The 57,671-nt window shown below is 70.3% G+C and carries 45 protein-coding genes, 9 tRNA genes, 1 other RNA gene and 1 pseudogene; 29 read left to right on the top strand and 27 right to left on the bottom strand.

Annotated features, from left to right (window positions below):
• Positions 1-267, top strand: a pseudogene (locus AB0D85_RS38370) (TetR family transcriptional regulator); the annotation flags it as partial.
• Positions 268-369: 102 nt separating this feature from the next.
• On the opposite strand, the gene AB0D85_RS38375 reads toward AB0D85_RS38370, so the two are convergent.
• The 5 genes from AB0D85_RS38375 to AB0D85_RS38395 all read right to left on the bottom strand — a co-directional run bounded on the left by AB0D85_RS38375 (position 370) and on the right by AB0D85_RS38395 (position 8,476).
• Positions 370-442: transfer RNA gene (locus AB0D85_RS38375), tRNA-Lys, on the bottom strand.
• 131 nt (positions 443-573) lie between these two features.
• On the bottom strand, positions 574-2,103 hold the full coding sequence (locus AB0D85_RS38380; RefSeq protein WP_362331010.1) for an amino acid permease: 1,530 nt from the start codon (positions 2,101-2,103) through the stop codon (positions 574-576).
• 48 nt (positions 2,104-2,151) lie between these two features.
• Positions 2,152-5,229 carry a VCBS repeat-containing protein gene (locus AB0D85_RS38385; protein WP_362331013.1) on the bottom strand — a complete coding sequence of 1,026 codons (3,078 nt, stop codon included), beginning with the start codon at positions 5,227-5,229 and terminating at the stop codon, positions 2,152-2,154.
• A 247-nt stretch (positions 5,230-5,476) separates the two neighbouring features.
• Positions 5,477-7,642 carry a DEAD/DEAH box helicase gene (locus AB0D85_RS38390; RefSeq protein WP_362331016.1) on the bottom strand — a complete coding sequence of 722 codons (2,166 nt, stop codon included), beginning with the start codon at positions 7,640-7,642 and terminating at the stop codon, positions 5,477-5,479.
• 309 nt (positions 7,643-7,951) lie between these two features.
• On the bottom strand, positions 7,952-8,476 hold the full coding sequence (locus AB0D85_RS38395) for a hypothetical protein (RefSeq protein WP_362331019.1): 525 nt from the start codon (positions 8,474-8,476) through the stop codon (positions 7,952-7,954).
• A 186-nt stretch (positions 8,477-8,662) separates the two neighbouring features.
• On the opposite strand from AB0D85_RS38395, the gene AB0D85_RS38400 reads away from it, so the two are divergent.
• On the top strand, positions 8,663-9,250 hold the full coding sequence (locus AB0D85_RS38400) for a hypothetical protein (RefSeq protein WP_362331022.1): 588 nt from the start codon (positions 8,663-8,665) through the stop codon (positions 9,248-9,250).
• Here AB0D85_RS38400 and AB0D85_RS38405 read toward each other — a convergent pair.
• Positions 9,238-10,161, bottom strand: a complete 924-nt coding sequence (locus AB0D85_RS38405) for a hypothetical protein (RefSeq protein WP_362331025.1) — start codon at positions 10,159-10,161, stop codon at positions 9,238-9,240. The two genes, AB0D85_RS38400 and AB0D85_RS38405, sit on opposite strands and share 13 nt — an antisense overlap.
• Positions 10,162-10,430: 269 nt before the next feature.
• Here AB0D85_RS38405 and AB0D85_RS38410 point away from each other — a divergent pair, with 269 nt between their 5' ends.
• From AB0D85_RS38410 to AB0D85_RS38430, 5 genes are all read left to right on the top strand, one after another.
• Positions 10,431-10,781, top strand: coding sequence for a metallopeptidase family protein (locus AB0D85_RS38410; protein ID WP_362331028.1), 351 nt, complete (start codon positions 10,431-10,433; stop codon positions 10,779-10,781).
• 95 nt (positions 10,782-10,876) lie between these two features.
• On the top strand, positions 10,877-12,346 hold the full coding sequence (locus AB0D85_RS38415; protein WP_362331031.1) for a metallophosphoesterase: 1,470 nt from the start codon (positions 10,877-10,879) through the stop codon (positions 12,344-12,346).
• 199 nt (positions 12,347-12,545) lie between these two features.
• Positions 12,546-12,618: transfer RNA gene (locus AB0D85_RS38420), tRNA-Glu, on the top strand.
• A 47-nt stretch (positions 12,619-12,665) separates the two neighbouring features.
• Positions 12,666-12,740, top strand: a tRNA-Asp gene (locus AB0D85_RS38425).
• A gap of 24 nt (positions 12,741-12,764) precedes the next feature.
• Positions 12,765-12,838, top strand: a tRNA-Phe gene (locus AB0D85_RS38430).
• Between the two features lie 59 nt (positions 12,839-12,897).
• Here the strand turns inward: AB0D85_RS38430 and AB0D85_RS38435 are convergent.
• Positions 12,898-13,647: a hypothetical protein gene (locus AB0D85_RS38435; protein WP_362331431.1), complete on the bottom strand. Its 750-nt coding sequence runs from the start codon at positions 13,645-13,647 to the stop codon at positions 12,898-12,900.
• A 44-nt stretch (positions 13,648-13,691) separates the two neighbouring features.
• Positions 13,692-14,009: a PadR family transcriptional regulator gene (locus AB0D85_RS38440; protein ID WP_362331034.1), complete on the bottom strand. Its 318-nt coding sequence runs from the start codon at positions 14,007-14,009 to the stop codon at positions 13,692-13,694.
• Positions 14,010-14,203: 194 nt separating this feature from the next.
• Between AB0D85_RS38440 and AB0D85_RS38445 the strand changes: the two genes are divergently transcribed.
• The 4 genes from AB0D85_RS38445 to AB0D85_RS38460 all read left to right on the top strand — a co-directional run bounded on the left by AB0D85_RS38445 (position 14,204) and on the right by AB0D85_RS38460 (position 19,238).
• A complete protein-coding gene (locus AB0D85_RS38445; protein WP_362331036.1) occupies positions 14,204-14,602 on the top strand; it encodes a hypothetical protein in 399 nt (132 codons plus the stop codon).
• A gap of 74 nt (positions 14,603-14,676) precedes the next feature.
• Entirely contained in the window at positions 14,677-18,621 is a 3,945-nt protein-coding gene (gene hrpA, locus AB0D85_RS38450) for an ATP-dependent RNA helicase HrpA (RefSeq protein WP_362331039.1), read from the top strand.
• A gap of 94 nt (positions 18,622-18,715) precedes the next feature.
• Positions 18,716-18,790, top strand: a tRNA-Asp gene (locus AB0D85_RS38455).
• Positions 18,791-19,046: 256 nt separating this feature from the next.
• The gene (locus AB0D85_RS38460) at positions 19,047-19,238 is read left to right on the top strand and encodes a DUF6274 family protein (RefSeq protein ID WP_362331042.1); all 192 of its coding nucleotides are present in this window, start codon (positions 19,047-19,049) and stop codon (positions 19,236-19,238) included.
• A gap of 512 nt (positions 19,239-19,750) precedes the next feature.
• On the opposite strand, the gene bldC is transcribed toward AB0D85_RS38460, so the two are convergent.
• Together bldC and AB0D85_RS38470 are read right to left on the bottom strand one after the other, a co-directional pair.
• Positions 19,751-19,957: a developmental transcriptional regulator BldC gene (gene bldC / locus AB0D85_RS38465; RefSeq protein ID WP_003949541.1), complete on the bottom strand. Its 207-nt coding sequence runs from the start codon at positions 19,955-19,957 to the stop codon at positions 19,751-19,753.
• Between the two features lie 651 nt (positions 19,958-20,608).
• A complete protein-coding gene (locus AB0D85_RS38470) occupies positions 20,609-21,451 on the bottom strand; it encodes a hypothetical protein (RefSeq protein WP_362331046.1) in 843 nt (280 codons plus the stop codon).
• Between the two features lie 247 nt (positions 21,452-21,698).
• Here AB0D85_RS38470 and AB0D85_RS38475 point away from each other — a divergent pair, with 247 nt between their 5' ends.
• Positions 21,699-22,793 (top strand): Glu/Leu/Phe/Val dehydrogenase dimerization domain-containing protein, encoded by a 1,095-nt coding sequence (locus AB0D85_RS38475; protein ID WP_362331048.1) that lies wholly within the window; start codon positions 21,699-21,701, stop codon positions 22,791-22,793.
• Between the two features lie 300 nt (positions 22,794-23,093).
• Positions 23,094-23,357 carry a DUF3073 domain-containing protein gene (locus tag AB0D85_RS38480; RefSeq protein WP_046733692.1) on the top strand — a complete coding sequence of 88 codons (264 nt, stop codon included), beginning with the start codon at positions 23,094-23,096 and terminating at the stop codon, positions 23,355-23,357.
• Positions 23,358-23,442: 85 nt separating this feature from the next.
• Here AB0D85_RS38480 and purM read toward each other — a convergent pair whose 3' ends face one another.
• The 9 genes from purM to purS form a co-directional block, all read right to left on the bottom strand.
• The gene (gene purM, locus AB0D85_RS38485) at positions 23,443-24,516 is read right to left on the bottom strand and encodes a phosphoribosylformylglycinamidine cyclo-ligase (protein ID WP_362331051.1); all 1,074 of its coding nucleotides are present in this window, start codon (positions 24,514-24,516) and stop codon (positions 23,443-23,445) included.
• A gap of 31 nt (positions 24,517-24,547) precedes the next feature.
• Positions 24,548-26,077, bottom strand: a complete 1,530-nt coding sequence (purF, locus tag AB0D85_RS38490) for an amidophosphoribosyltransferase (protein ID WP_362331054.1) — start codon at positions 26,075-26,077, stop codon at positions 24,548-24,550.
• 220 nt (positions 26,078-26,297) lie between these two features.
• On the bottom strand, positions 26,298-26,687 hold the full coding sequence (locus AB0D85_RS38495) for an META domain-containing protein (RefSeq protein ID WP_362331057.1): 390 nt from the start codon (positions 26,685-26,687) through the stop codon (positions 26,298-26,300).
• Positions 26,688-26,744: 57 nt separating this feature from the next.
• Positions 26,745-27,542 (bottom strand): sterol carrier family protein, encoded by a 798-nt coding sequence (locus AB0D85_RS38500; protein WP_362331435.1) that lies wholly within the window; start codon positions 27,540-27,542, stop codon positions 26,745-26,747.
• 14 nt (positions 27,543-27,556) lie between these two features.
• The gene (locus AB0D85_RS38505; protein WP_362331060.1) at positions 27,557-29,569 is read right to left on the bottom strand and encodes an esterase-like activity of phytase family protein; all 2,013 of its coding nucleotides are present in this window, start codon (positions 29,567-29,569) and stop codon (positions 27,557-27,559) included.
• Positions 29,566-29,913: a hypothetical protein gene (locus AB0D85_RS38510; RefSeq protein WP_362331063.1), complete on the bottom strand. Its 348-nt coding sequence runs from the start codon at positions 29,911-29,913 to the stop codon at positions 29,566-29,568. The genes AB0D85_RS38505 and AB0D85_RS38510 overlap by 4 nt, the downstream gene beginning before the upstream one ends.
• Before the next feature lie 226 nt (positions 29,914-30,139).
• Positions 30,140-32,398, bottom strand: coding sequence for a phosphoribosylformylglycinamidine synthase subunit PurL (purL, locus tag AB0D85_RS38515; RefSeq protein WP_362331066.1), 2,259 nt, complete (start codon positions 32,396-32,398; stop codon positions 30,140-30,142).
• Complete coding sequence (gene purQ, locus AB0D85_RS38520) at positions 32,395-33,075, bottom strand: phosphoribosylformylglycinamidine synthase subunit PurQ (RefSeq protein WP_362331070.1); 681 nt, start codon at positions 33,073-33,075, stop codon at positions 32,395-32,397. The genes purL and purQ overlap by 4 nt, the downstream gene beginning before the upstream one ends.
• Positions 33,072-33,335 (bottom strand): phosphoribosylformylglycinamidine synthase subunit PurS, encoded by a 264-nt coding sequence (purS, locus tag AB0D85_RS38525; RefSeq protein ID WP_015659417.1) that lies wholly within the window; start codon positions 33,333-33,335, stop codon positions 33,072-33,074. The genes purQ and purS overlap by 4 nt, the downstream gene beginning before the upstream one ends.
• Before the next feature lie 338 nt (positions 33,336-33,673).
• Here purS and AB0D85_RS38530 point away from each other — a divergent pair, with 338 nt between their 5' ends.
• From AB0D85_RS38530 to AB0D85_RS38565, 8 genes are all read left to right on the top strand, one after another.
• Positions 33,674-33,991, top strand: coding sequence for an Lsr2 family protein (locus tag AB0D85_RS38530; RefSeq protein WP_123975892.1), 318 nt, complete (start codon positions 33,674-33,676; stop codon positions 33,989-33,991).
• Between the two features lie 143 nt (positions 33,992-34,134).
• Positions 34,135-34,206 (top strand) — tRNA-Gly (locus tag AB0D85_RS38535).
• Between the two features lie 81 nt (positions 34,207-34,287).
• Positions 34,288-34,363: transfer RNA gene (locus AB0D85_RS38540), tRNA-Gly, on the top strand.
• A 149-nt stretch (positions 34,364-34,512) separates the two neighbouring features.
• Entirely contained in the window at positions 34,513-35,451 is a 939-nt protein-coding gene (locus AB0D85_RS38545; protein ID WP_362331074.1) for an ABC transporter ATP-binding protein, read from the top strand.
• Complete coding sequence (locus AB0D85_RS38550; protein WP_362331077.1) at positions 35,448-36,317, top strand: ABC transporter permease; 870 nt, start codon at positions 35,448-35,450, stop codon at positions 36,315-36,317. Before AB0D85_RS38545 ends, AB0D85_RS38550 begins: the two co-directional genes overlap by 4 nt.
• Positions 36,318-36,337: 20 nt before the next feature.
• Positions 36,338-37,696 (top strand): histidine kinase, encoded by a 1,359-nt coding sequence (locus AB0D85_RS38555; protein WP_362331080.1) that lies wholly within the window; start codon positions 36,338-36,340, stop codon positions 37,694-37,696.
• The gene (locus AB0D85_RS38560) at positions 37,693-38,307 is read left to right on the top strand and encodes a response regulator transcription factor (RefSeq protein WP_362331084.1); all 615 of its coding nucleotides are present in this window, start codon (positions 37,693-37,695) and stop codon (positions 38,305-38,307) included. The genes AB0D85_RS38555 and AB0D85_RS38560 overlap by 4 nt, the downstream gene beginning before the upstream one ends.
• 22 nt (positions 38,308-38,329) lie before the next feature.
• Positions 38,330-38,402: transfer RNA gene (locus AB0D85_RS38565), tRNA-Gly, on the top strand.
• Between the two features lie 45 nt (positions 38,403-38,447).
• On the opposite strand, the gene AB0D85_RS38570 is transcribed toward AB0D85_RS38565, so the two are convergent.
• The 6 genes from AB0D85_RS38570 to ffs all read right to left on the bottom strand — a co-directional run bounded on the left by AB0D85_RS38570 (position 38,448) and on the right by ffs (position 47,670).
• Positions 38,448-39,347, bottom strand: coding sequence for a phosphoribosylaminoimidazolesuccinocarboxamide synthase (locus tag AB0D85_RS38570; RefSeq protein ID WP_362331087.1), 900 nt, complete (start codon positions 39,345-39,347; stop codon positions 38,448-38,450).
• Positions 39,348-39,439: 92 nt separating this feature from the next.
• Entirely contained in the window at positions 39,440-40,933 is a 1,494-nt protein-coding gene (locus tag AB0D85_RS38575; RefSeq protein WP_362331090.1) for a N,N-dimethylformamidase beta subunit family domain-containing protein, read from the bottom strand.
• A 228-nt stretch (positions 40,934-41,161) separates the two neighbouring features.
• Positions 41,162-43,633 carry a hypothetical protein gene (locus AB0D85_RS38580; protein ID WP_362331093.1) on the bottom strand — a complete coding sequence of 824 codons (2,472 nt, stop codon included), beginning with the start codon at positions 43,631-43,633 and terminating at the stop codon, positions 41,162-41,164.
• 296 nt (positions 43,634-43,929) lie between these two features.
• Complete coding sequence (purD, locus tag AB0D85_RS38585) at positions 43,930-45,183, bottom strand: phosphoribosylamine--glycine ligase (RefSeq protein WP_362331097.1); 1,254 nt, start codon at positions 45,181-45,183, stop codon at positions 43,930-43,932.
• A gap of 119 nt (positions 45,184-45,302) precedes the next feature.
• The gene (locus AB0D85_RS38590) at positions 45,303-47,525 is read right to left on the bottom strand and encodes a DNA polymerase III subunit gamma and tau (RefSeq protein WP_362331101.1); all 2,223 of its coding nucleotides are present in this window, start codon (positions 47,523-47,525) and stop codon (positions 45,303-45,305) included.
• A gap of 46 nt (positions 47,526-47,571) precedes the next feature.
• Positions 47,572-47,670: signal recognition particle sRNA small type (gene ffs, locus AB0D85_RS38595), an RNA gene on the bottom strand.
• Between the two features lie 72 nt (positions 47,671-47,742).
• Here ffs and AB0D85_RS38600 point away from each other — a divergent pair.
• The 7 genes from AB0D85_RS38600 (at position 47,743) to AB0D85_RS38630 (ending at position 54,227) form a co-directional block, all read left to right on the top strand.
• Positions 47,743-47,827: transfer RNA gene (locus AB0D85_RS38600), tRNA-Ser, on the top strand.
• A gap of 297 nt (positions 47,828-48,124) precedes the next feature.
• Positions 48,125-50,554 carry a helicase-associated domain-containing protein gene (locus tag AB0D85_RS38605; protein ID WP_362331104.1) on the top strand — a complete coding sequence of 810 codons (2,430 nt, stop codon included), beginning with the start codon at positions 48,125-48,127 and terminating at the stop codon, positions 50,552-50,554.
• A gap of 95 nt (positions 50,555-50,649) precedes the next feature.
• A complete protein-coding gene (locus AB0D85_RS38610) occupies positions 50,650-50,865 on the top strand; it encodes a type II toxin-antitoxin system VapB family antitoxin (protein ID WP_307662469.1) in 216 nt (71 codons plus the stop codon).
• Entirely contained in the window at positions 50,862-51,284 is a 423-nt protein-coding gene (locus AB0D85_RS38615) for a PIN domain nuclease (RefSeq protein ID WP_362331108.1), read from the top strand. Before AB0D85_RS38610 ends, AB0D85_RS38615 begins: the two co-directional genes overlap by 4 nt.
• A gap of 559 nt (positions 51,285-51,843) precedes the next feature.
• The gene (locus tag AB0D85_RS38620) at positions 51,844-52,122 is read left to right on the top strand and encodes a CopG family transcriptional regulator (RefSeq protein ID WP_362331111.1); all 279 of its coding nucleotides are present in this window, start codon (positions 51,844-51,846) and stop codon (positions 52,120-52,122) included.
• Complete coding sequence (locus AB0D85_RS38625) at positions 52,119-52,544, top strand: hypothetical protein (RefSeq protein WP_362331114.1); 426 nt, start codon at positions 52,119-52,121, stop codon at positions 52,542-52,544. The genes AB0D85_RS38620 and AB0D85_RS38625 overlap by 4 nt, the downstream gene beginning before the upstream one ends.
• A 261-nt stretch (positions 52,545-52,805) precedes the next feature.
• A complete protein-coding gene (locus AB0D85_RS38630; RefSeq protein ID WP_362331117.1) occupies positions 52,806-54,227 on the top strand; it encodes an ATP-binding protein in 1,422 nt (473 codons plus the stop codon).
• A gap of 28 nt (positions 54,228-54,255) precedes the next feature.
• Here AB0D85_RS38630 and AB0D85_RS38635 read toward each other — a convergent pair whose 3' ends face one another.
• Both AB0D85_RS38635 and AB0D85_RS38640 read right to left on the bottom strand, forming a co-directional pair.
• A complete protein-coding gene (locus AB0D85_RS38635) occupies positions 54,256-55,854 on the bottom strand; it encodes an FAD-binding oxidoreductase (RefSeq protein WP_362331120.1) in 1,599 nt (532 codons plus the stop codon).
• 277 nt (positions 55,855-56,131) lie between these two features.
• Positions 56,132-57,148 (bottom strand): DNA-directed RNA polymerase subunit alpha, encoded by a 1,017-nt coding sequence (locus AB0D85_RS38640; protein ID WP_362331124.1) that lies wholly within the window; start codon positions 57,146-57,148, stop codon positions 56,132-56,134.
• A 216-nt stretch (positions 57,149-57,364) separates the two neighbouring features.
• Between AB0D85_RS38640 and AB0D85_RS38645 the strand changes: the two genes are divergently transcribed.
• Complete coding sequence (locus AB0D85_RS38645) at positions 57,365-57,586, top strand: hypothetical protein (RefSeq protein WP_362331127.1); 222 nt, start codon at positions 57,365-57,367, stop codon at positions 57,584-57,586.
• Positions 57,587-57,671 lie beyond the last annotated feature (85 nt).

The following is a 57,671-nucleotide window of genomic DNA, read 5'->3' on the forward strand; positions in this document are numbered from 1 at the left end:
GGCTGCCAGTTCCTCAACGCCGCCGCCGAATACCCCGACCCCGCCCACCCCGTACGCGCCGTCATCGACGACCAGCGCACCTGGCTCTTCGGCGTGCTCCGCGACCTCTCGGCCGCCATCGGCCACCCCGACCCCGACCACGCCGCACGCGTCCTCGTCCTCCTCCACGACGGCGCGTTCCAGGCCGCGGAACTCGACGACGCCAAAGCCGTCCGCGAAACACTGCGCAGAGCCGTCGACGAGGTGTTCCCCACCCGCGAGGCCTGAGGCCACGCCGAACCGCCGACAACGAAGCAGCGCCCGACCCGACCGAAGTCGACTCAGGCGCTGCACAGCAGGTCAGGGGTCATCTCCCCCGCCCGCATCCGGTAGGCCGTGTGGGACTCGAACCCACAACCAATGGATTAAAAGTCCACTGCTCTGCCAATTGAGCTAACGGCCCAGGCGATGTTGCCTCCCCGAGCATAGCCGGACGGAGCCGTGTCGCCGATCGGGTATCGGGGTCGTGGCCGCGTCGCGTGGCAGAAGTGGGACGGATACGGGGCGGATGCGGGGCGGAAGTGGCCCGGTGGGTCAGAGATCGACCAGTTTGGCGGTGTCCTCAGGGCGCGTCGCCCGGTCCGGGTTGAGGAACCAGTGGCGGGCCGAGGCCTGCCACCAGATCGCGGCGAAGCCCAGGACCGCCAGCACGGCGACCGGGGCGTAGTTGAAGGACTCCCAGGTGACCGGGGAGACCTGCGGGAGCATGAAGAGGACGGTGATGACGACCACCCAGGTCACCGACACCACGCCGATGACCTTCGACCAGCGGCCCAGGTGCCAGGGACCCCTCTCGAACGCGTCCCCCTTCCGTACCCGCAGCAGGGTCGGGATGACGTAGGCCACGTACAGCCCGATCACCGCGATCGACGTCACGGCGGCGTAGGCCGTGTAGTTGATCAGGTACGGGAGGCCCAGGGCGAGTGCGGAGAGCGCCGCCAGCCAGACCGCCGCGACGGGGGTGCGGGTGCGGGGGCTGACGGTGTGCCAGACGCGGGAGAAGGGGAGCGCGCCGTCGCGGGAGAAGGCGTAGATCATGCGGCTGTTGGCCGTCACCGACGCCATGCCGCAGAAGAGCTGGGCGCCGATCACGACCAGGAGGAGGAGTTTGCCGGTGGTGGCGCCGAGCGCGTCCAGCAGGATCTGGGCCGGCGGCGCGCCCGTCGGGGACGTCAGCTCCTTGTCGTACGACTGGATCGCGAAGGTGAAGCCGAGGAGCAGGACGAAGCCGGCTATCCACGAGGTCCAGATCGAGCGGACGATGCCCTTGGGGCCCGCCGTCGACGCGTCGTGGGTCTCCTCCGTCATGTGGGCCGAGGCGTCGTAGCCCGTGAAGGTGTACTGGGCCATCAGGAGGCCGATCAGGACGACGTACGGGCCGCTGCTCCAGCCCGTCTCGTTCACGAACTTGGTGAACACGAAGGACGCCGACTGGTGGTGGTCGGGGACGAAGGTCAGCGCGCCGACGATCACCGCGACGCCCAGGACGTGCCACCAGACGCTGACGCTGTTGAGGAGGGCGACTATGCGGACGCCGAAGGTGTTCAACAGCCCGTGCAGGAGCAGGATCCCGGCGAACAGGAGAATCGTCTTGCCCGGGGTCACCTTGAAGTCGAACTGCAGGTTCAGGTAGGCGCCCAGGAAGGACGCGGCGCCGAAGTCGATGCCGGCCGTCACCGCCACCTGGCCCAGCACGTTGAACCAGCCCGTGAACCACGCCCAGGCGGCCGCGCTGCGGGGCGGGGCCAGGCGGTGGGCCCAGAAGTACAGGCCCGCCGAGGTCGGGTACGCCGAGCAGATTTCGGCCATCGAAAGGCCTACGAAGAGGGTCATCAGGCCCACGGCCACCCAGCCCCAGGTGATCACGGCCGGGCCGCCGGTGATCATGCCGAAGAGGTAGAGGGTGAGACAGCCGGAGAGGACCGAGATGATCGTGAAGGAGACCGCGTAGTTCGAGAAGGCCGACATACGGCGGGCCAGGACCTGGGTGTAGCCGAGCTGGGCCAGCCGTTCCTCGTCCGAGAGGGCGTCGGAGAGCGGCTTGCCTGTCGCGTCATCTGTCATGCCCCCAGCGATTCCCTCGCCGGGGGCGTGACATGCATCACAACTTGGCTAGAAAAGCCCCTTGTAGCCCTGCCATCCCGTCGCGATCTTCACCCGCGCCGCGAACGTCCCCCTGCCGGTGCCGGTCAGCCGGTACAGATTCCCGGCCGTGTCGCGCGCGACCAGGTCGCTCTTCCCGTCCCCGGTGATGTCCCCGACGCCGACGACCGCGTTGTACGACGCGCCCCACCCGGTGGCGATCCGCACCCGGCCGCCGAAGCCGCCCTTGCCCGTCCCGTAGTACCGGTACAGGTTGTCGGCCTTGTCCTGCGCGAGGAGATCCCCGATGCCGTCGCCGTTCAGGTCACCCGCGCCGACGACCTTCTTGTACGACTTCCAGTTGTCGTACAGCTTCACGCGCGCGGAGAGCTTGCCGGTGGAGGTGCCCTTGTACACGTACACCGCGCCGGTCGTGGAGTTACGCGCGATCAGGTCGGGGCGGCCGTCCCCGGTGAGGTCGCCGGGGGCGGTCAGCACGTCGTACTGGTTCCAGCCGGTGCCCAGGGTCCGGTACGGCGACGACGTCGTCAGGGCCTCGTCGCAGCCCGGCTTGTACAGCCGCAGAGTGCCGTTGCCCAGCCGTACCAGGACGTCGTTGCAGTTGTCGCCGTCCAGGTCGCCGACGGGCACCGCCTTGACGGCCGTGGACCAGCGGGTGCCGATCGCCGAGACGACGAACTTCCCGTCCGGTGTGGACCTGTGGAAGGTCAGCTCGCCGGAGGAGTTGAGGGTGAGCAGGTCGCCGCCGCCGTCCGCGCCGCCCACGTAGTCGCGGTACGCCACACGGCCGTTCAGCAGCCGCACCGAGCCCTGGAAGGAGAGCGGGTCGCCCACGCCGTCCGCCGGCGTGACCGACAGCGTCCAGTCGTAGGGGCCGCTGGGCAGGAGCTTCGTACCGGCCACGCCGTCCCAGCCGGCCTTCAGCTCACCGCGCGCGGGACCGCCGGTCGCGGTGTCGACGACCTTGCCGGTCGCCTTGTCTCGGACGGTCAGCGTCCAGCCGGCCGCCGGCTTCGACAACGGCACCCGGGTGACCGGGTACACGGTAGGATCGCTCTGGCGCGCCTCCAGTTCCGCCGCGCGGAACACCGGGCCGAGCGTGCGCAGCGGCTGCTGGGCCACCTGGGAGGGCACCAGGAGCACCTGTTCCCTGGCGTCCACGTAGGCCGCGTTCGCGCCCGACTCGTCGACCGTCCAGCGCACGTCCCGCTGGGAGACCCCGGTGTCGGGCAGGTCGCCGATGACCCGGCTGGCGGGGGTCCCGTCGGCGACGGTCGTCAGCACCAGATGCCCGGCCGTCTTGTCGTGCGTGACGACGTACCCGTCCCCGAGCTTCGCCTCGTCGGCCGGGACGGGCACCGACTTCTTCGCCGTACGGTCGTAGACCCCGGCCGCCGTGCCGCCGCAGTTCCAGTACAGGTAGCGGCCGTTGGCCTGGAGCTCGGTGGGCGCGCAGCCGCCGTTGCCGAGGGTGAGCGTCTCGACGGTCTTCTTCCGCGTCAGGTCGTAGGCGGTGACGCTGCCCGGGGTCGCGCCCGCGGTCCACAGGATGTCGCCGGAGAGGGCGGCGGGCCCGGGGGTGCGGGTGAGGACCGGCAGGAGGTTGTCGCCGACCTGGTAGACGGACTGCCGGCCGGCCGTCGTGTGGATCAGGTACGTGCCGGAGGCGTCGGTGATCCGGCCGCCGGCCGGGACCTCGGCCTGCCAGTTCCGGCCGGCCATGGCGACCCTGATGCGGTCGGACCCGTTCGAACCGCGCTCCAGCCACGCGACTTTCCCGTCCGGCAGTCCGAACAGCTCGGAGCAGCCGGTGTCCGTCTCCGGGCAGGAGCCGAGCCGGGTGGCGGCCCCGTCGACCGAGGTGCGCGCCCCGTAGGTCGGCGTCCCGGTCGCGGCGACGGTCCGCGCGTAGGCGTCACGGACGTCGGAGACACTCGCGTCGCCGACGACCAGCGTCCCCTGGTCCAGGGCAAGTCCCTGGATCCGGTACGGCGGTTTGGGCAGCGGCTTGATCTGCGTGACGGCCGGTGCGCCGTCCGGGCCCGGCTGGATGCGCTGTACCCCCCAATCGTCCCCGGGGCCGACGGTGCGGCCCACCGCCAGGGCGCCGCCGTCGGAGGCGGCGGAGATGCCGTGGTTCGAGGCGGACAGCAGGGTCTTCGAGGGACCGCCGGCGATCGGCTTGGCAAGCACGGCCGTTCCGGGCTGGGTCACCAGCCAGTCGCCGACGACCGCGAGGCCGGACGCGGCGACCGTGCTGCCGCCGTCCAGCGTGACCTCGGCCGGCGCGGCGGACAGATCGGTGCGGGAGTACACCTGGACCTTGGGGTCGGCGGTGTTGAAGAGGACGACGTGGTCCGGCGTGACCTGCGCGTTGAGGTAGACCTTGGCGCCGGGCGGGGTGAAGCCCGTCACCTGCCCGGTGTGCCGGTCGACCATGACGGACGTGTACGAACCGCCGCCCGCCCGGCCGGCGAGGAACAGCAGGCCGTCCGCGTCGCCGCCCTTGGGCTGTCCGAGGACGTAGCCGTCGGGCACCCCGGTCACCGGCACGTCCCGGGTGGAGCCGTCGTCCTGCGGGAACAGCAGGTGCATCTCACGGGTCGCCGTGCCGCTCGCGTCCGTCACCTGCCGGTAGGCGACCGCCAGATCGGCGTAGGCGGTGAGCAGCGAGAGCCCCTCGGGCGTCCGGATCGTGCGGGTGGTGCCGTCGGCCGCGTTCCACAGGTCGACCCGGCCGTCGGCGTACCGGTAGGCGAGGACGTCACCGCCGGCCGTCGCGTAACTCGTGTAGCCCGCCGGGTGGACCACCTTCACCGAGGTGGGGTCCGAGTAGCGCGTCCAGACCAGCCCGGCCCCCTCCAGGCTGTGGAAGACGCCCTGGTCACCGGCGCCGTCGTGGCCGGAGTAGGTCGAACTCCCGTAGAGCGCGCCCGAGGTGTGCGTGCTGCGCAGCGCCGCCGGTACGACCGTCACCTGCGCGGTGTCGGCGACGGCGGCCGGCATGGGCAGCAGCGGGCTCAGGCCTGCCGCCAGGACGGCGGAGGCGGCGACGAGACGCAGGCGTGCAGGGGCATGACGAACCAAGAAGAGTCCCTCCCCAGGGAACGGCGACGGGTCCGGCCTCGCTCACTCCGGTGTCCGCGGCCCCCCGGCCGGCACGCCCGTCGCACAAGTGCGCTGATGCTACAGCCAGTTCACAGACTTGGGGAAAACCATTTCTTGACGCGGAGAAGACGCGGACATGGCGAACGCCGTGGCCCCCACCGGTGTGTCGGTGGGGGCCACGGCGTTCGATCACCAGGCGTCGGACGTGCCTGACGCGTCAGCAGCGTCAGCCGTTGCGCTTCCAGCGCGGCTTGTCGTCGCGGCGGCCGAAGGAGCCGGAGGACGAGCCGCGGTGGTCGTCGCGGCGGCCGAACGGACGCTCGTGGCCGCCGGCGCGGAAGCCCGGGCGGTCGTCGCGGCGGTCGCGGTTGAACGGACGGTCGCTGCCACGGTGACCACTGCGGTCGTCACGGCGGAAGCCGCCGCGGTCACCGCGGTCACCGCGGTCGTCACGGCGCTCGAAGGAACGGCCGCCGCGGTCGTCACGGTCACGGTCGAAGGAACGGGCACCGCGGTCACCGCGGTCGTCACGACGCTCGAAGGAACGGCCGCCACGGTCGTCACGGCGCTCGTCCCGGCGGAAGCCGCCACGGTCGTCACGGCGGTCACGGTTGAACGGACGGTCGGTGCGGTCGCGGTCCCGGTCGAAGGAACGGCCACCACGGTCGTCGCGGTCGGACGGCCGACGGTCGTCACGGCGCTCGAAACCGCGCTCGCGGTTTTCGCGGCGCTCGAAGGGACGGCCACCACGGTCGTCACGGCGGTCGCGGTTGAACGGGCGGTCGCCGCGGTCACGGTCGAAGGAACGGCCACCACGGTCACCGCGGTCGTCACGACGCTCGAAGCCACGGTCACGGTTGTCCCGCGCCGGTTCCTGCTCCGCCGCCACGGTCTCCTCGACCACGGCGGCCTCCGTCTCGGCCTGTGCCTCGGCCACCGCCGTCTCCGGGTCCTCACCGCGCTCGCGGGCGACCCGGGCGACGAGGCGGTCGGCCTCCTCGCGCAGCTCGGCGGCCCGGCGCTGCGCCCGCTCCAGCTCCTTGGTGAGCTGGGCGACCTCGCGCTCGGCCTGCTGCGCCGCGTTGGCCGCGGACTCGGACTGGACCTCGGTCATCGAACGGGCGCCGGTGATCTCGGCGACCTCGGGCTCGAAGGCCGTACCGGAGTTGATGATGTGACGCCCGGCGTCGACGCCCGCGTCCTCCATCAGCCGGAAGATCTGGCGGCGCTGGTGCGGCAGGGAGAGGGAGACGACCGTGCCGGTGCGGCCGGCGCGGGCGGTACGGCCGGCGCGGTGCAGGTAGTCCTTGTGGTCGCCGGCCGGGTCCACGTTCAGCACCAGGTCGATGCCGTCGACGTGGATGCCGCGGGCGGCGACGTCGGTGGCGACCAGGACGTTGACGTAACCGTCCTTGAAGTCCGCCAGGGTCCGGGTCCGGGCGCCCTGGGTCATGCCGCCGTGCAGCGCGTCGGCCTTCACACCGGCGTCGCGCAGCTGCTCGGCGACGCGGTCGGCGCCCAGCTGGGTGCGGACGAAGATGATCGTGCGGCCCTTGCGGGAGGCGATCGCGGCGGTGACCGGCGCCTTGTCCTTGGGCTTCACGATGAGGATGTGGTGCGACATGGTCGTCACCGCGCCCTGGGCGGCGTCGACCTCGTGCGAGACCGGGTCGACCAGGTAGCGCTTGACCAGCGTGGAGATCTCGTTCTCCATGGTCGCGGAGAAGAGCATGCGCTGGCCGCCGGCCGGGACCTGGTCGAGCAGCTCGGTGACCTCGGGCAGGAAGCCCAGGTCGGACATCTGGTCGGCCTCGTCGAGGACCGCGATCTGCACGTCCTCCAGGGAGCAGGCGCCGCGGTTGATGATGTCGCGCAGGCGGCCCGGGGTGGCGACGAGGATGTCGACGCCGCGCTCCAGGGCGTAGATCTGGTTGCCCATCGACGTACCGCCGCAGACGACCTTCATCTTCAGGCCGACGACGTCGCCGTAGGGCTGGAGGGCGTCCGCGACCTGCATCGCCAGCTCACGGGTGGGGGTGAGGATGACGGCGCGCGGGCGCTTCTTCTCGGTACGGCCGCCGGCCAGCGTGGCCAGGGTGGGCAGACCGAAGGAGAGGGTCTTGCCGGAGCCGGTGCGGCCACGGCCGAGGATGTCCTTGCCGGCCAGGGCGTCCGGGATGGTCGCGGCCTGGATCGGGAAGGGGGTCGTCACGCCGTTCTGCGCGAGCTTGCGCACGACGCCCTCGGGGAGACCGAGGTCGGCGAAGGTGGTCTGGGGGGTGGTGTCGGTGGTGTCAGCGGTCTCCTCGGAGACCTGGGTCACCAGTTCGTCGTCCTGGTTGTTCTCGGTGTTCTCGGACACGACGAACTGATCAGTACTGGACACGGACATGCGAATGCGAAACCTTCCGGAGTCTCTTCGGCACGCGCCCGTCAACTCCGTGATTCGCTCACGACCGCCTCAATGCGGTCCGCCACGGCAAGGGAGAGTACGCGCCACACGGCGCGCTCTGCGGTGGCGCCGGGCAAATGGGATCAAACGATCTACCACCATACGCACCCACCACCCCCCAAGGCAAACCGAGCCCGTGTCTCGCTGGTCACAGCAGGTTTGCCACGGCCCCCGTCGACACCCGACGCACGGACCGGACGCGTGCACTTACGCCCCGCTCAACGCCCGGCCCACCCGTCTTCTTCCCGCCTACGCCGGGGTCCCCGCCGCCGGTGCCGGCTCGCGCTGGACCAGTTGCGTCCCCGTGTCCTCGTGCGCCGACGAGGACGGCTCGGCCGACGGCGGATCCGTCACCGGGGGCGGCGGGGAGGGCGAAGCCGGCGGCGGGGTGGGCGTGGCCGGCGGCGGATCGGTCGTCGCCGGTGCTCCCGTCGGCCCGGCAGGCGCCCCCGGCGCCGTGCTCTGCCCCGGCTGCACCGGCACGACCGGCACCGCGCTGCCGCCCTTCGCCGGTGTCGCGGAGGCCGACGCCGACTCCCCCGGCTTCGGCTTCCCCGCATGCCCGCGCTTCCCGTCGGGCACCTCACCGCCGTACCCCTCGCCGTCCTCGCCGGACACCCCGGAGCCCCCGTCGGCCGCACCGCCGCCCCGGTGCCCCGCGGAGTGCGACGGCTTGGCCTTCCCCGCGTCGTCCCCGACATGCACACAGCCGGCGGCGGCCGCGACGGCCAGCACCGTGGCGGCCAGACGGACGGGTACGTACAAGGGGCGCACGGCGGCCACCTCCGGGGGCGGAGAAAGAAGTCAACCTGTCCAACTCCCGCCGCCCGCAAGAGGACACGCGTCCCCGGACCGGAGGTACCGCCCGCCGGTACGACAAACGCCGGACCTCTGCCCCCGACGGTCGCGGGGGCGCGGGTGTGTGGTTCACCATGGGGTGTGCGATTCGACTCCGTTCCCATGCCGGCGAGCGTCGAGGCCAGACCTCGTGACGGCCGCGGCTACCCCGTGCCCGCCATCACCCCGTGGGAGGGCGACGCCCCCCAGTTCGCACTGACCGACTACGGGCGCAGCGCGGAGTGCGCCCGGAACAGGCTGTGTTCCGTCTGCAACACCCTGATGCCCAAAGGGCCGGTGTGGCGGGTGGTGGGGGCCGCGGAGAGTTCCGCGATCCGTGAAGCGATGACCGCCGGGCGGCCGTACCGCAACCTGGCGCCGACCCTGGAGGCCCCCGGGCACCGCGCCTGCATGCTCTACGCCTCGATGGTCTGCCCGTATCTGGCCCGTCCCAACGCCCGCCGGGGCACCAGCGCGGAAACCCCGGACGACATGACCGCGCATGTCGTCCGGGGTGCGGTGCGGGGGAAGCTGGGTGCCGTGGTGGGGTTCGGCGACTACGAGTTCGCCGTCACCAAGTCCCAGGTCCTGTTCCGTTTTCTCGAGGTCGTCGAGTTCCTGCCGCACGACACGGCCGACGAGCACCTGGAGGCGCTACGGGCCGAACTCGCCCGCTCCGACGGCCGGTTGGGCGGCGGTCAGCCGCGGTAGGCGGGCAGCCCCGTGTGCGTGGAGACCTTGACGGGGTTGCCGAACCCGTGGGCGGTCCTGGTGACGGTGTACGTGCCGTTCGGGGTCCGGAAGGCGATGGTCTTGCCGTTCGGCGACCAGGTGGGCTCGGTGTAGTCGGTGGTGGCGTGCGGGGTGATGTCCTTGACGGCGTTGGTGCCGGCGCTCAGGTCGTCGACGAAGAGGTGGTCGTGGCCGCCGACGGAGCGGACGAAGACGACCTCTTCCTCGTCGGGGGCGAGCGCGGGCTCGGAACCCTTCGCCAGCGCACCGCCCTGCTGCCGCAGGTAGTCGTCCCGGATGTAGACCTCGCCGTTGCGGGTGTTCTCGTAGACGGCCGTGCCGTGGGACCCGCCGACGTTCGGCCAGGTGTTGTTCGTCTGCGGCACCGATGCCTCCGGGTCGCCGTACAGGCTGATCTTGGCCGGCTTGCCGTGGTTGCTGGTGGCCTTGACGCGCTCCAGGACGGTGCTGCCGTGGATCTTGGCGGAGAAGATGATGTTGTTCTTCGCGGGGATGCCGTTCGTCCGGTCGGCCGCGGCGACCTGCCAGGTCGGGTGGGACCAGGTCTGGCTGCCCGGGTTGGCGGCGACGGTGACGCGGTGGCTGCCGTCGGGGTCGGAGACGACGAGGTTGCCGTGGCCGTCGATGAAGGCGGCCTTGCTGCCGCTCGGGTTCCAGGCCAGGTCGCGGACGACGGTACCGAAGTCGATCGACTTGCCGCCGACGACGACGTGGCTGGTGCCGTTGCTGATGGTCAGCCCCCGGGGCACGCTCACCGCCTTGGCGGCCGGAGCGGCCGTCGCGGTGGCGGACATGCCGGCCACGGCCAGCAGAGCGGCGACACCGGTGGTGACGGCGGCTGCGGTACGACGACGGTAACGTGCGGACATCGGGTTCCCCCCAGGGTGAATGACGCTGCGCCAAGTGGTCGTCGCGGGAGCCGCCTGCCGTCCCCAGAACCCGGTCCGGTCCCTCGGCCTGCCGCCCCTTCGCGATGAGACAAGTCTTGCCACGGGGGGTGACGGAGCTGTGCGCGCGCTGTCACAGACGTGCAATAGGAGGCGGACGAGGACGGGCGGGCCCGCCTCGCGGTCCGGGCCGTCCGGGCCGTCCGGGCCGGATGCCCCCGCTTCCCGCGTTCGTCCCCGACAATGGCCCTGTGCTGGAGATGACACGCGACGGGTTCGAAGAACTGGTGAGCGAGGCCCTGGACCGGATCCCGCCGGAACTGACGCGGGTCATGGACAACGTGGCCGTGTTCGTGGAGGACGAACCGTCCGCGGATGATCCGGAGCTGCTGGGCCTGTACGAGGGGACACCGCTCACCGAGCGCGGGGAGTGGTACGCCGGGGTCCTCCCCGACCGCATCACGATCTACATGGGCCCGACCCTGCGGTACTGCGAGACGCAGGAGGACGTGATCCACGAGGTCGCCGTGACCGTCGTCCACGAGGTGGCGCACCACTTCGGCATCGAGGACGCCCGGCTCCACGAACTGGGCTGGGGCTGACTCCCGCGAAATCCCGCGAACTTCCCCGGACTTCCCCGGACTTCCGCGTCACGAACCGCCGCATATGAGCCCGCAATCCTGGGCATACGGCACCAATGGCCCGCGTCCGAGCCCGAGACCGCATCCGCCTGCCCGTCCTGGAACTCGCCCCCGAGCGGCACCGGCCGCCTGCCTGGAGCCGCGCCCTCGGCCTCCTGGCCGTCGTCCTCATCGGCGCCTGGCTCGGCCTGCTGATCGTCGGGAACGTCCGCTCCCAGGTCGGCCCGATGGACACGACGATGACCCTGCGGCCGTCCCTCACCGGCGGCACGAAGATCAACGTCTCCCCGCTGGGCGCCCTCTACCTGGACACCCACACCGCGCCGGTCCGCCTCGACGTCAACGTCGACCAGCTCGACCCGGTCCGCTCCCAGGCCCTCGTCGACCACCCCGAGCGTCTCTCCGGCCTCCAGGACGAGGTCACCCACGACGTCGAGCACGGCACTCTCGACCTGGCCGTACGCTCCTGCGTGGCCGTCGTCTCCGGCGCCACCGCCCTCGGACTCGCCGTCTACCGCCGCCCGCGCCGCGCCCTGGCCGCCGGCGGCCTCGCCCTCGCCCTGCTCGCCACGTCCGGCGCGACGGCGTACGCCACCTGGAACCCCAAGTCGGTCCTGGAGCCGAGGTTCTCCGGCCTGCTCTCCTCCGCCCCGGCCCTGGTCGGCAACGCGCGCAGCATCGTCACCGAATTCGACGTCTACCAGAAGGAGTTGGCCCGTCTGGTGACCAACGTGACGAAGCTGTACGACGTCACGTCCACGCTCCCCGCGTACTCGCCGGACCCGACCACCCTGCGTGTCCTGCACGTCTCCGACATCCATCTCAACCCGGCGAGCTGGAAGATCATCGCCTCGCTGGTGGCGCAGTACAAGGTGAACGTGATCGTCGACTCCGGCGACACCATGGACCACGGCACTGCGGCCGAGAACGGCTTCCTGGACCCGATCGCCGACCTGGGCGTGCCGTACGTCTGGGTCCGGGGCAACCACGACTCCCTCATCACCCAGCGCTGTCTCTCCCGCATGAAGAACGTGCACGTCCTGGACGACGGCCGCGCCGAGACGATCGCCGGGCTGCGCTTCGCCGGCATCGGCGACCCCCAGTTCACCCCCGACCGCTCGACGGTCCCCGGCGGCGACGCGGCCGAGGAACGGGCCGGTGACCGCCTCGCCACGGCCCTGCGGGAGCAGCGGGGGGCCGGCACCCCGGTGGACGTGGCGATCGTGCACGAGCCGACGGCGGCCCGGATGACGGACGGCGAGGTACCGCTGGTCCTGGCGGGCCATCTGCACCACGAGGGGACGGAGATCCTGCCCCATGGCACCCGCCTGCGCATCGAGGGCTCCACGGGCGGCAGCGGCCTGCGTGCCGTGGAGGGCAAGTACCCGGACCCCATCGAGGCCTCGATCCTCTACCTCGACCGGGACACGCACCGCCTCCAGGCCTGGGACGAGATCAAACTGGGCGGCCTGGGCCAGACGACGGCCGAGGTCAGCCGCCACCTCCCGGCGGAGAACCGACCATGAGCCCGCGCAGCTATTCGGTTTGGCCCAGGTCCCGCCGTCGTAGTACAGTCACGTCGTGCCGAAGGGCACCGGTCAGGGCTTGACCGTCCGGAACCTCGACAAGAGGCGAAGGAGAAGCGGAACCTTAGAGGGGAAGCGGAGTCACATGCTTCTCACGTCCCTGGACGCACAGACGAAGCAGAGCAGCACCTGGTAGTACGCCCTCATCGTCTAGCGGCCCAGGACGCCGCCCTTTCAAGGCGGTAGCACGGGTTCGAATCCCGTTGGGGGCACGCAAGATCGTGTGCGACACTGTTGCACACGAAGCAACACAAAGCTTGGTCCTGTGGAGCAGTTTGGAGTGCTCGCCACCCTGTCAAGGTGGAGGCCGCGGGTTCAAATCCCGTCAGGACCGCTGAGGTTTCACGTGAAACCTCATGGCTGGGTAGCTCAGTTGGTACGAGCGATCGCCTGAAAAGCGATAGGTCGCCGGTTCGACCCCGGCCCCAGCCACAGTTGCCTTATCAAGGCGGATGCCCCCTCCGGAACCTTCCAGAGGGGGCATTTCTCATTCATCGGCCGACGCCAGGGCCATCGGCGTCACTCCGTGTGGAGGCCAGCTCGATCCCCCGGATCCTGCGCAGCCATCCCACAAACATCCGAAGTGCTACCCCACAACCGGCACACCAGCCCCAACCCTCGGTGACCAGGGCATGGAATCCATCCTGGTACTCGACGTACACCACCTGGGTACCGACGGTGAGCGCGATGACCCCACGCGTACGTGACTCCGCCGACAGCAGCCAGTCGACGGGCGTCCACAGCGGTGCGGCGAGGTCGTGGAACCTCATGCGCAGCGCCGCCCAGAGAAAGCCGGTGGCATAACGCATCCGGCGGCGCGGAGAAAGAACGACGCCGTTCTCCGGATCGCCGGCGAGCACCGCGGCCCACTCCTCCCGCAGGTGTGCCCTGCGTTCGCCGACCACGAGGGAAGCAAGTCCCAGAGTCCGGCGGGAGGCGCCACCGAGCGGCCGAGTCGCTCCGTCGGGTTCCTCCGCCCCCTCCTCAGCCCGCGGACTGCTCCGCAGGGCGGTAAGGAGCAGCGCGGCGCCGGCGAGAACGATCGCGGCCGCGGTCACGGCGCCGAACACCCAGCCGGCCGTGAGCATCGTCTGGGCGAGCGCCGGCGCGGGGTCGAGCGCCTTCAGGATGTAACCGACGAGCAGGAAGACCGCCGCCAAGGCTCCCGCGAGTACCGGTGCGAGCACCAGGGCAACAGCGACCACTCCCGCACCGGTGTTCGCAGAAGCCTCGTCCAACACCCTCGCCTGAGCGAAGGGTGACTCGTCGCGCTGTTCGTCCTCGCTCACGCCCTGCCCCCTTCGGCCGCCGTATGCAGCCCGAAGAACCGAGGCTTGCGCTCCTTCGCCTCATGGGCGGCACGCTGACCGAGCGCGGTCAGTTCGTAGTAGAACCGCTTGGGCCGACCCGGATGATCGCCCTGTTCCTCGCTCCTGGTGATCCAGCCCGCGTCGAGCAGCCGCTCCAGGATGGGGTACACCGTCCCCGAGCCGAGATCGGCCTCCTCACAGATCTTCAACCCCCACGCCGGGTCGTCCGGAGTGGACGCCAGCAACACCTTGATCACCTCAAGTGTGGGTCGCGTCAGTCGAATTGATGCCATGTCACGAGTGAAGCACCGGGCCGAGCGTATGTCGAGAACGACACTTGCCCACGATCACCGCTCCTTCGCGGCACCCTGGCCTGGCGCACGGCCGGCCGAGTTGAGAACACGCGGCCGACAGGCCTGAATCTCCTTGGCGGCGGGGCCACCCGGCGCTAGTTTCTGCGGACCGACACGTCACAAGGGTGGGGAAGATGAGCCAGGACCAGGACATACAGCTGGAGAAGACCCGTGCGAGATACGGCCTTCTCGCGGTGGTCATCAGCAACGTCGCGATCACCGGGGTCGCGATCTTCGGCGTCTGGCGACTCGACGGCGACAAGTCGGTGATCATCGGCGTCCTCAGCGCCGCCTTCACGGCGGTGAGCAGCATGACCACGGCCTACCTGGGGATCAAGGCCGTATCCAACACGGCGAAGTCGATCGCCGCGTCGGCCACGTCCGCAGCCCAGGCTCCGGCTCCGGCTCCGGCACAGGCACCGGCTGCGGCTCCGACTGCGGCCACCGCCGCCCCGGCACCGGCCGCTCCCGCCGTATCGACCACCCCCACAGCCACCCCGGGCAGCACCCCTCCCGCCCAGCGCGGCCAGTAGCCCAACCCCGGCCGAACCGCCGGAGGCAAAAGCGTTCGCCACGAATTTCCCCGAGGTGAGATCCTGGACCGCGTATGTCTACGCATCCCGCCCCCGCCCTCGGCGCCCTCGCCCCCCGCCTGACCGAGCTCTCGCTGCGCGACGCGCACCGGCTCGGGCGCAGGCTGGAAGGCGCGCGCAAGATCCGTAAGCCGGAGGCCCGCGCCGCCGTCCTCGCCGAGATCGAGGCCGAGGTGGCCAGGGCCGAGGAACGGATGGCCGGCCGGCGCGCCGTCGTGCCCGCCGTGTCGTATCCCGAGCAGCTGCCCGTAAGTCAGAAGAAGGACGAGATCGCCGAGGCGATACGCGATCACCAGGTCGTGATCGTGGCCGGTGAGACCGGCTCCGGCAAGACCACCCAGATCCCCAAGATCTGTCTGGAGCTGGGGCGCGGCGTGCGCGGCATGATCGGGCACACGCAGCCGAGGAGGATCGCCGCCCGTACCGTCGCCGAGCGTGTCGCCGAGGAGCTGCGGACGCCGCTCGGGGAGTCCGTCGGCTGGAAGGTCCGCTTCACCGACCAGGTGAACCCGGACGCGACCTTCATCAAGCTGATGACGGACGGCATCCTGCTCGCCGAGATCCAGACCGACCGCGAGCTGCGCGCCTACGACACGATCATCATCGACGAGGCCCACGAGCGGTCCCTCAACATCGACTTCCTGCTGGGATACCTGGCCCAGCTGCTGCCGAAGCGGCCGGACCTGAAGGTCGTGATCACCTCCGCGACCATCGACCCCGAGCGGTTCTCCCGGCACTTCGGCGACGCCCCGATCGTGGAGGTGAGCGGCCGGACGTACCCCGTGGAGGTGCGCTACCGCCCCCTCCTCGAAGAGGACTCCGAGGACTCCGACCGGGACCAGATCACCGCCATCTGCGACGCCGTGGAGGAACTCCAGGGCGAGGGGCGGGGCGACATCCTCGTCTTCCTCTCGGGAGAGCGGGAGATCCGGGACACCGCGGACGCTCTGGAGAAGAAGCAGTACCGGTTCACCGAGGTCCTGCCGCTGTACGCCCGGCTCTCGCACGCCGAGCAGCACCGGGTGTTCCAGCCGCACACCGGGCGCAGGATCGTTCTGGCGACCAACGTCGCCGAGACCTCCCTCACCGTGCCCGGCATCAAGTACGTCATCGACCCCGGCTTCGCCCGGATCAGCCGCTACAGCCACCGCACCAAGGTGCAGCGGCTGCCCATCGAGCCGATCTCGCAGGCCAGCGCCAACCAGCGCAAGGGCCGCTGCGGCCGTACGAGCGACGGCATCTGCATCCGGCTGTACGACGAGGACGACTTCCTCGGCCGCCCGGAGTTCACGGACGCCGAGATCCTGCGCACCAACCTCGCCTCCGTCATCCTGCAGATGACCGCGGCCGGCCTCGGCGACATCGAGAAGTTCCCCTTCATCGACCCGCCGGACCACCGCAACATCCGGGACGGTGTGCAGCTGCTCCAGGAGCTGGGCGCGCTGAACCCGGACGAGAAGGATGCCCGGAAGCGGCTCACCGACAGCGGCCGCAAGCTGGCCCAGCTGCCCGTCGACCCGCGGCTGGCCCGTATGGTCCTGGAGGCCGACAAGAACGGCTGTGTCCGCGAGGTCATGGTCATCGCCGCCGCGCTCTCCATCCAGGACCCGCGCGAGCGCCCGGCCGACAAGCAGACCCAGGCGGACCAGCAGCACGCCCGCTTCCGCGACGAGACCAGCGACTTCCTCGCCTTCCTCAACCTGTGGAGGTACGTCAGGGAGCAGCAGCGCGAGCGGGGCTCCAGCTCCTTCCGGCGGATGTGCAAGCAGGAGTACCTCAACTTCCTGCGCATCCGCGAATGGCAGGACATCTACACGCAGCTGCGCACGGTGGCCAAGCAGATGGGCATCCACCTCAACGAGGAGGACGCCCCCGGCGACCGCGTGCACGTCTCCCTCCTCGCCGGACTGCTGTCCCACATCGGGATGAAGGACGTGAAGGACGGCGCGAAGAACGAGTACCTGGGGGCGCGCAGCGCCAAGTTCGCGATCTTCCCGGGCTCCGCGCTGTTCAAGAAGACCCCGCGGTTCGTGATGTCGGCCGAGCTGGTGGAGACCAGCAGGCTCTGGGCCCGGGTCAACGCGAAGATCGAGCCGGAGTGGGTCGAGCCGCTCGCCGAGCACCTCCTCAAGCGGACGTACAGCGAACCGCACTGGGAGAAGGACCAGGCGGCCGTGATGGCGTTCGAGAAGGTCACGCTGTACGGCGTACCGATCGTCGCCGACCGGAAGGTCAACTACGGCCGGATCGACCCCGAGGTCAGCCGCGAGCTTTTCATTCGCAACGCACTGGTCGAGGGTGACTGGCGTACCCACCACAAGTTCTTCGCCGACAACCGCCGGCTCCTCAGCGAGGTCGAGGAGCTGGAGCACCGGGCGCGGCGCCGGGACATCGTCGTCGACGACGACACGCTCTTCGACTTCTACGACCAGCGGGTGCCCGAACACGTCGTCTCCGGCGCGCACTTCGACTCCTGGTGGAAGCACAAGCGGCACGAGCAGCCGGAGTTCCTGGACTTCGAGCGCGCGATGCTGATCCGGGAGTCGGCGGAGGCGGTCACCAAGGCCGACTATCCGGACTCCTGGCGGCAGGGGCAGCTGAAGTTCCGGGTGACGTACCAGTTCGAGCCGGGTGCGGACGCGGACGGGGTGACGGTCCACATCCCGCTCCAGGTCCTCAACCAGGTCAAGGACGAGGGCTTCGACTGGCAGATCCCGGGCCTGCGCGAAGAGGTCGTCACGGAGCTGATCCGGACCCTCCCCAAGCCGATCCGCCGCAACTACGTCCCCGCGCCGAACTACGCGAAGGCCTTCCTGGAGCGGGCGGTGCCGCTGCAGGAGCCGCTGCCCACGACCATGGCGCGCGAGCTCAAGCGCATGGTCGGGGTCCCCTTCGAGGCCGAGGACTTCGACTGGGCCAGGGTCCCCGACCACCTCAGGATCACCTTCCGGATCGTCGACGAACGGCGCCGGAAGCTGGCCGAGGACAAGGATCTGGAGGCGCTGAAGCTCCGTCTGAAGCCGAAGGCGCGGCAGGCCCTCTCCCAGGCCGCCGCGGCCACCGCGGAGCGCCAGGGCGGGGAGTCCCTGGAACGCAAGGGCCTCACGGACTGGACGATCGGCACGCTCACCCGCGTCTTCGAGACGCGCCGGGCCGGGCAGCCGGTCAAGGCGTACCCCGCCCTCGTCGACGACGGCGACACGGTCTCGGTCCGCCTCTTCGACACGGAGGAGGAACAGACCGCGGCGATGTGGAAGGGCATGCGGCGGCTGGTCCTGCGGAACATCCCCGTCAATCCCGCGAAGTTCGCGTCGGAGAAGCTGACGAACGCGCAGAAGCTGGCGCTGTCGGCGAACCCCCACGGGTCGATCCAGGCCCTGTTCGACGACTGCGCGACGGCCGCGGCGGACAAGCTGATCGCCGACTTCGGGGGACCGGTGTGGGACGAGGAGTCGTACCGGAAGCTGTACGACAAGGTGCGCGCCGAGATCGTCGACACGACGGTCCGCACGGTCACGCAGGTGCAGCAGGTCCTCGCCGCCTGGCAGGCCTGTGAGCGCCGTCTGAAGGCCGTACGGAGCCCCGCGCTGCTGGCGAACCTGACGGACGTACGCAAGCAGCTGGACGCGCTCGTGAAGCCGGGCTTCGTGACGTGGGCCGGGATACTCCGGCTGCCCGACCTGATGCGCTATCTCGTGGCGGCCGACCGTCGCCTCCAGCAGATGCCGACCAACGTCCAGCGGGACACCACCCGCATGGAGAAGGTCCACGAGATGCAGGACGAGTACGCCTGGCTCCTGGAGCAGCTCCCGAAGGGCCGGCCGGTGCCGCAGCAGGTCCTGGACATCCGCTGGATGCTGGAGGAGCTCCGGGTCAGCTACTTCGCGCACGCGCTGGGCACGGCGTACCCGATCTCCGACAAGCGGATCGTGAAGGCGATCGACACACTGGCTCCGTAACAGACCGAGCACGCTAAGTGAGTTCGACCGGGACCCGCACCCTCCTGTACAGTCCTTCTCGCAGCACAACGCAAGACAAAGTGCCGCGAAACATGGTCCTGTGGAGCAGTTTGGAGTGCTCGCCACCCTGTCAAGGTGGAGGCCGCGGGTTCAAATCCCGTCAGGACCGCACGAAGCCGAGGCCCGCATCCCGTCAAGGGACGCGGGCCTCAGGCATTCTCAACTGGGGCAAATCCCGTCAGGACCGCCCAACACGAAGGCCCGCATCCCCTCAAGGGGAAGCGGGCCTTTGCCATTCCCCTTGCCTCCCCCGGCGGGCGCGGTTGCCTCGGCGGAGCCGTTCGTGGGCTTGACGGCGTCACATTCCCTGGCTACCCAGAAGGGAGGGCCCGCTCCTCCCCTCGGCCCCCTTCTGGAGGTGGCGTATGGCGGCTTCGGTGCGGCACGAGACGCGGGCGCTGCTGAGGGCCCATCTGGCGGCCGCCTCGTCGTACCGGCATCTGACCCGTCACTGTCCGGTCTGCCATCGGCTCCTGCGGTTGGCCATGGACTCCGCTCCGCACCCCGTGGAGGCCCCCGAGGACGTCCTGGAGGACGAAGGTCCCGTCGGTGTCTGACGCACGCCGGGTCCAGCGCCCAACGGCCGTTCCCCTGTGGGACGGTGGAGGGCACGGCTCCGCGCAGATCTCCACTAGCGCACCCGGGGCAGTACAAACAACCCGTGCGGTATGTGACGGGTGTCACCGCATGAGTTTCTGATTCGGTGCTTCTTACCCCTGTCCTACAACTGGTCAATTTAATATGTGCAATTGCACCACCCTGGGAGACCTGCCCCGACCCCTTCCGGGCGCATGCACAGCAGATCCGACAGCCCTCCCCAGACTCCGACAAGGCTGCTCACAGAGCCGCTGGTTACGGTCGCCCAAGACCCCACGGACGCACAAAAAAGATCGCGCTGGACCCGGCGGAGTCCAGCGCGATCTACGACGCACCCTGTGTCGCTTGCCTGAGAAGTTCTTGTCGGCCTGGGCGTGGGTCCTGTTGGGGCAGGTCCCGCGTCGCTCGTAGCTAGGGTTTCGGGCGTCTCGGCCAGTTGGGGGACCGGTCGGTTTGCCCGATATTCAGTTGGTCAGGCCTCGCTGCGCTGCTGCGGGATACCCGCGAGCAGGGCGCGGACCTCAGCCTCGCGGTAACGGCGGTGTCCGCCGAGCGTGCGAATGGACGTGAGCTTGCCGGCCTTCGCCCACCGCGTGACCGTCTTGGGGTCGACACGGAACATGGTGGCGACCTCAGCCGGGGTCAGCAGCGGCTCGGCATCAGGGGTGCGAGCGGTCATGAGCGGCCTCCTCGGGAGAACCGAACCTTCTCGGTTCTTTCCTCTAAATTCTGCACCTTGACCCGCGTTGCCCGAAATGGCGGACGCGAGTCGAGTCGGTTATAGGACGAACGGCTTGTCCTCGGCACTACAACTACACCATCTGTCCAGCCGCGTCGGCCAAACCGATGGAATTGCCCTCCCAGGTAGTCATCAGCCGCGGAAGCCGATGGACCATGCCATAGCGGACAGTCACGCCACTGTGACGATCAGTCACAGTGGCGATCAGGAGTCACGAGACCCCCCAAAGCACGTAATGCGGAGAATCCACCCACAGTGCACCACACTTGGACGGAAGGAGCCTTCCCCGGACTCCTTGTCCTATTTTGGCACGAGGAGCAGCAAGGGGCGCAAGGGCCGTGTAAGTGCTATCCATCACCCTTGACGCAAAAGCCCGGATCGGGACCAACGCCCCGTGAGTGCACTGAAGTGCCGTCAACGTACGTTGTTTCACGTCATCTAGGCCGTGACGTACGTCACTCACCACTCACACGTCACTCAGCTGTCATCCGGCCGTAAACGCCACCGGACAACCCAGTCGTCAGTACGGATCACTCGGCATCGCTGCTCAGACCGGTACGCAATTCGCGGATCAGAAGTCCCGCAGGGCCCTCAGTTGGCGGACCGGAGGTCCCGCACCGCCCGCCACCGCTCCACCAGCCGCCCGTACGCCTCCCCGGCCGCCGCCCCGTCGCCCTGCCGCAGCGCCTCGACGCCGGCCGCCACGTCGGCCGCCGAATGGTCGTCCTCCAGATCACCGGCCGGCAGGGCGTGCACCAGGCCGCCGTAGTCCAGTTCGACCAGCGAGCGCGGGTGGAACTCCTCCAGCCAGCGGCCGACGTCCACCAGACCGTCGATCAGCGGCCCTTCCTCGATGGTGTCCTTGAGCGTGCGCAGCGCCCGGGCCACCCGGCGCCGGGCCTGCACCATCGGCGTGCGGTAGCGCAGCATCGGCGGGATCTCGCCGGTGCCCTTCTCGTACCGGCGCTCCTCGTCGGAGACCAGCACGAACCAGTTCAGCGGCACCTGCCAGGTCGCCGTGCGGATCCAGGGCCGCGAGTCGGGGTTGCGGACCAGCCAGCGCTCGTAGTCCATCGAGGCCTGGCGCCGGACCAGCGGCGGCAGCATCGCGTCCAGGACCGTCTTCGGCAGTTCCTCGGGCAGTTCCTGGAGGGCCTGCCAGCCACGCAGCCGGGTCCGCCAGGGGCAGACGCACACGACACCGTCGACCTCCAGGACGAAGGCCTCACCGCTCTCCTGCACCGGCACCGGGACCGGCGGGGTGGGCAGCAAGTCGGCCAGGGAACGCCGGAGTTCGTCCTGGTACGAGGGCCGTTCGGAGCGGCGGGCGTAGCGCGCCCAGTGGCCGCGCTCGGGCTCCGGGAAGGCGGCCAGCGGCTCGTACACGCGCAGATACGTCGCGTAGGGGACGACCACCGAGGACACCTTGGGCACGCCTGCTCCCTCCCCATCGGACCGGGCTCGAAACCAGCCGGACCCCCTGCGGAGCCGGCCGGGGCCGGCCGCGGAAAACACAGCAAATCGTCCCACGCTCATACGTGCGCACACGGCACGGGAGAGTGATCCTGAACACTGCCGGGATGGTGTGCGGGCTATGGCTCTACGCTCATGCCACGGCCCCCGCCACCCTTACGGGAGCCCCCAGCTTCCACCCGCCGCGACACAATCGGGAGTCACCACAGTGACCGACGTTTCCACCGGCGTCCTGCACACCCTGTTCCACTCGGACCAGGGCGGACACGAGCAGGTCGTGCTCTGCCAGGACCGCAGGACCGGCCTGAAGGCCGTCATCGCCATCCACTCCACCGCGCTGGGCCCCGCCCTCGGCGGCACCCGCTTCTACCCGTACGCCACGGAGGAGGAGGCCGTCGCCGACGCCCTCAACCTCGCGCGCGGGATGTCGTACAAGAACGCCATGGCCGGTCTCGACCACGGCGGCGGCAAGGCCGTGATCATCGGGGACCCGGACCGGGACAAGAGCGAGGAACTGCTGCTCGCCTACGGACGGTTCGTGGCCTCCCTCGGCGGGCGGTACGTCACCGCCTGCGACGTCGGCACCTATGTCGCCGACATGGACGTCGTGGCCCGCGAGTGCCGCTGGACCACCGGCCGCTCCCCGAAGAACGGCGGCGCCGGCGACTCCTCCGTCCTCACCGCCTACGGCGTCTACCAGGGCATGCGCGCCAGCGCCCAGCACCTGTGGGGCGACCCCTCGCTGCGCGGCCGTACCGTCGGCATCGCGGGCGTCGGCAAGGTCGGCCACCACCTGGTGACGCACCTGCGGGACGAGGGCGCCGAGGTCCTGATCACGGACGTGCGCGAGGAGGCCGTGGGCCGCATCCTCGCCGCGCACCCCACGGGCGTGACGGCCGTCGCCGACACCGCGACCCTGATCCGCGCCGAGACCATGGACGTCTACGCCCCCTGCGCGCTCGGCGGGGCCCTGAACGACGACACCGTCCCGGCGCTGACCGCGAAGATCGTCTGCGGCGCGGCCAACAACCAGCTCGCCCACCCGGGCGTCGAGAAGGACCTCGCCGACCGCGGGATCCTCTACGCGCCGGACTACGTGGTGAACGCCGGCGGGGTCATCCAGGTCGCCGACGAACTGCACGGGTTCGACTTCGACCGGTGCAGGGCGAAGGCGGCGAAGATCTTCGACACCACGCTGGCCATCTTCGCACGTGCGAAGGAGGACGGGATTCCGCCGGCCGCGGCGGCCGACCGGATCGCCGAACAGCGGATGCACGAAGCCGCAACGGCGGGTGGCCGCTGACCGACGGCCGGGTTTCCGGGCGCATTTTCGGTACCTGCCGACGGACGGTTGGAGAGAACTCTCACGTTCGTCGGCGGGTCGTCCGCCAGGAAGTGGTTAAAATCGTGGTTGACCAGCGGGGACGGGGCACCTCGCGGGTCACCGAGTCAGGCGCGTGGTGCGGGCGACGTACCGTATGGGCGCGGGCTCAGGTACCGTGGAAGCCCTACGGACCGGTCTCTCCGAGGAGAGCCCGTTCCGGATCATGAACGCGTGTCAGACTCTGGGGCCGTCGAGCCCCGTCACCGAGGGGGTCGAGCCATGGGGCGCGGCCGGGCCAAGGCCAAGCAGACGAAGGTCGCCCGCCAGCTGAAGTACAACAGCGGTGGGACTGACCTGTCACGTCTGGCCAGCGAGCTGGGCGCATCGACTTCGAGCCAGCCGCCGAACGGCGAGCCGTTCGAGGACGACGACGAGGACGACGACCCGTACGCCCAGTACGCGGATCTCTACAACGACGACGATGAGGACGAGGACGAGGACGACCAGTCCGGTCCGCACTCCCAACATCGTCGCGGTGCTTGACGCCGACGGCTGCTTAGCCGTTTCACTTGCCCGGTCCGGGGTTCCATAGCCGGACCGGGTTTTGTGCTGGCCGTCAGGCTGCCTGTCAGGCGGCGTAGTCCCCGATCAGGGCGGCACCGGTGGTGTGCTCGCCCCGTTCGGTGATCTCGCCGGCGACCCATGCCTCGACCCCGCGGTCGGCCAGTGTGGTGAGCGCCACGTCCACCGATTCCCGCGGGACGATCGCGATCATGCCGACGCCCATGTTGAGCGTCTTCTCCAGTTCGAGCCGCTCGACGTCGCCGGTGCGGCCGACCAGGTCGAAGATCGGGCCCGGGGTCCAGGTGGCGCGGTCGACGATCGCGTGCAGGTGGTCCGGGATCACCCGGGCCAGGTTCGCGGCGAGTCCGCCACCGGTCACATGGCTGAAGGCGTGCACCTCGGCGGTGCGCATCAGGGCCAGGCAGTCCAGCGAGTAGATCTTGGTCGGCTCCAGGAGCTCCTCGCCGAGGGTGCGGCCCAGTTCCTCGATGTGCGCGTCGAGCGCGAGGCCCGCCTGGTTCAGCAGCACGTGCCGGACCAGGGAGTACCCGTTCGAGTGAAGCCCGGAGGACGCCATCGCGATCACGGCGTCACCCGTACGGATAAGATCCGCGCCGAGCAGCCGGTCGGCCTCCACCACGCCCGTACCGGCGCCTGCGACATCGAAGTCGTCCGCGCCGAGCAGACCCGGGTGCTCGGCCGTCTCGCCGCCCACCAGGGCGCAGCCGGCCAGCACACAGCCCTCGGCGATGCCCTTGACGATCGCGGCGACCCGCTCGGGGTGGACCTTGCCGACGCAGATGTAGTCGGTCATGAACAGCGGCTCCGCACCGCACACCACGATGTCGTCCATGACCATGGCGACCAGGTCGTGGCCGATGGTGTCGTACACGCCCAGCTGCCGGGCGATGTCCACCTTGGTGCCGACGCCGTCCGTGGCGGAGGCGAGCAGCGGGCGCTCGTAGTTCTTGAGGGCGGAGGCGTCGAAGAGACCGGCGAAACCGCCGAGGCCGCCGAGGACCTCGGGGCGCTGCGTCTTCTTCACCCACTCCTTCATCAGCTCGACGGCGCGGTCGCCCGCCTCGATGTCGACACCGGCGGCCGCGTAGGAGGCACCGGAGGACTGGCTCTCAGACATTGCCTGGGATCTTTCGGGTTGATGACGGGGCTTACGGGCGACGGATCGCGTCGGCCGCGGCCGTGGCTGCCGGACCGGCGGCCAGCTCGGTCTCCAGGAGCTGCTTGCCGAGCAGCTCGGGGTCCGGGAGCTCCATCGGGTACTCGCCGTCGAAGCAGGCACGGCACAGGTTCGGCTTGGCGATGGTGGTCGCCTCGATCATGCCGTCGATGGAGATGTATGCCAGGGAGTCGGCGCCGAGCGAGGTGCCGATCTCCTCGATGGTCATGCCGTTGGCGATGAGCTCGGCGCGGGTGGCGAAGTCGATGCCGAAGAAGCACGGCCACTTGACCGGGGGAGAGGAGATCCGGATGTGGACCTCCGCCGCGCCCGCTTCCCGCAGCATCCGCACCAGCGCCCGCTGGGTGTTGCCGCGCACGATCGAGTCGTCGACGACGACCAGGCGCTTGCCCTTGATGACTTCCTTCAGCGGGTTCAGCTTCAGGCGGATGCCGAGCTGCCGGATGGTCTGCGAGGGCTGGATGAAGGTCCGGCCGACGTAGGCGTTCTTGACCAGACCGTTGCCGAAGGGAATGCCGGAGGCCTCCGCGTAGCCGACGGCGGCGGGGGTGCCGGACTCCGGGGTCGCTATCACCAGGTCGGCGTCGACCGGGGCTTCCGCCGCGAGCTTCCGGCCCATCTCGACCCGGGAGAGGTAGACGTTCCGCCCGGCGATGTCGGTGTCGGGGCGGGCCAGGTACACGTACTCGAAGACACAGCCCTTGGGCTTCGCGTCAGCGAATCGGGAGGTGCGCAGGCCGTTCTCGTCGATGGCGACGAACTCGCCCGGCTCGATCTCACGGACGAAGCTGGCGCCGCAGATGTCGAGCGCGGCGGACTCCGAGGCGACGACCCAGCCGCGCTCCAGGCGGCCGAGGACGAGCGGCCGGATGCCCTGCGGGTCGCGGGCGGCGTAGAGGGTCTGCTCGTCCATGAAGACGAGCGAGAAGGCGCCCTTGACCTGCGGGAGGATCGCGTGCGAGGCCTCCTCGATGGTCAGCGGCTTGCCGTCCTCGTCGACCTGGGCCGCGAGGAGGGCGGTGAGCAGGTCGGTGTCGTTGGTGGCCGCGACCCGGGTGGAGCGGCCGTTGGTGTCCTTCGGGAGTTCGGCGACCATCTCCGCCAGTCGGGCGGTGTTGACCAGGTTGCCGTTGTGGCCGAGCGCGATCGAGCCGTGCGCGGTGGCGCGGAACGTCGGCTGGGCGTTCTCCCACACGGAGGCACCGGTGGTCGAGTAGCGGGCGTGACCGACCGCGATATGACCCTGGAGCGAACCGAGAGAGGTCTCGTCGAAGACCTGGGAGACGAGGCCCATGTCCTTGAAGACGAGGATCTGGGAGCCGTTGCTGACCGCGATACCCGCGGACTCCTGGCCCCGATGCTGGAGGGCGTACAGCCCGAAGTACGTGAGCTTGGCGACCTCTTCACCGGGAGCCCAGACACCGAAGACGCCGCAAGCGTCCTGGGGGCCCTTCTCACCGGGGAGCAGATCGTGATTGAGGAGACCGTCACCACGTGGCACGCCACCGAGTGTAGGCGAGATCGACCACTGGTCCGAATTGGGGATACACGGCTGTAATGGATCTACGACCGTGGACGCGGTTGTGGGATTCTCTATCTTCGCTGGTCAGCGCGGTGAGAGGATTCTCCAGGCGAGCCCCGTTCGTGCCGACCGGTGCCGGCGCAAGCCCCTCACACCGTATCCCTGAGTGAGGTGTCGCACATCATTTGGGGGGTCGCGGTCATTTCCTGGACAGCTGCACCCGGTCGCCGCCGGCGGCGGTGAGGGTGAGTTTCTCCCCCTCGGTCCGCATGGTCAGCGGCCCGGCGGTGAGCGTCCGGGCGAGGGCCCGCTCGAAGCTCATCCGCGCGTTGTCGCAGGCCATCCGCGTGGTGCGGGCGTGGCTCAGCCGGATGTGATCGTCCGTGATCCGGGCGGTGGCGCCGAACTGGTTGCACCCGAGGTTTCCTACGGCCCTGCCGTCCTCGATCTTCACATGGGCCTGCGCCGGGGCGCGGTGGGTGGTGCCGCCGACGGTCACGCTGTCGACGGTCCAGTCGATGCCGGTGACCGGCGGCCGCGGGCCGTCACAGGCCACCGTGCACAGTGCGGCCGCGACCGTGAGCATCATGCACTGCTTGTACCCGTACATGCCGTTTCGACGGAACGCACGAGATGATCGGTTCCCTCAGCCCATGAGGGGCAGATAGGCCTCGAGGTCCGCCCGCTCCCCGCTCGCGCTGACCTTGGCGTCCGCCACGGCGTCCTTCCAGCGGGCCCGGCCGGTGGCCAGCCGGATCCAGGTCAGCGGATCGGTCTCGACGACGTTCGGCGGGGTGCCGCGGGTGTGCCGGGGCCCTTCGACGCACTGCACCACGGCGTACGGCGGCACCCGCACCTCGGTGGAACCGCCGGGCGCCTTGACCGCGAGCGCGTCGGCGAGCAGCCGGGTGCAGGCGGCCAGGGCCTGCCGGTCGTACCGGATACCGAGTCCCGGGACGGCCGCGTCCAGGTCGTCGCTGTGCACGACCAGCTCGACGGTACGGGTGACGAGGTAGTCGTCCAGGGACATCGCGCCGGCGCTGGTGGCGAGCAGCCGGGTGCCGGGGTGTGCGGCGAGGAGGGTGCGGAAGCCGTCCTCGGCGTCGGCGAGGTAGGCGCCGAGGTCGGGGTGGTCGGCGGCGAGCCGCCGGGTGAAGTCGGCGATGGCCGAGGAGTTGGCGGCGGTCCGGAAGGGCCAGTCGAGCGGTGCCGCGTCGGCCGTGGCCGGCTCGGGCTGGTCCAGGGCCCGGTGCACGGCGGTGACCGCCATGCCGACATGGGCGACGAGATCCCGTACGGTCCACTCGCCGAGCCGGGTGGGCAGCGCCAGCTGCTCGGGGGTGAGGGTACGGACGGCGTCCCGCACGTTCGCGAACTGGGCGAGGACCGCCGTACGGATCCTGTCGGGGTCGTAACTGCGGGCACGCTTCTTGGCCGGGGGCATGGCGGTGAGCCTATTCATGAGCGCAGCTTGACCGCGAGCGAGTAGAGGCGGGTGATCTGGGCGACGCTGTCGTTGTTGTCGGAGACCATGTACATCGGGCGCCAGCCCTTGTACCGGCCGGACTTCCACGGGGTGCCGAGGGCCATGCCCTCGACGTTGTCGAGGAGCGGGTGCTCGGGAGACGCGGCCGGGACGGCGACCGCTCCGGGGCCGCCGACGGGGCAGGTGGCCAGGTCGACGACCAGTTCCTCGTGGGCGAAGTCGCTGGTCTGCACATGCCACAGGGAGCTCGTGTCGGTCACGTCCTTGGCACCGGCGAGGGCGAGCTGGACGACGCGGATCGCCGATCCCTGGCCGGCGGTGTACTGGCGTTCCAGCCCGAGGAGGTCGCCGTTGTCGTCGATGGCGCTCAGGTCGGACAGAAACATGCCGTCCTCGGCGAGGAACGCGTACTGCCCGTCCAGCACGTAGTCCTGGCCGGACGCCCCCTTGTAGCGCTGTATACGGATGATGCCGCGGCCGCGCTGGTCGCCGTCGTCGGCCAGCGGTGCCTCCCAGCCGGCGTACACGTACCGGCCGTCCGGGGAGACGGCCAGCGACTCGATGCTGCGGCCGGTCTCCGCGGCGCCCTCGGGGTAGTAGCGCAGGTGCTTGGGGATGGGGAAGTCCTTGCCGACCTGCATACCGCTCTTGATGTCGAAGCGGCGGATGGCCGGTCCGGTCTCGGAGCCGATCAGCATCGTCGTGCCGCCGTTCTCGATGGCCATGGCCTCGCCGTCGTACCAGTTGTTCGGAATCTTCTCGCCGTCGGTGAGGATCAGGGACCTCGCCGTGCTCACGCTGGGGTTCAGGTGGAAGGGAGAGCCGAGGCTGACGGGCCAGTACCGGCCCGGGTCGTTGTCGCCGAGCACCAGCGCCTGGACGTTCTTGCCCTGCGAGCTCAGGGCCAGGGCGGACAGGCCCTTGACCTTCTCGTAGTTGGGGCTCTGACTGTTCAGTTCGTCGGAGTGGTCGAGCAGGTCCGCGCGGGGTGCCGCCGGGTCGTCCGGCGAGGGGACCGCGCAGGGGCCGGCGGCGGGCGCCGGGTGGGTGTCGTGCCACCAGTGGACCAGGGGCTGGGTGCCCAGGCCTAGGGCGAGACCGAGGGCACCGGCCGTCAGCGACAGGACGGGGGTGCGGAGGCGTTCCCAGCGGGTGGGGACGTGCGGCCGCTCGACCTCCTGGATCACGACCCTGGGCAGTACGGCGACATTGCGGACGAAGCCGTGTCTGCCGACGCCGTTGTGGTCCTCGGCCTGCGGCTCCTGCGGGATCTCGGGTCGGTGGCCGCGGATGCGTTCCTTCACGGCCACGAAGAGGTCGTGCAGGCTCAGCATCTCCGGGCCGCCCCGCTGCCCCTTGCGCATGACGTCGACCAGGGCACCGGTGAACAGGGTGCAGTCGTCGGGGTCGGGGGCGTGCGAGGGCCGGTCACGGGTCGCCGAGGTCATGACGTAGGAGCCCTCGACGTCGCGCAGCGTCTGCACGGCCGCCTCGACGTCCTGCCGGTGGCCGTCCGTCATCTCCGTCAGCACCTGGCCGCTGAAGCAGCAGTCGAGGATCAGCACGCGGCGCGGGGCCGTGCCCGTGTCGCGGATGGCGCGGCGGACGTCGCTGGAGCGGACCGAGGTGTACGACTTGCCCTCGACCGACTCGGGCAGGGTGAGCAGCAGCTGCCGTTCGTTGCGGTCGATGAGCCCGTGCCCGGCGTAGTAGACGATCAGCGCGTCCTCGGCCAGCTCGGCGGCCTCGGTGATCGGGCCGACCAGCTCGGCCGGTGAGGAGGGGTTGGCGATCTTGCGGATCCGGTTCCCGGGGATGCCCCAGATGCTCGGGTCCATGAGCGCGGCCTGCAGCTCGGTCAGGTTGTGCTGGACGCTGCGCAGTTTGTCCAGATGCCGGTAGTCGTCCACGCCGATCAGGACGCAGACGGAACGCTCGGGGTCGATGGGGTTCTCGGCGGGACGCGGTTCGGCGGCGTCCGTCACCGCGGCTCTCCGTCGGAGTCGCCGGCCTCCCCGAACCTGCGCAGCAGCTCCGCCACCTGGTCGGGGTCGACCCCGCTGATGTCGATGCTGATCCGGGACCGGGGCCGGTGGCTCCGCCGCCAGGACAGATACGACAGGTGCAGCTGGCCCACACCGCTCACGGCCGACAGCACCGCGAGGACGGCGTCCAGGCCCGGGCCCATCCGCCCGGTGCCGGGGTCGGTCTCGGCGGCCCGGGTGACCCGGACCCCGCCGCGCAGGGCGCGGTCGGCCGCCAGCCAGTCGTACAGGGACAGCAGTTCTTCCTCGCGCGCCGATCCCGCCGCTTCGAACCTGATCTCCATCCGGCTGCTCCCCCAGCTCGCTCACGGATGTGTCCGACTCTCCAACCACCTCATGGGTACCGGTGGTTGGCCCGTCACATTTTCCCGGAGATACGCGAGACACGTCTGCCGTCCGAAGAAGCCGACCCAAACCTTCACAGCGAAGCCCGTGCGGGGCGGCCGGAACGCGGCGGCCCCGCCTGTCACCGGAGCGACAGGCGGGGCCGTACGGCGAGCGGGTGCCCGGTTACGCCAGCAGCGCCTCGATCGTCCCCTCGTGCGCCTCGCGGAGCTCCGCCAGGCTGAGCGCGAACTCGCCCTGGACGTCGACCGCGTCGCCGTCCACGACACCGATGCGGGTGACCGGCAGGCCGCGCGCACCGCACATGTCGTTGAAGCGGACCTCCTCCGAGCGCGGGACGGCGACGATCGCGCGGCCGGCCGACTCGGAGAGGAGGAAGGTGAACGCGTCCAGCCCGTCGGGTACGACGAGACGCGCGCCCTTGCCGCCCAGCAGCGCCGACTCCACGACCGCCTGGATCAGACCGCCGTCGGACAGGTCGTGCGCCGAGTCGATCATGCCGTCGCGGGAGGCGGAGATCAGGATCTCGGCCAGCAGACGCTCGCGCTCCAGGTCCACCTTCGGGGGCAGGCCGCCGAGGTGGTCGTGGACGACCTGCGACCAGGCCGAACCGCCGAACTCCTCACGGGTGTCGCCGAGGAGGTAGATCAGCTGCCCGTCCTCCTGGAAGGCGACCGGGGTACGGCGCGCGACGTCGTCGATCACGCCGAGGACCGCCACGACCGGGGTCGGGTGGATGGCCGCCTCGCCCGTCTGGTTGTACAGCGACACGTTGCCGCCCGTGACCGGCGTGCCCAGCTGCTGACAGGCGTCGGCGAGACCGCGCACGGCCTCGGCGAACTGCCACATCACGGCCGGGTCCTCCGGCGAACCGAAGTTCAGGCAGTCGGAGACGGCGAGGGGCTTGGCACCCGTCGTCGCCACGTTGCGGTAGGCCTCGGACAGGGCCAGCTGCGCGCCCGCGTACGGGTCCAGCTTGGCGAAGCGGCCGTTGCCGTCCGTCGCGATGGCGACACCCAGGCCGGTCTCCTCGTCGACGCGGATCATGCCCGAGTCCTCGGGCTGCGCCAGCACCGTGTTGCCCTGCACGAAGTGGTCGTACTGCGAGGTGATCCACTTCTTGGAAGCCTGGTTCGGGGAGCCGACCAGCTTCAGGACCTGGTCCTTCAGCTCCGCGCCGGTCGTCGGCCGGGGCAGCTTGTTCGCGTCGTCCGCCTGGAGCTCGTCCTGCCAGGACGGGCGGGCGTAGGGGCGCTCGTAGACCGGGCCGTCGTGGGCGACCGTGCGCGGGTCGACGTCGACGATCTTCTCGCCGTGCCAGAAGATCTCCAGGCGGTCGCCGTCGGTCACCTCGCCGATGACGGTGGCGATGACGTCCCACTTCTCGCAGATCTCCAGGAAGCGGGCGACCTTGGCCGGCTCGACCACCGCGCACATGCGTTCCTGCGACTCGCTCATGAGGATTTCCTCGGGCGAGAGGGTGGAGTCGCGCAGCGGGACGTCGTCCAGGGTGACGGTCATGCCGCCGGAGCCGTTCGAGGCGAGCTCGGAGGTCGCGCAGGAGAGACCGGCCGCACCGAGGTCCTGGATGCCGACGACCAGCTTCTCCTTGAAGGCCTCCAGGGTGCACTCGATGAGGAGCTTCTCCTGGAAGGGGTCGCCGACCTGGACCGCGGGGCGCTTCGACGGCTTGGCGTCGTCGAAGGTCTCGGAGGCCAGGATCGACGCGCCGCCGATGCCGTCGCCGCCGGTCCGGGCGCCGTACAGGATGACCTGGTTGCCCGCGCCGGAGGCCTTGGCGAGGTGGATGTCCTCGTGCCGCATGACGCCGATGGCACCGGCGTTGACCAGCGGGTTGCCCTGGTAGCAGGCGTCGAAGACGACCTCGCCGCCGATGTTGGGCAGGCCCAGGCAGTTGCCGTAGCCGCCGATGCCGGCGACGACGCCCGGCAGCACGCGCTTGGTGTCGGGGTGGTCGGCCGCGCCGAAGCGCAGCGGGTCGACCACGGCCACCGGGCGGGCGCCCATCGCGATGATGTCGCGGACGATGCCGCCGACACCGGTCGCGGCGCCCTGGTACGGCTCCACGTACGACGGGTGGTTGTGCGACTCGACCTTGAAGGTCACCGCGTAACCCTGGCCGACGTCGACGACACCCGCGTTCTCACCGATGCCGACGAGCAGCGCGTCGCTCTGCGGGGCCTTCTCGCCGAACTGGCGGAGGTGGACCTTGGAGGACTTGTACGAGCAGTGCTCGGACCACATGACCGAGTACATGGCGAGCTCGGCGCCGGTCGGGCGGCGGCCGAGGATCTCCACCACCCGCTCGTACTCGTCCTTCTTCAGACCGAGTTCGGCCCAGGGCAGCTCGACGTCGGGGGTCGCGGCCGCGTTCTCGACCGTGTCCAGAGGCGTCCGGCTCATGCGCCCACCAGCTTCTTGAGGATCGAGGTGAAGAACGGCAGGCCGTCGGTGCGGCCCGTGCCGACGAGGGGTTCGACCGCGTGCTCGGGGTGCGGCATCAGACCCACGACGTTGCCGGCCTCGTTGGTGATGCCGGCGATGTCGCGCAGCGAGCCGTTGGGATTGAAGTCCAGGTAGCGGAAGACCACCCGGCCCTCGGCCTCCAGCTGGTCGAGCGTGTACGAGTCGGCGACGTACCGGCCGTCCATGTTCTTCAGCGGGATGTGGATCTCCTGGCCCTCGCGGTAGTCGCCGGTCCAGGCGGTCCCCGCGTTCTCCACCCGCAGCTTCTGGTCACGGCAGATGAAGTGCAGGTGGTTGTTGCCGAGCATCGCGCCCGGGAGCAGGTGCGCCTCGGTGAGGACCTGGAAACCGTTGCAGATACCGAGGACCGGAAGCCCTGCCTTGGCCTGCTCGATGACCGACTCCATCACCGGCGAGAAGCGGGAGATCGCGCCGGCCCGCAGATAGTCGCCGTAGGAGAAACCGCCGGGGAGGACCACCGCGTCGACCTGGTGGAGGTCCTTGTCCTTGTGCCAGAGGGCGACCGGTTCGGCGCCCGCGAGGCGGATCGCACGCTGGGTGTCCCGGTCGTCCAGACTCCCGGGGAAAGTGACGACGCCAATACGAGCGGTCACTTCGCCGCCTCCGCGACTTCCTCCACCTTGACGGTGAAGTCCTCGATCACGGTGTTGGCGAGGAAGGATTCCGCAAGATCGTGGATGCGGGCGAGCGCGGCCTCGTCGACCGGCCCGTCAACTTCCAGTTCGAATCGCTTTCCCTGACGTACGTCGGAGATGCCCTCGAAACCCAGGCGCGGCAGCGCACGCTGGACCGCCTGGCCCTGGGGGTCGAGGATCTCCGGCTTGAGCATGACGTCGACTACGACGCGTGCCACTGGCACTCCCGGTGTGTGGTGCTGAGCTGGTTCCTTCAGACTACCCGTACAAAATTTCTACGCGGGTAGAGTTGTAGGAAACTACGTGAGCCGCATCACGATCGGGTGACGTCGGCGGATCCTCACGAAAAGTTCTGGGAAAGTTCCCCGGGATCGCCCGCGACCTCTATTGCGCTGGGACACGCGCACGGATTTAGTCGGGCTTCACTTTGTATTGCCAGGCACTGTACAAATGAATTGGCAATAGCCGATACTCGGCACGTCATCCGCCATCGCCGTCATCACCGATGAGATGTCGATGAGCTGTAAAGACGTGCCACACGAAGGGACCGATATTCGTGGCGCAGAAGGTCGTGGTCACTCTCTTTGACGACATCGACGGCTCGGAAGCGGCGGAAACGATCGCCTTCGGACTCGACGGCAAGTCGTACGAGATCGATCTGAATCAAGCGAACGCCAAGAAACTGCGCAGGGCCCTGGAGCCGTACGTGGTGGCCGGCCGCAAGCGGTCGAGGTCGGGCAAGGCGTACAAGCAGACGGAGGTCGCCCCCGACCCGGCGGCCGTCCGCGCGTGGGCGCAGGCGAACAAGATGGACGTCCCGGCACGCGGCCGCATCCCGAAGAAGGTGTACGAGGCGTTCAGCGCCGCGCAGTGACCGAGGCCGAGAGGCTCCGGGTGTCCTCAGGAGCCGTCAGGGCCCCCTGAGGACACCCGACTTGCGCTACCCCCCTGCAGATCAGCTAATGTCTGGAGCACACCGAGGGACGCGGCCGAAAGACCGAAACCCACGGAGTACATGCGGGTGTAGTTCAGTAGCAGAACATCCCCCTTCCAGGGGGAAGGCGCAGTGTGCAATTCCTGTCACCCGCTCTGCACCGCCGGTCCTGAGCATGCTTGTGGATCAGGTAGGCTGGTGCTCGCACCGATCGGTGGGAGCCGGTCGGGAGCAGTGCGGACGTAGCTCAGTTGGTAGAGCGCAACCTTGCCAAGGTTGAGGTCGCGAGTTCGAGCCTCGTCGTCCGCTCCAGCTCAGAGAAGAAACCCCAGTCATATGGCTGGGGTTTTTTCGTGCGCGTTCGTGCGCCTTCGTGCGCCGCGGCACCGTCTGACATTTGTCATGGCGAGCGATGACACCGCGCACTGCTGCCGGAACCCGGCCGCCGGGACGCTGATCCCATGGAACACAACGAACACGAGCACGTGATCGAGGTCACGGATCTCCGGCGTGTCTACGGGGGCGGGTTCGAGGCGGTCCGCGGAATCACCTTTTCCGTGGCCCCCGGAGAGATCTTCGCCCTGCTCGGCACCAACGGAGCCGGCAAGACCTCGACGGTCGAACTGCTGGAAGGGCTCGCACCGCCGAGCCAAGGCCGGGTGCGGGTGCTGGGCCGTGATCCGTACCGCGAGCGGGCCGCCGTACGGCCGCGCACCGGCGTGATGCTCCAGGAGGGCGGCTTTCCGTCCGAGCTGACCGTCGGCGAGACCACCCGGATGTGGGCCGGCTGTACGACCGGAGCCCGGCCCGAGGCGGAGGCGCTGGGGCTGGTCGGGCTCGACCGCAAGGCGGACGTACGGGTCAAGCAGCTCTCCGGCGGTGAACGGCGCCGCCTCGACCTGGCGCTGGCGCTCCTCGGGCGGCCCGAGGTGCTGTTCCTCGACGAGCCGACGACCGGACTCGACGCCGAAGGGCGCCGGGACACCTGGGAGTTGGTCCGCGCGCTGCGCGACGCCGGCACGACCGTCCTGCTCACCACGCACTACCTGGAGGAGGCCGAGGACCTCGCCGACCGGCTCGCGATCCTGCGCGAGGGGCGCATCGCGGTGACCGGAACGCCCGCCGAGGTGACCGCGGCCCAGCCCGCACGGATCTCCTTCCGGCTGCCCCTCGGCTACCTCCTGGGCGACCTGCCGCCGCTGGACCGGCTGGGGGTGTGCGGGCACGAGACGGACGGGGACGTCGTACGGCTGCGGACCCGGGAGCTGCAGCGCACGGCCACCGGACTGCTGGTCTGGGCCGAGGCGGCACGGGTGGAACTGCACGGCCTCGACATGAGGTCGGCCTCCCTGGAGGAGGCGTTTCTGGGAATCGCACGGGAGCGGGAGACGGCGGCATGAGCGGACAGGGAAACGGCGTGGAAGTGACGACGGCCGGTGCCGACGGTGGTGCCGACGGTCTCGGTGGTGCCGACGGTCTCGGCGGGGCGCTCCGGTGGGTCTCCGCTCCGGTCCGGCGGCGGCTGCGGGCGCTGGCACGGGCGGAACTCACCCTGTTCGGCCGCAATCGCAGTGTGGTCCTCACCGCGCTGCTCGTACCGCTCTCGCTGCCGATCACCGTGCGGCCCGCGATGGACCAGTACGACCTCAAGGGGATGGGGCTGAACATCGGGACGCTGATGCTGACCGCCTCAATCGGCTTCTCCTTCCTCTTCGCCGTCTACTCGGCCCTGGTCGGGACCTATGTCTCCCGCCGTGAGGAACTGGTCCTCAAGCGGCTGCGCACCGGCGAGCCGACCGACGTGGAGATCCTGGCCGGCACCGCCCTGCCCGCCGTCTGTCTCGGCCTGGCGCAGGCACTGCTCCTCGCCGTCGGCTGCACGGTCCTGCTCCACGCGGGCGCGCCCCACGCTCCGTACCTCACCCTGATCGGGCTCCTCCTCGGGCTGCCGCTCAGTGCCGCGCTCGCCGCGCTCACCTCGGCGTTCACCCGGACCACCGAGAGCGCCCAGATCACCGCGCTGCCCCTGCTCTTCGTGTCCATGCTGGGCTCCGGCATCGCCCTTCCCTCGGACGTGCTGCCCCACCGGGTAGCCGCCGTCTGCGCCTTCCTCCCGCTCTCCCCTGCCGTCCGCCTGGTCCGCGCGGGCTGGACGGGCGAGCTGAGCGCGTACGAGGCCCTGGGCACGGTCCTCACCGCGCTGGCCTGGACCGTGGTCGCGGTGTTTGCTGTACGGCGGTGGTTCCGCTGGGAACCCCGGCGCTGAGAACGAGGGACGGGACCGGGATGGGCGGAGCCGGAGGCTGGTGGCGGGGGAAGACCACTCCCGCCAAGGTCGAGACGTACACACGGTGGTCGTTCCACTTCTTCGCGATGGTCGAGGTCGCGGCGATCGGACTGCCGGTGTTCGGGCAGGCCGGGCCGGGGATCGCGGGCTGTCTGATGGCGATGGTCGTCGCCCACGCCCTGCTCTGCGCGCTGACCGCCTCCCGGGCGCTGGACTGGACGCGCGGCCGGCGGGAACAGCCGGTGCGGCTGCTGTGGGTGCTCGTCGCGGCGACATACGTCATCGCCGTCGTCGCCCTCGTCCTGCGCAAGCACGGCTCCGGCCCGGACATGGAGGCCGCCGGCAGCAGCGTCTTCACCGGGGTGCTCGCCTTCGGCGCCGGGACCATGGCACTCGCCGTGGGCGACCGCAAGCGCGTGCTCTCGCTCGTCGCCGTGTTCGCGTGCGGGGCCGGGCTGGTCTCCGTCCCGCTCGGCTATCCCGGGCCGGCCGCGCTGGTCACCGGGTTCGCGGTGTTCCTCGGCGGGGCGTTCCTCGCCCTCACCTCGATCTTCTCCCTCTGGCTGCTGAACGCCGTCTACGAACTCGACGAGGCCCGCGAGACCCGCGCCCGGCTCGCCGTCGCCGAGGAACGGCTGCGGTTCGGGCGCGATCTGCACGACGTGCTCGGCCGGAATCTCGCGGTCATCGCCCTCAAGAGCGAACTGGCGGTCCAGCTGGCCCGGCGCGAACGGCCCGAGGCCGTCGAGCAGATGATCGAGGTGCAGCGGATCGCGCAGGAGTCGCAGCGGGAGGTCCGGGATGTCGTACGGGGCTATCGGGACGCCGATCTGAGGGCCGAACTCTCCGGTGCGCAGGGGGTGTTGGCGGCGGCGGGGATCACCTGCGAGGTGACCGGAGACGCCGACGGGCTGCCCGCCGAGGTGCAGTCGGCACTCGGGTGGGTGGTGCGGGAGGCGACCACCAATGTGCTGCGGCACGGGGACGCGGGGCGGTGTGCGGTGGGGCTGCGGATGCGCGAGGGGTCTGTGGTGCTGACGGTGGAGAACGACGGGGTCGCGGTGCGTGGGAACGGCGGGGGCGGTGCGCACGGCGAGAACGGTGGGGACGGCGGGGGCGGCGGGGGCGGCGGGGGCGTGGGGAACGGCGGGGGCGGCGGGGGCGGGGGGTCCGTGGCGAACGGCGGACGGGTCGGGGGCGGGGGGTCCGGGCTCGCCGGGCTGCGGGAGCGGCTGGCGGGGGTGGACGGGACGCTGGAGGCCGGGCCGGTGGGCGCGGACGGGTTCCGGGTGGTGGCCTCGGTGCCGCTGCCCGGTCGTACGACGGCTGATACGAGTGTGAGTGGAGTCACGTCATGACGTCTCCGGTACGGCTGTTGCTCGCCGACGACGAGCATCTGATCCGGGGTGCGCTGGCCGCGCTGCTCGGCCTGGAGGACGATCTGGTCGTCGTCGCGGAGGCGGCGAGCGGGCCGGAGGCGCTCGCCATGGCACGGGCCCACCGCCCCGATGTGGCGGTGCTGGACCTGCAGATGCCGGGGGCGGACGGTGTGAAGGTCGCCACATCCGTACGCGCCGAACTGCCCGACTGCCAGGTGCTGATCGTCACCGGTCACGGACGGCCCGGGCATCTCAAACGGGCGCTCGCGGCGGGTGTGCGGGGGTTCGTCCCGAAGACGGTCAGTGCGCAGCGGCTGGCCGAGATCATCCGGACCGTGCACGCCGGAAACCGTTATATCGACCCGGAGTTGGCCGCCGACGCGATCTCCGCCGGGGACTCGCCGCTGACCGCTCGGGAGGCCGAGGTGCTGGAGCTGGCGGCCGACGGGGCACCGGTCGCGGAGATCGCCGAGCGGGCCGCGCTGTCGCCGGGGACCGTACGGAACTACCTCTCCTCGGCCGTCACCAAGCTCGGTGCGGAGAACCGGCATACGGCAGTGCGTCTCGCCCGGGAGCGAGGTTGGGTATAGTTGCTCTCGCGCCACGGCGCATGCGGACGTAGCTCAGTTGGTAGAGCGCAACCTTGCCAAGGTTGAGGTCGCGAGTTCGAGCCTCGTCGTCCGCTCGGGATGAGACCCCGGTCCACTGGACCGGGGTCTTTTTCGTACCGTCAGCTCCAGCCCTGGCCGGTCAGCCGCTCGTACGCCTCGATGTACTTCGCACGGGTCGCCTCGACCACCCGCTCCGGCAGCGCCGGCGGGGGCTGCTCGCTCTTCCGGTCCCAGCCGGACTCGGCCGAGGTCAGCCAGTCGCGCACGAACTGCTTGTCGAACGACGGCTGGGCGCGGCCCGGCTGCCACTCGTCGGCCGGCCAGAAGCGGGACGAGTCCGGGGTGAGGACCTCGTCGGCGAGCACGAGCGTGTCGTTCTCGAAGCCGAACTCGAACTTCGTGTCGGCCAGGATGATCCCCCGGTCCCGGGCGATGTCCCGGGCCCGGCCGTACACCGCGAGGGTGGCCTGGCGGAGCTGGGCGGCCGTCTCGGCGCCGACCTGACGGGCGACCTCCTCGTACGACACGTTCTCGTCGTGCTCGCCGACCTCGGCCTTGGTGGCCGGGGTGAAGATCGGGCCGGGCAGCTCGGAGCCGTCGACCAGGCCCTCGGGAAGGGCGAGACCGCAGACCGTCCGGGACTCCTGGTACTCGGCGAGGCCGGAGCCGGTGAGGTAGCCGCGGGCCACGCACTCCACCGGGAGCATCTTCAGGGACTTGCAGATCAGGGTGCGGCCCGCCCAGTCGGCGGGGGCGCCCTCGGGCAGCTCGGTGCTGATGACGTGGTGGGGGACCAGGTCGGTGAGCTTGTCGAACCACCAGAGGGAGAGCTGGGTCAGCACCCGGCCCTTGTCGGGGATCTCGGTCGGCAGCACCCAGTCGTAGGCGGACATGCGGTCGCTGGCGACCATCACGAGGTCCCCGGCCGCGTTCTGGTACAGCTCGCGCACCTTGCCGGTGTGCAGATGCACCAGACCCGGCACCTCCACGGGCTCGGGCTTTTCGACGAATCCGGACACGGTTCCTCCCCGTGGTTCTGTACAGGTGCCCTCGATTCTCCCGTATGCCGGGTTGTGGACGGACACGGGGGCCGCGCGGACGCCTGTGCGGATCAGTCGTGTTTGCAGATCCGGTCCAGGAGGTTGGCGGTGGCGCGCTGGACACGGGCGTCGATATGGCCGGGGCGGTCCAGGGCCGGGGACCAGGCGAAGGTCCCGGAGGCGAAGACCAGGGCGCCCGAGGGGGCTCGGTAGAGGGAGGTCTCCTGGTGGCGCAGTACGCCGTCGTTGTCGGTGTAGGGGGAGTGCGCGAGCAGGATGCGCTCCTCGTGCTCGGGGAGCGCGGTGCGCGGGAAGTAGCGGTCGGCCTCGCCGGCCACCAGACCCGGGAGCTCGTCGCCCTCGAGGGCCCCGGTGGCGTCCCAGAGCCAGTGCCCCGCGTTGCGCACGATCAGCGGGGACGGCTCGGGCACCCGGCCCGCGTACTGGATGCCGACCGTCTGCTGTTCGGGCCGGTCGATCTCGCGCCAGAGCACGGGTTTGCCGGGGCCCCTGCGTTTTCGGCAGGTCAGCAGCCGGTCCGCGACCCCGGACGGCGACGGACCCAACTCCACCTGCCAGTACATGGTGTTGGCGGAGAGGAAGACCAGGCTCGTGCCGCTGTCCCGGGCCAGCTCGACGGTCCGGCGCATCTGCGGGGACCAGTACTCGTCGTGGCCGGGGAAGACCAGGCCCCGGTAGCGGGTGGGGTCGATGCGGCCGGCGTGCAGGTCGCGGGCGTCGGCGTAGGCGAGGTCGTAGCCGTAGCGCTCGGCCCAGCGGATGAAGTCGTAGGCGTGGCCGACGTGCAGGGGCAGGCCCGCGCCCGCGTACGGCCGGTCGAAGGAGACCGTGGTCGCCGCGTCCGCCTCGCCGAGCAGCCGGCCCTTCTCGTCCCAGGCGTGGTAGAGGCTGGCGCCGGTGCGGCCGTCCTCGGGGTAGAGGTTGTAGGCCTGCCAGGTGATGTCCGGCAGGAGCAGCAGCAGATCGGCAGGGTGGTTGTCGCGGATCGTGAAGGGCACGTGGGAGCGGTAGCCGTCCGCGGTGGTGAGTACGGCGACGTACGCGCCGATGCTCCAGTACGACGGGACCTGCAGCCGCCAGGACAGCCACCAGTGGTGGCAGGAGACCGTACGGTCGGCGGCCAGCGGCGGGGGCTGGACGATGCCGGACAGCCGGGGGCTGGTGCTGATCTTGGCGGCGCCGTCGCCGCCGTAGTGGCCGATGCGGTAGATGTCGACGCTGAATTCCTGCGGCGGGTCGACGGTGATGTGGAAGTCGACGGCGTCGCCGGGCGCGACCGCGCCGGTCGAGGTGAAACCTTTGATCTGGCGGTGCACGTCGTCCGCCGAGCGGGGTCCGACGGCGCTGCGGGGCGCCGGGATCCGTGGGTTCTCCCCGGTGGGCTGTGGCCTGGTCGGGTCCACGTACCACGGGACGACATGACCGGTGTCGTCGAAGTAGGTCTCGCTGCCGCGCAGCCAGGGGACGGGACCCAGGCCGAAGGGGTCCGTGACGGCGTGCGCGAGTGCTCCCGACTCCCAGCGGCGGATGTGGTCCGATGCCATGCTGGCTCCCCTCCCTCGTGCCCCCGTGAGGTGTGCTGTTACGAGTCGATGGGCGTTCGGTTGATACGGCTCCGTGCCGTGACTGTGGCGCTTGTCTTATGTCGGATGCGCTTGCCACATCCGCGAACGATCCCAGCACATCACATAACGCACGCGTCCGGTCACGGTTCGTTGCTAATTTGCCTGAAGTGGAACAGTTTGCTCCGCTAAAGCGTCGGAATGCCCAGGTCAGACGAGCCGTACCGGCTTCTCGGGACGTATCCCGGACGCGACCAACCAGGCCCGCAGCGGGGCCGGGTCTCCCTCCTCGATGAGGCTGAGGACTCTGGGCGTCAGGTCGGCGGCCCGCTCGCCGTCGACCAGCAGGGACGGGCCGTCCAGCCAGTCCAGGCCGGGGGTGGCACCGGCGGTGTCCACGGCCGCGCAGCACACCATCGCCGTGACGTGGTCGGCGAGGAGCTCGCGGGCGGTACGCGGGGGCTGGAGCGGGAAGAGGGGCAGCGCGCCGTCGTCCCAGAGGGCACCGCCGGGCCCCTGGCCCGCGGGGGCGGGCGAACCGGGGCGGGGGCCGACGGCGGCTTCCTCCCGGGCGAGGGCGGCGGTGAGCCCGGCGGCGAGGACGGAGCTCCGCTCGGTACCGGACGCCTCGTCTGCCATGTCGTCGTACGCGACGCTTGGCTCGGTGTCGGAGGCGTCAGGGGCGTCGGTGGCGTAGGCGTCGGTGGCGTCGGCGGCGTCGGCGGCGTCGGCGGCAAAAGTGCCGGTGGCGTCGGAGGCGTAGGCGTCGCTGCCGTCGGAGGCAAAAGTGCCGGTGGCGTCGGAGGCGTAGGCGTCGCTGCCGTCGGAGGCAAAAGTGCCGGTGGCGTCGGTGCCGTCGTGGTGCGCGGTCGCGTCTTGCCGGGGCGAGTCTTGCCCCGTCGCGCCTTGCCTGCTCTCGCCTTGCCCGGCCGCGCCCTGCCGGCTCTCGTCGCACCTGGTCTCGTCGTGGCCGGCCACGCCTTGCCCCGTCGCGCCTTGCCCGGTCGTATCGTGTCCGGTCGCGCCCTGCCCGGTCTGGCCGTGTCCGCTCTTGCCTCGCCCGGTCTGATCGGTTCCGCTCGCGCCCTGCCCGGCCGCGCCCCGCCCGCTCTCGTCGCACCTGATCTCGTCGTGCCCGGCCGCGCCACGCTCCGTTGCGCCTTGCCTGCTCTCCCCTTGCCCGGTCTCGCCGGGTCCGCTCACACCCTGCCCAGCCGTCCCCTGCCCGCTCTCGGCGTACCCGGCCGCGCCTTGCCCGGTCTCATCGTGTCCGGCCGTGCCTTGCCTGCTCTCGCCTCGCCCGGTCTTGGCGGGTCCGCTCTCGTCCTGCCCAGCCGTGCCTTGGCCATCCTCTCCGCACCCGGTCTCGTCGTGCAGGTGGGCCCTGTGGGTGGGCTGGGCGGTCGGGTCGGTCAGGTGGTCCAGGACGCGGGCCAGGGTGGGGCCGCCCGGGTCGGGGGCGAAGGGGTCCAGGGTGGCGCGGACGCCGAGGGAGTCCAGCACGCGGTGCAGACGGGCCGCGTCGGTGCGCCAGGTGCGGTCGACGACCTCGTCCGGGTACTCCTGCCAGTCCACCGGCGACCAGTCCGGGCCCGGCTCGGCGGGGCCGCCGTGGAAGAGGCGGGCGGCGAGCAGCGAGGCGGCCTCGTCCACCACGCCCGGCTCCTCCAGCAGGTCGCAGGCGGGCCGCTCGCCCAGCCGGGAGGCGAAGCCCTCGGCCAGCCGGTCGCGCCGGGACAGTTCGGTGAGCGCCGCGACGACGCCCGCGTCCAGCCGGGACGGCCAGCGGCCCATCCGCCAGGCGGGCAGCGCGACTCGGGTGAGGAGGCGGTCCCAGCCCGCGTACGCCAGACCGACCTGTTCCTGCGCGACGATCCGCAGTCCGTAATCCACAGCCTGTGCACGCTCGGCCGCCGCGGCGGCGACCCCGCGCTCCATCAGGGCCGCGTGCTCCCGGCACCCGCGCAGCAGCAGCCGGGCCACCCACCCGACGACCGCGCACACCACGCGAGTACCCGGACAGCGGGCCGGCGTCGCCGCGACGGCCACCGCCGCGTCCAGACCGCGGACGAAACGGCGGGCCGCCGCTATGTCCGGGTGCGCCGAGGGCCCCGTACCGGCGACGACCGGGGCGAGAACCGCGCGGAGCTCGCCGACGCGCATCCACCACAGGAACGGCGAGCCGATGACGAGGACGGGCGCGGCCGGGGTACGGCGGTGCGCGCGCGGGCCCGCGAGTTCGTCGTGGACCTTGGGCGCGGGCGGGCCGTGGGCCGGGTGGGTGCGGTCCTCCAGCCAGCTGTCGCAGTCCGGGGTGAGCGCTATGGCGGAGGGCACCGGAACGTCGAGCCGCTCGGCGAGGTCACGCACCATCCGGTACAGGTCCGGGGCGGACTCCTCCGGGATCGGCACCGTGGGGCTCACCGCCGGGCGGGCGCGGGCCACGACCACGGCGATACCGGCGGCTGCCAGCAGCACGATCACGGCGAGGACGCCCACCGTCCAGCGGGCCGCGTCCCAGCCGCGGCCGACGAAGTGGCCGGTGGAACCGCCGGTCAGCAGGATCACCGTGGCCGCCGCGGGCAGCAGGGCCACGGCCAGGGCCCGGCCGCGGATGCGCAGCACGGCGAGGGCCCGGGCACGGGCCGCCTGTGCCCCTGCCTCCACACCGATTCCGGTCACGACCGGACCTCACCCCCTCCCTGCTGTCCTGGCGCTGTCCTGGCTGTTGCTCACTCCCCCACTGTGGCACCCACGACTGACATCGCAATGCCGGTGGGCCAAGTGCCGGAACGCCTGCGCCGCACCCTAGTTGGGGCCTCGGCCCCCGTCAGCCGGATGGGGCATCGGTCACTCGATGGAATGGCCTTGGTCAGAGGTGATCGACAGACAGCAATGATCAGGCCCCGGATTTCGGGTCCGGGGCCTGATCAGAAAGAAAGGCTGATGAAAAGGTTTTTGCCGGTGCTCGGGCCGGCTCAGGCCTCGGCCGCCGCCTTCGCGGCGATGTCCGTACGGTGCTGCGAGCCGTCGAGACCGATCCGCGCCACCGCCGTGTACGCCCGCTCGCGGGCCTGGGTCAGGTCCTTGCCGGTCGCCGTCACGGACAGGACGCGACCGCCCGCGCTGACGACCGCGTCGCCGTCCTGCTTCGTCCCCGCGTGCAGGACGTAGGCGTGCGGGGCGTCCTCGGCGGCCACCGCGTCGAGGCCGGTGATGGGGTCACCGGTGCGCGGGGTGCCGGGGTAGTTGTGGGAGGCGACGACCACGGTGACCGCGGCGTCGTCGCGCCAGCGCAGCGCCGGCAGGTCGTCGAGGGTGCCGTTCGCGGCCGCGAGCAGGACACCGGCCAGCGGGGTCTTCAGCCGGGCCAGGACCACCTGGGTCTCGGGGTCGCCGAAGCGGGCGTTGAACTCGATGACCCGGACGCCGCGCGAGGTGATGGCGAGGCCGGCGTAGAGAAGACCGGAGAACGGGGTTCCGCGGCGCCGCATCTCGTCGACGGTCGGCTGGAGAACGGTCTCCAGGACCTCCTCGACGAGCTTGGGGTCGGCCCAGGGCAGCGGGGAGTAGGCCCCCATGCCGCCGGTGTTCGGGCCCTCGTCGCCGTCCAGGGCGCGCTTGAAGTCCTGGGCGGGCTGGAGCGGGAGGACCGTCTCGCCGTCGGTGATCGCGAAGAGGGAGACCTCGGGGCCGTCGAGGAACTCCTCGATGACGACACGGTCGCAGGCGGCCGCGTGCGCCTTGGCGGCGTCGAGGTCGTCGGTGACGACGACGCCCTTGCCGGCCGCGAGCCCGTCGTCCTTGACGACGTACGGTGCCCCGAAGGCGTCGAGAGCCTCGGCGACCTCGTCGGCGCTTGTGCAAACGTACGAGCGGGCGGTGGGCACTCCGGCCCCCGCCATCACGTCCTTGGCGAACGCCTTGGACCCCTCGATCCGCGCGGCCTCCCCGGAGGGGCCGAAGACCGGGATGCCGGCGGCGCGTACGGCGTCGGAGACCCCGGCGACGAGCGGGGCCTCGGGGCCGACGACCACGAGGTCGGCGCCGAGTTCCACGGCGAGCGCGGCCACGGCCCCGCCGTCCAGGGCATCGACCTGGCGCAGCTCGGCCACCTCGGCGATGCCGGCGTTGCCGGGGGCGCAGTACAGCGCGGTGACGTCGGAATCGAGGGACAGAGAGCGGCACAGGGCGTGTTCGCGGGCGCCGCTGCCGATGACGAGGACCTTCACGGGGGCCAGCGTAGCCGGACGGACCGACTGGAGGTTCGTCCAAGGGTGGGGGCGCGCTCGGGGTGACCGCCCTCCCTGGGGTCGCACCGTCGGCCCCCTTCGGCCCGAACGACCTCGCGTCACTCGTTCTGGATTTCCTCCACCACCGTCGCCCCCAGCTCCTTGACGATCAGTTCGTGGCCGGAGAGGGCCGACTCGTCGAGGTCGGGGTCATCCTCCTCGGGGATGTCGTCCTCGGGGGCCACCGGCGGCGGCTCGGGGGCCGCGGGCCGGGGGGCCGCAGGGGTCGGGGCCGCTGTCGGCGCGGGACCCTGGGCGGGGGCAGGGGGCGCCGACGCGGGCTGGGGCGCCGCCGGGCGGGCCGGGGCCGCCGGGGCGGGGCTGCCGTAGCCGGACGCGGCGGGCGCGCCGTAGCCGCCGGGCGCGCCGCCGCCGTACCCGGTGTTGGCCGGGGCCGCACCGCCGCCGCCCGTCGGGTCGACGACCGCCTCGATCCGCCACTGCACGTTGAACTGCTCGGACAGCGCCTGTCGCAGCACGTCCTCGCTGCCGCTGCTCGCGAAGTTGTCGCGGGCGCCGGCGTTGACGAAGCCGAGCTGGAGGGTGGTGCCGTCGAAACCGGCGACCTGGGCGTTCTGGCTGAGCAGGATCCAGGTGAAGCGGCGGCGGTTCTTGACGGCTTCCAGGATGTTCGGCCAGAGCATGCGGGGGTCGACACCACCGGCGGGGGCGGCGGCAGCCGGGGGCGCCGCGGCCGGGGTGTGGACAGGCGCAGGGGCATGGACAGGCGCCGGGGCCTGCTGGGGCTGGGCCGCCGGTGCGCCCGTGGCCGTAGCCGTGGGCCAGCCGCCGGGGCGACGGGCGCCGCCGCCTGCGGGCGCCGCGGTCGGCCAGGCGCCGGGGGCGGCGGCAGCGGGGGCAGGGGCCGTCGGAGCGGGAGTCGGCGCGGGGGCCGCAGCCGGAGGCTGAGCCTGCGGCTGCGGCTGCGGCTGCGGCTGCGGTGCCGGTACGGGCGCCGGGGCCGGGGCCGGTGCGGGCGCAGGTGCGGGCGCTGGGGCCGCTCCCCCCCGTACGGCCGCCCGGGCCGCCGCCGGGCCGCCGCCCTCGGGAACCGCGGGAGGCATGTGGGCCTCGGGCCCGGGCACGTACCCCATCGCGGGCGCACCGCCCCCGCCCGAGAAGTTGACGCCCCGCTCCAGCCGGTCGAGGCGGGCCATCATGGACCGCTCGTCGCCATAGGCGGCCGGCAGCAGCACGCGCGCGCAGATCAGCTCCAGCTGGAGGCGCGGGGAGGTGGCGCCGCGCATCTCCGTGAGGCCCTCGTTGACGAGGTCGGCGGCACGGCTGAGCTCGGCGGCGCCGAAGGTGCCGGCCTGGGCCTGCATGCGTTCGAGAACGTCGGCGGGGGCGTCGAACAGCCCCTTCTCCGCCGCGTCCGGCACGGCGGCGAGGATCACCAGGTCCCGCAGCCGCTCCAGCAGGTCGGCGACGAAGCGGCGCGGGTCGTTGCCCCCCTCGATGATCCGGTCGACGACCTCGAAGGCGGCGGCGCCGTCCCCGGTCGCAAAGGCTTCGACCACGGAGTCGAGCAGCGACCCGTCGGTGTACCCGAGCAGCGAGGTGGCCATGGCGTACGTCACACCGTCCGCACCCGCCCCGGCGAGCAGCTGGTCCATGACGGACATGGAGTCACGCACGGACCCGGCACCGGCACGCACGACGAGCGGGAGCACGCCGTCCTCGACGGGGATCTGCTCCTTGCCGCACACCTCGCCGAGGTAGTCCCGCAGCGTGCCCGGCGGCACCAGCCGGAACGGATAGTGATGGGTCCGCGACCGGATGGTCCCGATGACCTTCTCGGGCTCGGTCGTGGCGAAGATGAACTTGAGGTGCTCCGGCGGCTCCTCGACGACCTTGAGCAGCGCGTTGAAACCGGCCGACGTGACCATGTGGGCCTCGTCGATGATGTAGATCTTGTAGCGACTGCCGGCGGGCCCGAAGAAGGCCTTCTCGCGCAGCTCACGGGCGTCGTCCACACCACCGTGAGAGGCCGCGTCGATCTCGATGACGTCGATCGACCCCGGCCCGTTCCTCGCCAGGTCCTGGCAGGACTGGCACTCCCCGCACGGAGTCGGCGTGGGCCCCTGCTCGCAGTTCAGGCACCGGGCCAGAATCCGCGCGCTGGTCGTCTTGCCACACCCGCGCGGCCCGCTGAACAGGTACGCGTGATTGACCCGGTTGTTCCGCAGCGCCTGCTGCAGCGGGTCGGTGACATGCTCCTGCCCGATGACCTCGGCGAACGACTCCGGGCGATAGCGGCGGTACAGCGCGAGAGACGACACACATACGAGGTTATAGGCGCCCACTGACAACCCGGCCCGCCCGGAGAACGCAAGCGCCCCCCACGCACCCGCCAGAGCCGACCTACCCTTGCTGCCTTCCGGCCCTGGGGGAGTTCAGTCAGATAGCGCCGCGTGAGGGGCTCTGCACAGAGTACCCGACGTCAGGGGGTAGGAACGAGTTCGCGAGCACTCCTCTGGGTCATGTAATGTTCCCACCGGAGGATTCGCCTAGAGGCCTAGGGCGCACGCTTGGAAAGCGTGTTGGGGGCAACCCCTCACGAGTTCGAATCTCGTATCCTCCGCTCCTGCCTGACCAGGCGAAACGAAGATCCGAGCCGCGATTGCGGCTCGGATCTTCGGCGTGCGCTGGTTGCATTTTTGGTTGCATTTATATACGCCCATCAAGGACATTTCACAAAGCCGGAAGTCGGATCTTCTACTGCCGCCGAACTCGTCTCGTCGGGCTGGGACCCTGGTGGGGCCCCGGACTCTGTCTTCGTACGGCATCCGCGGATCTTGGAACTGAGCCATCCTTGTCCTTGGCGCCGAAGTGGCTCCGGCCCGCCTGTGACGTTCCCTGGCTGTCGAGGTGCACCCTCATGAAGTCCCGATCGACGCTTGCGACCTGGCTGAGCGAACTTGACGGTTGCCGCCTGGCACGCGTACTCACCCTGCGGAAGGACGCGGCCTCCTCTCCGGAACCTCGCTCGCTGGGGGAGCTGGCGGACCGTCTCCAGCGTCCGGGGTCCGTGGCACTCGTCCTGCCGCAACTCACGCTGCCGTGCCTGCAGGCCGCCGAGGCGCTGGCGGCCCTGGGAGCACAAGCGACCCGGGACAGCCTCGCGGAACTGCTCGGCTCGACGTCCCCTGCGGCGGTACACGCGCTGGACGCGACCCTGGAGGCGCTGTCGGACCGGGCACTCGTGTGGCACGACGGCAGCGAGGCACTCCGCATGCCCACGCCCTTGCGACAGGCGTGGAGTACGCCCCTGGGACTTGATGCCCCGCTGGAAGAGCTGCTGGCCGGCACCACCTCGGAGGAACTGCGCGGCATGCTGGCGGTCCTGGGTATCAAGCCACCCGGCACCAAACAGCAGCGGCTGGCGGCTCTGGTGGAGCATCACAGTGACGCGGAACGGGTCGCCGCTCTGGTGGCGGGAGCACCGGCGGCCACACGGAAGTTGCTTGAGCAGAGCGCCAGGTCCACGCCTCGTCAGTCACTGTGCGTCGTGTTCGGGGCTCCTGGCCCCGACCTCCAGCCAGGCGCCCGATGGGCACTCGACCGCGGGCTTCTGCTCCAGGACCGTCACCGGTACGGGCCCGTCCGGATGGCGGTCGAGGTCGCCCTGGCTCTGCGGGGCCCCGATTGGCACGGCCCGTTCGAGCCCCTGCCGCCTGTCCCACAGTTGGCGCCCGTCAGCTCCTCGGAGGTGGAGCGGGAGGCCGCGGTGGCCGCCACCGCGTTCGCGGCCCATGCCGCCTCCGTCCTCTCGGCGTGCGCGGCCGCTCCACCGACCCGGCTGAAGTCGGGCGGGGTCGGCGCTCGTGAGCTGGCTCGGCTCGGTAAGGCAGCCCAGGCGGACGACACCGTCGTACGCATCGTCCTGGAGACCGCGTACGCCGCCGGGCTCTTGGCCCGCGACGGCGATCGCGTACCGCCCACCGAGGCGTACGACGCCTGGGCCGAGCAGGAGCCCGCGGAACAATTCGCCGTACTGCTCCGGGCGTGGCAGGACCTGCCGCTCACTCCCTCCCAGTCGCGCGACGAGGACGGCAAGGCGCTTCCCGCACTCGCCGGTGCCCCTGACTGCGGCGGCTGTCTACAGGCCCGCCGCGGGCTGCTCACCGCGGCGGCGGGGCTTCCGGCCGGACAGGGCGTGAAGGTCGCTTCGGAGCTGGGGCCGCTCGTGGCCTGGCACCGTCCGCTAGCCGACGACGCCTCGACCCAGGACACAGCACCGTTCAGCACCGTGATCCGCGAAGGCGAACTGCTGGGCGTGCTGGCACGGGGTGCGCTGTCCCCGCTCGGTGCCCACCTGGCGGCCCACGCCGACGAAGAGCTCAACAGCACGGCCCGACGGCTGCTGCCCCCGGCGACCACGACGGCCCGGATCGGCGCCGACCTCACCGCCGTCGTCACCGGCACCCCGTCCGCGCGACTCGCGGCGCTGCTGGATTCGGTGGCCGACCGGGAGACCAGTGGCACGGCGTCCGTATGGCGCTTCAGCGGCAGCAGTATCCGCCGGGCCCTGGACGCCGGCCGTACCTTGGACGACATCACAGCCGACCTGGCAGCCGGTTCCGCCACGGTCCTGCCGCAGCCGCTGACCTATCTCATCGCCGCCACCGCACGAGGCCACGGACGGGTGCGCATCGCCCCCGCGGCCTGTGTCATCCACGGCGACGAACCCGCACTCCTGGCCGAGCTCGCCGCCCACCGCGCCCTGTCGAAGCTCGCCCTGCGGCAGCTCGCCCCGACGGTCCTGGTCAGCGGCAGCCCACCCGCGACGGTTCTGGCCACACTCCGCGCCGCGGGCTACGCCCCGGTCGCCGAAACCGCCGGGGGAACGGTACGCATCGAGAAGCGCCTGGCCCAGAGGGCTGCGGCTGCCGTCCCGCCCCCGCGAAGGAACGTCGGGCGGCGCGGCCCCGGGACCACCGCTGCCCGCGCCTCGGGCCTGCCCTCCGACGCCGGGATGGGTGCCCTGGCCGACCGGCTGCTCAAGGCCCCGCCGCACTCACCGGAACCCGATCCGTTCGGCAGTGGGGTGCCGTTCGCGACGGACACAGAGGAGATCGTCGCCGGATACGCGAAGCACCTGTCGTACAGCGACGTACGCCAGGTCGCCCATGCCATCGACACGGGTGCGGCCGTCACGGTCGAGTACATCGCCACGTCGGGCAACCGGACCGTACGCACCCTCAGCAACCTGGAACTCGACCCGCCGTACCTCGACGCCTGGTGCCACCTGCGTGAAGCGGAACGCGTTTTCACTCTCTCCCGCATCCATGGCGTGATGCCCGCGTAGGACTCGGCGGCCAAGGCTGGATGCCCGGGTGCGTCACCCTGCGAGCGCCTCACGAGATATACTTGCCCCCATATTTGATATCAGGGAGGCGCTAAATGAGTCGGACGGTTATCGACCTGGACGACGACCTGGTCGCGGACGTGGCGAAGGCCCTCGGGACGAGCACCAAGAAGGAGACGGTCAACACCGCTCTTCGCGAGGTGCTGGAGAGTAGGCGTCGCGCCCTGGCTCTCGCCCGGCTGCGGGCCTCGGCCGGGGACGGCGCATTCGATCTGGAGCTGTTCGAGAACAAGGGGAACTACCGCCGGTGAACGCGGCTCAGTTCCTGATCGACACCAGCGCGCTCGCTCGGTTCATGCGCGAGGACGCGGAGCAGTACGGCTGGGACCAGGCGGCAGCCGCCGGGCTCATCGCCACCTGCCCGATCACCGAGCTTGAGTTCTTCTACAGCGCCCGGTCGGCCGCCGACAGGGCGCGTGGCATCGAGGACATGCGACTGGTCTTCGGTTGGGTTCCCGTCGACGACCGCGCCTACGACCGCGCCTGGCAGGTCCAAGAAGCTCTCACCAAACAGGGAAAGCATCGCAGTGCGGGTGCGGTGGATCTCGTCGTCGCCGCGACGGCCGAGTTGCAAGGGCTCACCCTCCTGCACCGCGACCACGACTTCGCCTGCATCGCGGCGGTGACCGGTCAGGCTCTCCAGTGGTACGGCCCGGAGAGCGGCAAATAGACGGGCGCTGGTTGCAGTTCTGGTTGCATTCACCTCCGTACAGCAGCGTTCAGGAGCCCTACCCGCCACAGTCGCACCGCAGGTCAGAACGCTCCCGCACACCCCTGTACCCCCAGACGAACATTTGGAAAGCGTGTTGGGGGCAACCCCTCACGAGTTCGAATCTCGTATCCTCCGCAGCCGGATCCCGTCTCGTACGCTCGGCCGGATCGGACCGCTCCACCGCCCAGCCGGCGGCATTGGCAGCCCGGATGACCTCATCACGGACGTCGTCGGCTTCAGTGGCATCCCGTGCCGCCGCTTCCTTCGCCTCCGAGAGCGTGAGGTGCTCGCCAACCGAACATCATTCCCCGGGTACATGTGGACAGACCAACTGTCCACCGAGCAGCTGCGGAACCTTTGGCTCGATCGACCTGCCTCATCCGACGCAGCATGCGCTGATGAGAGTGAACGGCACGCGGTGGCCGAGTGAAGCGGTACGGATCGGCCATCAGCCTCCTTGCCCTACAGGTCACGGCAATCTAGTAGGGGCATTCACACCAAGAGTATGGTGACTTGTATGGCAACCAAGAAAGTAACGGTGACGATCCCCGAAGATCTCCTGGACGAGATCCGCGCCGAGGCGGCTGAGCGGGGACTTTCGGCGTACGTCGCCGAAGCCCTGCGATTCAAGCGCGATCGGGACCGGCTGCTGGAACTGGTCGACTGGCTGCAGACGGAACACGGCGCGGTCACCGAGGACGAGCGCGCGGCAGCGCTCTCGGAGCTGGAAGATCTCGACGCCGAGCACGAGCGTCGCCTGACCGCCGGAGGACACAACGCCGGAGAGGCCGCGTGACCAAGCGAGCCAGTGAGCACGGGCAGCGGCCACTGCGCACCTTCGTACTCGACTGCGAAGCCCTGTCCCTCGCTGTGCGTGGCGACCGCAAGATGATCGCCTGGCTCGATCTCGCAGCACGGGGCGAAGCCGAAGTGGTCACGTCGCCCATGACGCTGGTGGAGGCGTACGACGGCAGAACCACCGAGCAGCGCTGGGACTGGGTGCTCTCCCGGCTCAAAGTCGCCGACATCGGGAAGGACGAGGCCCGCCAGGCCCGCCGACTCCTGTCCGACGCCAAGCTTCACGGCCACAAGTACGCGATCGACGCGGTGCTCGCCATCATCGCCCGACAGCAGAAAGGGCAGGTCACCATCTTCACATCGGACGTGGACGACCTGGAGAAGCTGGTTCCGGAATCGATCGTCGTCAAGCGAGTATGACCGGCGCCCTGGTCTCAGTTCTGGTCTCATTCGTCGCCGTACGACGCCGTCCACCCTCCGTCCAATGGCCTACTCCACCCCAGGCCAGAACACCCCCGTCCCGCCCCGAACCCTCAGGCTGATTGACCCGCCTTGGCATTCCCTCTCGGCGCAGCGGCGCCTGTCGAGCCAATCGAAACCGGAGCCCCCATATCCCACTGGAGGGATAGTAGCGAGGGCGATAGTATCTTTGGCGATACTGTTGCCCTCGGGAGGCTTGTCGTGCGTCGCTTCATCGGGCGGGATCACGAGCTGAGCGTGCTCGGCAATGCCTTGCGGGGCGTCCGCGATGCCGTCGGGGCGGCGACACCGGGGCAGTGCGTCCTCATGCGAGGAAGGCGGCGGGTCGGCAAGTCCAGCCTCGTCGAGGAGTTCCTGCGGCGCACCGGGACGCCGTACCTGTTCTTCACCGCTGCGGGCGGCACGGCGGAGGACGAACTGACGGAGCTGCTCGACGCCGTCGCCAGATCCACCCTGCCGGAGCGGGGACTGTTCTCGGAGGAGACCCCGGGGCAGTGGAACGCGGCGTTCAGGCTGCTCGCGGAGATCCTTCCCGACGACCGCCCGAGCGTGGTGGTCATCGACGAGGTTCCGTATCTCATGGACCGCATCGACGCCTTCGAGGGCATGCTCCAGCGGGCATGGGACCGGCTGCTGAGCCGAAAGCCGGTACTTCTCCTCCTGGTCGGGTCCGACCTGTCGATGATGGAGGCGCTGAACAGCTACGACCGTCCCTTTCACCAGCGGGGGCGGGAAATGATCGTCGGGCCCCTGAACCCGGCCGACATCGGCGAGATGCTCGGTCTCTCTCCGGCCGCCGCGTTCGACGCCGCGCTGATCACGGGGGGTCTCCCGCTGATCTGCGCCGAGTGGCGGGCCGGAGCGGACCTCTGGGAATTCCTCCGCGACTCGCTGGACAATCCGATCTCGGCGCTGCTGGTGTCGGCAGAGCGGTCGCTCGCCGCGGAGTTCCCGCCCCAGGCGATGAGCAGGGAGGTGCTGCGGGCCATCGGGTCAGGGGAGCGGACCTTCACCAACATCGCGCGCGCGGCCGGCGGCATCGCCCACACCACTCTCACCCGGGCCACCGACGTCCTGACCGGGAAAAGGGTCGTGGCCGCCGAACTGCCTCTCTCACTGAGACCGTCGAAGGAACGCCGCTACCGGGTGGCGGACCCCTACCTGCGGTTCTGGCTCGCGTTTCTGGATCCGCACATGGCGGAGATCGAGCGGATGCGGGGAGATCTCACGCTGAGCCGCGTCCAGGAGCGGTGGACGAGCTGGCGGGGGCGTGCGATCGAGCCGCTCGTCCGGGAATCCCTCGCCCGTCTTCTGCCGGACGAGGTCCTGCCCGCCGCTCCGGCGATCGGCGGGTACTGGACCCGCGGCAACGACGTCGAGATCGACCTGGTGGGCGCCGACCGGCAACCGGTGGCCAGGCGGTTGCTCTTCCTCGGCTCGGTCAAGTGGCTGGAGAACTCCGCGTTCGACAGCCACGACCTGGCAGCGCTGCACAGGCACCGGGCAGCGATCACCGACGAACCGGTACCGCTCGTGGCGGTCTCCCGCGGCGGGGTCGCCTGTTCCGGACTCCAGGCGGCGTACGGCCCCGGGGAACTGCTCGGCGCCTGGCGCAGGACATGAGCGGGCGCCAGGCCCTTCGTTGTGGTTCTCAGCGCGTGCCGATCGCCTGGGCGTAGTCGAAGAAGCCGGTCGGGTCGTACGTCCGCTTCACGTCGACCAGACGGGGGTAGTTCGCGCCGTAGTAGGCCTGCCGCCAGTCCCGCAGTGTCGGGTCGGGGAAGTTCTGGTACGCGCCTTCGGGCGCCTTGCCGGAGAAGATGTCGTCGTAGAACTGCTGGAGCCAGTGGAGGTTGGCCTCGGCGACGCTGGGGAGGTCGTAGTCCGTCCACGAGGTCTCGGCGGCGAAGACGAAGAGATCGTTCCGGTGGACGAACGCGGTCGCGTCCGGCGGTACCTGGTTGATCTCACCGCCGAGGGCGAACATCGCGAACCCGGCCCCGTCCTCGTTGTTGCTGCCGGGCCACTCCAGCAGGCGCTCTGCTGCCGCGCCGACCTGCTGATCGGTCAGGAGCGTGCGGGAGTCCAGGATCGCCGATTTGGTGCCGAAGCGTTCGATCGGTGTGGTGGCGCTCAGCAGCACGCTCGCCTCACCGGGCGTGACCTGACGAACGGACGCGCTGTTGCGGGCGCGTTCCTCGGCCGTGCCGATCTTGAGCAGCGGGTCGAGGATGGCACGCAGTTCCTGGACCGTGCCGTAGAACTGGCCGATGGCGTTGACGTTGGCGTTCGCGTGGATCTGCGCCCTGGTCGTCCCGTTGGTGCCGATCCCCAGACGCATGTGGAACCGCCGGTCGCCCTCGGTCTCCTGGGCGATGTGCTGCGCGGTGGCGATCACGGGCAGGACGGAGTCCAGGCTCCAGCGGAGCTGGTAGAAGCCCACGGTGCCCTGGAACTGCTCGTACTGGAAGGTAAACGAGGTGTTGACGCCGAAGTTGTTGCCGGCTCCGCCGCGGCAGGCCCAGAACAGGTCCGGGTGCGTGTCCTCGGTGGCCTCGACCGTGTGTCCGTCGGCGAGCACGACGGTCGTGGCGACGAGCCGGTCGCAGGTCAGGCCGAACATCTTGTCGCTGAAGCCGATACCGCCGCCGAGCACCAGCCCCGCGACCCCGACGCTGGGGCAGCGGCCGGTCGGCACGAACATGCCCTGGTCCTCCAGCAGCGGATGCAGGTCGCCGTTGGTGACCCCGGCCCCCACGGTGACGGTGCCGGCGTCGTGCACGACCTTCATCGGCCCGTAGACCCGGGAGTGGGCACCGCCCTTCGCCGGAGTGGAGACGATGCTCTTCATGCGGGCCATGTTCAGCAGCAGGCCCGTGGTGGTCGAATACCCGGCGTAGTTGTGTCCCAGCCCGGTGCGCGGTACGGCGGGCAGCCCCACCCCGCGAGCCCAGCGGATCGCCTCGGACACGTCGTCGGTGGTCGCGCAGGTGACGATGCCGGCGGGCTGGATCCCGGCGTACCTGTGGTTGAACGGCAAGGACAGCGACAGGTATTCAGAACTGTACGGCCGGTAGAGGCTGGCCCCGGGCGACAGCGCGTCGGCCAACCGCTTCCAGTCCCGGGCGTCGACCGGCCCCGTCGCCTCGGCCGCCGCAGCCTCAGCCGCACTCACCGGTGCCTGCAGCCCCAGCGCCCCGCCGACGCCGCCCAGCACACCTGCCCGCAGCACGTCCCGCCTGTCGATCACAACGACCTACCCTCACGCAGCGGTCGCAGGCTCCTCCTGCGATCCCATCGGCCAGTTCGTCGATCGTCGACCGGTGCCGTCCCCGCCGGATGCCCACTCGCCAGACCCACCACCCGAAAGGACGAGGGACGCACTGCCAAACAGCTCAGACACAGCGCCCATGGAGTTGCCCGAGCGGACAGCGCGAAAGGGCGCGCCCAGCCGGAGTCGGCTCGGCGCGCCCTTCCCAGCGGCGTGCGCGAAGGTCAGGACGGGGTCACCCGCCCCGTCGCAGCCCTCAGTACTGCTCGGTCTCCATGAAACCGTTGCTCCCGTTGTCGTCCGCGTCGAAGGCGGCGGCGGTCGGGTCGAATCCGGGCGGGCTGTCCTTGAGGGCCAGGCCCATGCCGGCCAGCTTCGCCTTGACCTCGTCGATGGACTTCGCACCGAAGTTGCGGATGTCCAGCAGGTCCGCCTCGGAGCGCGCCAGCAGCTCGCCCACCGAGTGGACGCCCTCACGCTTGAGGCAGTTGTAGGAGCGGACCGTGAGCTCCAGCTCCTCGATCGGCAGCGCCAGGTCCGCGGCGAGGGCGGCGTCCGTGGGGGACGGGCCCATGTCGATGCCCTCGGCGTCGATGTTCAGCTCGCGGGCGAGACCGAACAGCTCGACCAGCGTCTTACCGGCGGAGGCCATGGCGTCACGGGGACGCATCGCCTGCTTGGTCTCGACGTCGACGATCAGCTTGTCGAAGTCGGTGCGCTGCTCGACACGGGTCGCCTCGACCTTGTACGTGACCTTGAGCACCGGCGAGTAGATCGAGTCGACCGGGACGCGGCCGATCTCCTGGCCCACCTGCTTGTTCTGCACGGCGGAGACATAACCGCGGCCACGCTCGACCGTCAGCTCCATCTCCAGCTTGCCCTTGCCGTTCAGCGTGGCCAGCACCAGGTCGGGGTTGTGCACCTCGACACCGGCCGGAGGCGCGATGTCGGCGGCGGTGACCAGACCCGGACCCTGCTTGCGCAGGTACATCACCACAGGCTCGTCGTGCTCCGAGGAGACGACCAGCTGCTTGATGTTCAGGATCAGGTCGGTGACGTCCTCCTTGACGCCCGGCACGGTGGTGAACTCGTGCAGCACGCCGTCGATCCGGATCGACGTGACAGCCGCTCCGGGAATCGAGGACAGGAGAGTACGACGGAGGGAGTTGCCGAGGGTGTAGCCGAAGCCCGGCTCCAGCGGCTCGATCACGAACCGGGAGCGGAACTCGTCGACGACCTCTTCGGTCAATGACGGACGCTGAGCAATCAGCACGAGGTATTGCCTCCAGTGTTTGGCGCCCGCTATCTGACGCCGTGGTCCCCGAAGGGTACGGGGCATTCGACATCCTACGAAGCCGAACCGCCCGGCTCCGCCCCGCTCCGCCCGGCCGCATGCCGTCCGGTCGGCGGGTTCGGGTTCCCGCGGGAGCGGAGTCCGACCATCGGCGAGGCTGCCAACGGAGCGGTCCGTAGGCGCATACTGGGGACGATGACAAAGCCTGCTGCACCGAAGCGTCATTTGCCCACCAGCCCCTTCAAGGCCGCTGTCACCCCGGATCCCAAGCACTTCGCCGTGGGTGACCAGGTCACCCATGACGTGTACGGCCTCGGCCGGGTGATCGGCATCGAGGACGGAATCGCGGCACTCGTGGATTTCGGCTCGGAGCAGATGCGGATCCTGAGCCCGTACGCCAAGATGACCAAGCTCTAGGACCGCTGTGCCCGGTCACGGCACGCCAGGCCCCTTCCGGGACCTGCAACGAAAGCGAGACCTCTCATCGAACTGACATCGCTGT

The organism is Streptomyces sp. NPDC048277 (genome assembly GCF_040652235.1).
GTDB lineage: Bacteria > Actinomycetota > Actinomycetes > Streptomycetales > Streptomycetaceae > Streptomyces.

Bases quoted from the DNA above. Each gene is read 5' to 3' on its own strand.
- AB0D85_RS38380 (WP_362331010.1), bottom strand. From the start codon at position 2,103: ATGACAGATGACGCGACAGGCAAGCCGCTCTCCGACGCCCTCTCGGAC.
- AB0D85_RS38390 (WP_362331016.1), bottom strand. From the start codon at position 7,642: ATGTCCGTGTCCAGTACTGATCAGTTCGTCGTGTCCGAGAACACCGAG.
- AB0D85_RS38400 (WP_362331022.1), top strand. From the start codon at position 8,663: ATGCCGGCGAGCGTCGAGGCCAGACCTCGTGACGGCCGCGGCTACCCC.
- AB0D85_RS38405 (WP_362331025.1), bottom strand. From the start codon at position 10,161: ATGTCCGCACGTTACCGTCGTCGTACCGCAGCCGCCGTCACCACCGGT.
- AB0D85_RS38415 (WP_362331031.1), top strand. From the start codon at position 10,877: ATGGCCCGCGTCCGAGCCCGAGACCGCATCCGCCTGCCCGTCCTGGAA.
- AB0D85_RS38440 (WP_362331034.1), bottom strand. From the start codon at position 14,009: ATGGCATCAATTCGACTGACGCGACCCACACTTGAGGTGATCAAGGTG.
- AB0D85_RS38445 (WP_362331036.1), top strand. From the start codon at position 14,204: ATGAGCCAGGACCAGGACATACAGCTGGAGAAGACCCGTGCGAGATAC.
- hrpA (WP_362331039.1), top strand. From the start codon at position 14,677: ATGTCTACGCATCCCGCCCCCGCCCTCGGCGCCCTCGCCCCCCGCCTG.
- AB0D85_RS38460 (WP_362331042.1), top strand. From the start codon at position 19,047: ATGGCGGCTTCGGTGCGGCACGAGACGCGGGCGCTGCTGAGGGCCCAT.
- bldC (WP_003949541.1), bottom strand. From the start codon at position 19,957: ATGACCGCTCGCACCCCTGATGCCGAGCCGCTGCTGACCCCGGCTGAG.
- AB0D85_RS38480 (WP_046733692.1), top strand. From the start codon at position 23,094: ATGGGGCGCGGCCGGGCCAAGGCCAAGCAGACGAAGGTCGCCCGCCAG.
- purM (WP_362331051.1), bottom strand. From the start codon at position 24,516: ATGTCTGAGAGCCAGTCCTCCGGTGCCTCCTACGCGGCCGCCGGTGTC.
- AB0D85_RS38495 (WP_362331057.1), bottom strand. From the start codon at position 26,687: ATGATGCTCACGGTCGCGGCCGCACTGTGCACGGTGGCCTGTGACGGC.
- AB0D85_RS38500 (WP_362331435.1), bottom strand. From the start codon at position 27,542: ATGCCCCCGGCCAAGAAGCGTGCCCGCAGTTACGACCCCGACAGGATC.
- AB0D85_RS38510 (WP_362331063.1), bottom strand. From the start codon at position 29,913: ATGGAGATCAGGTTCGAAGCGGCGGGATCGGCGCGCGAGGAAGAACTG.
- purL (WP_362331066.1), bottom strand. From the start codon at position 32,398: ATGAGCCGGACGCCTCTGGACACGGTCGAGAACGCGGCCGCGACCCCC.
- AB0D85_RS38545 (WP_362331074.1), top strand. From the start codon at position 34,513: ATGGAACACAACGAACACGAGCACGTGATCGAGGTCACGGATCTCCGG.
- AB0D85_RS38550 (WP_362331077.1), top strand. From the start codon at position 35,448: ATGAGCGGACAGGGAAACGGCGTGGAAGTGACGACGGCCGGTGCCGAC.
- AB0D85_RS38555 (WP_362331080.1), top strand. From the start codon at position 36,338: ATGGGCGGAGCCGGAGGCTGGTGGCGGGGGAAGACCACTCCCGCCAAG.
- AB0D85_RS38560 (WP_362331084.1), top strand. From the start codon at position 37,693: ATGACGTCTCCGGTACGGCTGTTGCTCGCCGACGACGAGCATCTGATC.
- AB0D85_RS38575 (WP_362331090.1), bottom strand. From the start codon at position 40,933: ATGGCATCGGACCACATCCGCCGCTGGGAGTCGGGAGCACTCGCGCAC.
- AB0D85_RS38605 (WP_362331104.1), top strand. From the start codon at position 48,125: ATGAAGTCCCGATCGACGCTTGCGACCTGGCTGAGCGAACTTGACGGT.
- AB0D85_RS38610 (WP_307662469.1), top strand. From the start codon at position 50,650: ATGAGTCGGACGGTTATCGACCTGGACGACGACCTGGTCGCGGACGTG.
- AB0D85_RS38620 (WP_362331111.1), top strand. From the start codon at position 51,844: ATGGCAACCAAGAAAGTAACGGTGACGATCCCCGAAGATCTCCTGGAC.
- AB0D85_RS38645 (WP_362331127.1), top strand. From the start codon at position 57,365: ATGACAAAGCCTGCTGCACCGAAGCGTCATTTGCCCACCAGCCCCTTC.